52 protein-coding genes, 8 pseudogenes and 1 riboswitch (1 of these 61 running past the window's edge) are annotated in these 55719 nt (G+C 71.7%); of the genes and pseudogenes, 32 read left to right on the forward strand and 28 right to left on the reverse strand.

The window, feature by feature from the left end; translation table 11 throughout:
• A protein-coding gene (locus AC4IHM_RS06815) for a DUF6545 domain-containing protein (RefSeq protein ID WP_490866193.1) crosses the window boundary here: on the forward strand, positions 1–11 show its 3' portion. 580 nt of this gene lie to the left of the window's left edge; the window shows 11 of its 591 coding nt (coding positions 581–591); its start codon lies off the left edge, out of view; the stop codon is at positions 9–11.
• A gap of 50 nt (positions 12–61) precedes the next feature.
• Here the strand turns inward: AC4IHM_RS06815 and AC4IHM_RS06820 are convergent, their stop codons facing one another.
• On the reverse strand, positions 62–880 hold the full coding sequence (locus AC4IHM_RS06820) for a tyrosine-type recombinase/integrase (protein ID WP_490866194.1): 819 nt from the start codon (positions 878–880) through the stop codon (positions 62–64).
• 545 nt (positions 881–1425) lie between these two features.
• Positions 1426–2337: a LysR family transcriptional regulator gene (locus tag AC4IHM_RS06825; protein WP_490866195.1), complete on the reverse strand. Its 912-nt coding sequence runs from the start codon at positions 2335–2337 to the stop codon at positions 1426–1428.
• A gap of 155 nt (positions 2338–2492) precedes the next feature.
• On the opposite strand from AC4IHM_RS06825, the gene AC4IHM_RS06830 reads away from it, so the two are divergent.
• From AC4IHM_RS06830 to AC4IHM_RS06845, 4 genes and pseudogenes are all read left to right on the forward strand, one after another.
• The gene (locus AC4IHM_RS06830) at positions 2493–3377 is read left to right on the forward strand and encodes an NAD(P)H-binding protein (protein WP_490866196.1); all 885 of its coding nucleotides are present in this window, start codon (positions 2493–2495) and stop codon (positions 3375–3377) included.
• 29 nt (positions 3378–3406) lie between these two features.
• The gene (locus tag AC4IHM_RS06835; protein ID WP_490866197.1) at positions 3407–4369 is read left to right on the forward strand and encodes an alpha/beta hydrolase; all 963 of its coding nucleotides are present in this window, start codon (positions 3407–3409) and stop codon (positions 4367–4369) included.
• Positions 4370–4531: 162 nt separating this feature from the next.
• On the forward strand, positions 4532–4801 hold the full coding sequence (locus AC4IHM_RS06840; protein WP_490870778.1) for a hypothetical protein: 270 nt from the start codon (positions 4532–4534) through the stop codon (positions 4799–4801).
• Positions 4802–4818: 17 nt separating this feature from the next.
• Positions 4819–5070: pseudogene (locus tag AC4IHM_RS06845) on the forward strand (TOBE domain-containing protein); the annotation flags it as partial.
• 25 nt (positions 5071–5095) lie between these two features.
• On the opposite strand, the gene AC4IHM_RS06850 reads toward AC4IHM_RS06845, so the two are convergent.
• On the reverse strand, positions 5096–6136 hold the full coding sequence (locus AC4IHM_RS06850; RefSeq protein WP_490866198.1) for a PucR family transcriptional regulator: 1041 nt from the start codon (positions 6134–6136) through the stop codon (positions 5096–5098).
• A gap of 21 nt (positions 6137–6157) precedes the next feature.
• Between AC4IHM_RS06850 and AC4IHM_RS06855 the strand changes: the two are divergent.
• The 3 genes and pseudogenes from AC4IHM_RS06855 to AC4IHM_RS06865 all read left to right on the forward strand — a co-directional run.
• Positions 6158–7186 (forward strand): annotated as a pseudogene (locus AC4IHM_RS06855) (recombinase family protein); the annotation flags it as partial.
• A 521-nt stretch (positions 7187–7707) separates the two neighbouring features.
• Positions 7708–8484 (forward strand): relaxase domain-containing protein, encoded by a 777-nt coding sequence (locus tag AC4IHM_RS06860; protein ID WP_490866199.1) that lies wholly within the window; start codon positions 7708–7710, stop codon positions 8482–8484.
• A 182-nt stretch (positions 8485–8666) separates the two neighbouring features.
• Positions 8667–10769, forward strand: a pseudogene (locus tag AC4IHM_RS06865) (ATP-dependent DNA helicase); the annotation flags it as partial.
• A gap of 8 nt (positions 10770–10777) precedes the next feature.
• Here the strand turns inward: AC4IHM_RS06865 and AC4IHM_RS06870 are convergent.
• Positions 10778–11095, reverse strand: a complete 318-nt coding sequence (locus tag AC4IHM_RS06870; RefSeq protein ID WP_490866200.1) for a protein-tyrosine phosphatase family protein — start codon at positions 11093–11095, stop codon at positions 10778–10780.
• 60 nt (positions 11096–11155) lie between these two features.
• Here AC4IHM_RS06870 and AC4IHM_RS06875 point away from each other — a divergent pair, with 60 nt between their 5' ends.
• A complete protein-coding gene (locus tag AC4IHM_RS06875; protein ID WP_490866201.1) occupies positions 11156–11446 on the forward strand; it encodes a hypothetical protein in 291 nt (96 codons plus the stop codon).
• Positions 11447–11519: 73 nt separating this feature from the next.
• The gene (locus tag AC4IHM_RS06880) at positions 11520–12296 is read left to right on the forward strand and encodes an SDR family NAD(P)-dependent oxidoreductase (RefSeq protein WP_490866202.1); all 777 of its coding nucleotides are present in this window, start codon (positions 11520–11522) and stop codon (positions 12294–12296) included.
• 62 nt (positions 12297–12358) lie between these two features.
• On the opposite strand, the gene AC4IHM_RS06885 is transcribed toward AC4IHM_RS06880, so the two are convergent.
• Positions 12359–13036, reverse strand: a complete 678-nt coding sequence (locus AC4IHM_RS06885; protein WP_490866203.1) for a PucR family transcriptional regulator ligand-binding domain-containing protein — start codon at positions 13034–13036, stop codon at positions 12359–12361.
• Here AC4IHM_RS06885 and AC4IHM_RS06890 point away from each other — a divergent pair.
• Positions 13022–13404 (forward strand): annotated as a pseudogene (locus AC4IHM_RS06890) (FAD binding domain-containing protein); the annotation flags it as partial. The gene AC4IHM_RS06885 and the pseudogene AC4IHM_RS06890 sit on opposite strands and share 15 nt — an antisense overlap.
• A gap of 95 nt (positions 13405–13499) precedes the next feature.
• Here AC4IHM_RS06890 and AC4IHM_RS06895 read toward each other — a convergent pair.
• Positions 13500–13991, reverse strand: coding sequence for a molybdopterin-dependent oxidoreductase (locus tag AC4IHM_RS06895; protein WP_490866204.1), 492 nt, complete (start codon positions 13989–13991; stop codon positions 13500–13502).
• A gap of 359 nt (positions 13992–14350) precedes the next feature.
• Here AC4IHM_RS06895 and AC4IHM_RS06900 point away from each other — a divergent pair, with 359 nt between their 5' ends.
• Both AC4IHM_RS06900 and AC4IHM_RS06905 read left to right on the forward strand, forming a co-directional pair.
• On the forward strand, positions 14351–14497 hold the full coding sequence (locus AC4IHM_RS06900) for a hypothetical protein (RefSeq protein WP_490866205.1): 147 nt from the start codon (positions 14351–14353) through the stop codon (positions 14495–14497).
• Between the two features lie 37 nt (positions 14498–14534).
• A complete protein-coding gene (locus AC4IHM_RS06905) occupies positions 14535–15380 on the forward strand; it encodes a DUF2637 domain-containing protein (RefSeq protein ID WP_490870779.1) in 846 nt (281 codons plus the stop codon).
• A gap of 58 nt (positions 15381–15438) precedes the next feature.
• Here AC4IHM_RS06905 and AC4IHM_RS06910 read toward each other — a convergent pair whose 3' ends face one another.
• Positions 15439–15882, reverse strand: coding sequence for a DUF6299 family protein (locus AC4IHM_RS06910; protein ID WP_490866206.1), 444 nt, complete (start codon positions 15880–15882; stop codon positions 15439–15441).
• 400 nt (positions 15883–16282) lie between these two features.
• On the opposite strand from AC4IHM_RS06910, the gene AC4IHM_RS06915 reads away from it, so the two are divergent.
• A complete protein-coding gene (locus AC4IHM_RS06915) occupies positions 16283–17485 on the forward strand; it encodes a tyrosine-type recombinase/integrase (protein ID WP_490866207.1) in 1203 nt (400 codons plus the stop codon).
• Positions 17478–17684, forward strand: coding sequence for a hypothetical protein (locus tag AC4IHM_RS06920; protein WP_490866208.1), 207 nt, complete (start codon positions 17478–17480; stop codon positions 17682–17684). The genes AC4IHM_RS06915 and AC4IHM_RS06920 overlap by 8 nt, the downstream gene beginning before the upstream one ends.
• A 22-nt stretch (positions 17685–17706) precedes the next feature.
• Here the strand turns inward: AC4IHM_RS06920 and AC4IHM_RS06925 are convergent, their stop codons facing one another.
• Positions 17707–18432, reverse strand: a complete 726-nt coding sequence (locus AC4IHM_RS06925; RefSeq protein ID WP_490866209.1) for a nucleotidyltransferase domain-containing protein — start codon at positions 18430–18432, stop codon at positions 17707–17709.
• Here AC4IHM_RS06925 and AC4IHM_RS06930 point away from each other — a divergent pair.
• Positions 18424–18654: a DUF5999 family protein gene (locus AC4IHM_RS06930; protein ID WP_490870780.1), complete on the forward strand. Its 231-nt coding sequence runs from the start codon at positions 18424–18426 to the stop codon at positions 18652–18654. The genes AC4IHM_RS06925 and AC4IHM_RS06930 overlap by 9 nt on opposite strands.
• A gap of 20 nt (positions 18655–18674) precedes the next feature.
• Here the strand turns inward: AC4IHM_RS06930 and AC4IHM_RS06935 are convergent, their stop codons facing one another.
• The 3 genes from AC4IHM_RS06935 to AC4IHM_RS06945 are packed head-to-tail and all read right to left on the reverse strand — an operon-like array spanning position 18675 to position 21204.
• Positions 18675–19502: an alpha/beta fold hydrolase gene (locus AC4IHM_RS06935; protein WP_490866210.1), complete on the reverse strand. Its 828-nt coding sequence runs from the start codon at positions 19500–19502 to the stop codon at positions 18675–18677.
• A 20-nt stretch (positions 19503–19522) separates the two neighbouring features.
• Positions 19523–19921, reverse strand: coding sequence for a RidA family protein (locus AC4IHM_RS06940; protein ID WP_490866211.1), 399 nt, complete (start codon positions 19919–19921; stop codon positions 19523–19525).
• Positions 19918–21204 carry an acyl-CoA dehydrogenase family protein gene (locus AC4IHM_RS06945; RefSeq protein WP_490866212.1) on the reverse strand — a complete coding sequence of 429 codons (1287 nt, stop codon included), beginning with the start codon at positions 21202–21204 and terminating at the stop codon, positions 19918–19920. Before AC4IHM_RS06945 ends, AC4IHM_RS06940 begins: the two co-directional genes overlap by 4 nt.
• Before the next feature lie 126 nt (positions 21205–21330).
• Between AC4IHM_RS06945 and AC4IHM_RS06950 the strand changes: the two genes are divergently transcribed.
• Together AC4IHM_RS06950 and AC4IHM_RS06955 are read left to right on the forward strand one after the other, a co-directional pair.
• On the forward strand, positions 21331–22989 hold the full coding sequence (locus tag AC4IHM_RS06950; protein ID WP_490866213.1) for an AMP-binding protein: 1659 nt from the start codon (positions 21331–21333) through the stop codon (positions 22987–22989).
• A 15-nt stretch (positions 22990–23004) separates the two neighbouring features.
• On the forward strand, positions 23005–23835 hold the full coding sequence (locus AC4IHM_RS06955) for a PaaX family transcriptional regulator (protein ID WP_490866214.1): 831 nt from the start codon (positions 23005–23007) through the stop codon (positions 23833–23835).
• A 35-nt stretch (positions 23836–23870) separates the two neighbouring features.
• Here AC4IHM_RS06955 and nhaA read toward each other — a convergent pair whose 3' ends face one another.
• The 3 genes from nhaA to AC4IHM_RS06970 form a co-directional block, all read right to left on the reverse strand.
• The gene (gene nhaA / locus AC4IHM_RS06960; protein ID WP_490866215.1) at positions 23871–25748 is read right to left on the reverse strand and encodes a Na+/H+ antiporter NhaA; all 1878 of its coding nucleotides are present in this window, start codon (positions 25746–25748) and stop codon (positions 23871–23873) included.
• Between the two features lie 189 nt (positions 25749–25937).
• Positions 25938–28307 carry a bifunctional salicylyl-CoA 5-hydroxylase/oxidoreductase gene (locus AC4IHM_RS06965; protein ID WP_490866216.1) on the reverse strand — a complete coding sequence of 790 codons (2370 nt, stop codon included), beginning with the start codon at positions 28305–28307 and terminating at the stop codon, positions 25938–25940.
• Positions 28308–28310: 3 nt separating this feature from the next.
• Entirely contained in the window at positions 28311–29138 is an 828-nt protein-coding gene (locus AC4IHM_RS06970; RefSeq protein ID WP_490866217.1) for an enoyl-CoA hydratase family protein, read from the reverse strand.
• Positions 29139–29390: 252 nt separating this feature from the next.
• On the opposite strand from AC4IHM_RS06970, the gene AC4IHM_RS06975 reads away from it, so the two are divergent.
• On the forward strand, positions 29391–29828 hold the full coding sequence (locus tag AC4IHM_RS06975) for an ATP-binding protein (protein WP_490866218.1): 438 nt from the start codon (positions 29391–29393) through the stop codon (positions 29826–29828).
• 38 nt (positions 29829–29866) lie between these two features.
• Here AC4IHM_RS06975 and argF read toward each other — a convergent pair whose 3' ends face one another.
• From argF to AC4IHM_RS07020, 9 genes are all read right to left on the reverse strand, one after another.
• Positions 29867–30874 (reverse strand): ornithine carbamoyltransferase, encoded by a 1008-nt coding sequence (argF, locus tag AC4IHM_RS06980; protein WP_490866219.1) that lies wholly within the window; start codon positions 30872–30874, stop codon positions 29867–29869.
• Positions 30875–30944: 70 nt separating this feature from the next.
• Positions 30945–32168 (reverse strand): arginine deiminase, encoded by a 1224-nt coding sequence (locus tag AC4IHM_RS06985; protein ID WP_490866220.1) that lies wholly within the window; start codon positions 32166–32168, stop codon positions 30945–30947.
• A 350-nt stretch (positions 32169–32518) separates the two neighbouring features.
• Positions 32519–33733, reverse strand: a complete 1215-nt coding sequence (locus AC4IHM_RS06990; protein ID WP_490865804.1) for an IS30 family transposase — start codon at positions 33731–33733, stop codon at positions 32519–32521.
• A gap of 163 nt (positions 33734–33896) precedes the next feature.
• The gene (locus AC4IHM_RS06995) at positions 33897–34820 is read right to left on the reverse strand and encodes an LLM class F420-dependent oxidoreductase (protein ID WP_490866221.1); all 924 of its coding nucleotides are present in this window, start codon (positions 34818–34820) and stop codon (positions 33897–33899) included.
• A gap of 78 nt (positions 34821–34898) precedes the next feature.
• Positions 34899–35390 (reverse strand): DUF6099 family protein, encoded by a 492-nt coding sequence (locus AC4IHM_RS07000; protein ID WP_490866222.1) that lies wholly within the window; start codon positions 35388–35390, stop codon positions 34899–34901.
• A 180-nt stretch (positions 35391–35570) separates the two neighbouring features.
• Positions 35571–35921: a nucleotide pyrophosphohydrolase gene (locus tag AC4IHM_RS07005; RefSeq protein WP_490866223.1), complete on the reverse strand. Its 351-nt coding sequence runs from the start codon at positions 35919–35921 to the stop codon at positions 35571–35573.
• Positions 35918–37090: an AAA family ATPase gene (locus AC4IHM_RS07010; RefSeq protein WP_490866224.1), complete on the reverse strand. Its 1173-nt coding sequence runs from the start codon at positions 37088–37090 to the stop codon at positions 35918–35920. Before AC4IHM_RS07010 ends, AC4IHM_RS07005 begins: the two co-directional genes overlap by 4 nt.
• Positions 37091–37266: 176 nt before the next feature.
• Positions 37267–37659 carry a cell division protein SepF gene (locus tag AC4IHM_RS07015; protein WP_490866225.1) on the reverse strand — a complete coding sequence of 131 codons (393 nt, stop codon included), beginning with the start codon at positions 37657–37659 and terminating at the stop codon, positions 37267–37269.
• Between the two features lie 336 nt (positions 37660–37995).
• Complete coding sequence (locus tag AC4IHM_RS07020) at positions 37996–38460, reverse strand: DUF7144 family membrane protein (protein ID WP_490866226.1); 465 nt, start codon at positions 38458–38460, stop codon at positions 37996–37998.
• Positions 38461–38789: 329 nt separating this feature from the next.
• Here AC4IHM_RS07020 and AC4IHM_RS07025 point away from each other — a divergent pair, with 329 nt between their 5' ends.
• The 6 genes from AC4IHM_RS07025 to AC4IHM_RS07050 all read left to right on the forward strand — a co-directional run bounded on the left by AC4IHM_RS07025 (position 38790) and on the right by AC4IHM_RS07050 (position 43786).
• Positions 38790–40127, forward strand: a complete 1338-nt coding sequence (locus AC4IHM_RS07025; protein ID WP_490866227.1) for a chloride channel protein — start codon at positions 38790–38792, stop codon at positions 40125–40127.
• Positions 40128–40177: 50 nt separating this feature from the next.
• Positions 40178–40681, forward strand: a complete 504-nt coding sequence (locus AC4IHM_RS07030) for a potassium channel family protein (RefSeq protein ID WP_490866228.1) — start codon at positions 40178–40180, stop codon at positions 40679–40681.
• A gap of 210 nt (positions 40682–40891) precedes the next feature.
• A riboswitch (cobalamin riboswitch) is annotated at positions 40892–41076 on the forward strand.
• A 30-nt stretch (positions 41077–41106) separates the two neighbouring features.
• Positions 41107–41847: an energy-coupling factor ABC transporter permease gene (locus tag AC4IHM_RS07035; RefSeq protein ID WP_490866229.1), complete on the forward strand. Its 741-nt coding sequence runs from the start codon at positions 41107–41109 to the stop codon at positions 41845–41847.
• Positions 41844–42182, forward strand: coding sequence for an energy-coupling factor ABC transporter substrate-binding protein (locus AC4IHM_RS07040; protein WP_490866230.1), 339 nt, complete (start codon positions 41844–41846; stop codon positions 42180–42182). Before AC4IHM_RS07035 ends, AC4IHM_RS07040 begins: the two co-directional genes overlap by 4 nt.
• Complete coding sequence (cbiQ, locus tag AC4IHM_RS07045; RefSeq protein ID WP_490866231.1) at positions 42183–42932, forward strand: cobalt ECF transporter T component CbiQ; 750 nt, start codon at positions 42183–42185, stop codon at positions 42930–42932. It begins immediately after the preceding gene.
• Positions 42929–43786, forward strand: coding sequence for an energy-coupling factor ABC transporter ATP-binding protein (locus AC4IHM_RS07050; RefSeq protein ID WP_490866232.1), 858 nt, complete (start codon positions 42929–42931; stop codon positions 43784–43786). Before cbiQ ends, AC4IHM_RS07050 begins: the two co-directional genes overlap by 4 nt.
• 323 nt (positions 43787–44109) lie before the next feature.
• On the opposite strand, the gene AC4IHM_RS07055 is transcribed toward AC4IHM_RS07050, so the two are convergent.
• A complete protein-coding gene (locus tag AC4IHM_RS07055) occupies positions 44110–45726 on the reverse strand; it encodes an MFS transporter (RefSeq protein ID WP_490866233.1) in 1617 nt (538 codons plus the stop codon).
• A 141-nt stretch (positions 45727–45867) separates the two neighbouring features.
• Here AC4IHM_RS07055 and AC4IHM_RS07060 point away from each other — a divergent pair, with 141 nt between their 5' ends.
• Positions 45868–46512 (forward strand): TetR/AcrR family transcriptional regulator, encoded by a 645-nt coding sequence (locus AC4IHM_RS07060; protein ID WP_490866234.1) that lies wholly within the window; start codon positions 45868–45870, stop codon positions 46510–46512.
• A gap of 1 nt (position 46513) precedes the next feature.
• On the opposite strand, the gene AC4IHM_RS07065 is transcribed toward AC4IHM_RS07060, so the two are convergent.
• Positions 46514–47170 carry a TetR/AcrR family transcriptional regulator gene (locus tag AC4IHM_RS07065; protein ID WP_490866235.1) on the reverse strand — a complete coding sequence of 219 codons (657 nt, stop codon included), beginning with the start codon at positions 47168–47170 and terminating at the stop codon, positions 46514–46516.
• A gap of 390 nt (positions 47171–47560) precedes the next feature.
• On the opposite strand from AC4IHM_RS07065, the gene AC4IHM_RS07070 reads away from it, so the two are divergent.
• Together AC4IHM_RS07070 and AC4IHM_RS07075 are read left to right on the forward strand one after the other, a co-directional pair.
• Complete coding sequence (locus tag AC4IHM_RS07070) at positions 47561–48484, forward strand: endo-beta-N-acetylglucosaminidase H (RefSeq protein WP_490866236.1); 924 nt, start codon at positions 47561–47563, stop codon at positions 48482–48484.
• Positions 48485–48657: 173 nt separating this feature from the next.
• A pseudogene (locus tag AC4IHM_RS07075) lies at positions 48658–48828 on the forward strand (IS982 family transposase); the annotation flags it as partial.
• Positions 48829–48910: 82 nt separating this feature from the next.
• On the opposite strand, the pseudogene AC4IHM_RS07080 reads toward AC4IHM_RS07075, so the two are convergent.
• Positions 48911–49628, reverse strand: a pseudogene (locus tag AC4IHM_RS07080) (TetR/AcrR family transcriptional regulator).
• Positions 49629–49804: 176 nt separating this feature from the next.
• Between AC4IHM_RS07080 and AC4IHM_RS07085 the strand changes: the two are divergent.
• Positions 49805–51215: pseudogene (locus AC4IHM_RS07085) on the forward strand (CocE/NonD family hydrolase).
• Positions 51216–51653: 438 nt separating this feature from the next.
• Positions 51654–52073, forward strand: a complete 420-nt coding sequence (locus AC4IHM_RS07090; protein WP_490866237.1) for a GNAT family N-acetyltransferase — start codon at positions 51654–51656, stop codon at positions 52071–52073.
• Between the two features lie 240 nt (positions 52074–52313).
• On the opposite strand, the gene AC4IHM_RS07095 is transcribed toward AC4IHM_RS07090, so the two are convergent.
• A complete protein-coding gene (locus AC4IHM_RS07095) occupies positions 52314–52898 on the reverse strand; it encodes a TetR/AcrR family transcriptional regulator (RefSeq protein WP_490866238.1) in 585 nt (194 codons plus the stop codon).
• Between the two features lie 283 nt (positions 52899–53181).
• On the opposite strand from AC4IHM_RS07095, the pseudogene AC4IHM_RS07100 reads away from it, so the two are divergent.
• Positions 53182–53469, forward strand: a pseudogene (locus AC4IHM_RS07100) (MMPL family transporter); the annotation flags it as partial.
• Between the two features lie 105 nt (positions 53470–53574).
• Here AC4IHM_RS07100 and AC4IHM_RS07105 read toward each other — a convergent pair.
• Positions 53575–54021 (reverse strand): hypothetical protein, encoded by a 447-nt coding sequence (locus AC4IHM_RS07105; protein ID WP_490866239.1) that lies wholly within the window; start codon positions 54019–54021, stop codon positions 53575–53577.
• A gap of 562 nt (positions 54022–54583) precedes the next feature.
• Here AC4IHM_RS07105 and AC4IHM_RS07110 point away from each other — a divergent pair.
• Positions 54584–55237 carry an MMPL family transporter gene (locus AC4IHM_RS07110; protein ID WP_490866240.1) on the forward strand — a complete coding sequence of 218 codons (654 nt, stop codon included), beginning with the start codon at positions 54584–54586 and terminating at the stop codon, positions 55235–55237.
• Positions 55238–55719 lie beyond the last annotated feature (482 nt).

The following is a 55719-nucleotide window of genomic DNA, read 5'->3' on the forward strand; positions in this document are numbered from 1 at the left end:
GTATCTCATGAACCACCGTTCCGCTCAGAGCAACTCGGCGCTTCGCGCCTCGGGCGAGCCGTCACCACCGGATCAGAGACCCGGGTATAGATGCGTGTCGACTCCGGAGAGGCATGGCCAAGTCGCTTCGCTTCTGGAGCGTCAGTTCCCGCATGCCTCCCTCCCACATGCTGGTCGCGTGAGTGTGCCGTAGAGCGTGCGGGGTCACCCACGGCTCGCGGATCCCGGCCCAGGTGCAGACGCGGGAGAACATCCGCACCAGCCCGTCGTAGCTCAGCGCCTCCAAGCGCCGGGTACCGCGGCCGCCGATCTGGAAGACCAGTCGGCTGTCGGCCTCGGCAGGGCGCTCGCCCATCACGTAGGCGCTGACCGCCGCGAGGGTCTCCGCCTCGTGCAAGTCGACGACCCGTTCATGGCGGGACTTCGACTGGGCGTCCTTGGGATGGTCGTCACGGTGCCGGACCACCACCCGCCGCCGGCCGTAGGCCAGCTCGTCCAGGTGCAGGCCGAGAACCTCGCCCGGCCGCAGGTCGCCGTGGAGCATCAGCAGAACGATCGCCTTGTCGCGCAGGCAGCGGAGCTGTGCCAGCAGGGCTTGAACCTGATCGTCGGAGAGCAGTCGCGGAACCCGCTGCACGGTCTTGACGCGCACGACCCGGCGGACCGGACGCTGCTGGCTGGCCCGGCCCAGGAACGGGCGGTGCCTCTCGGAGACTCGCGCGAGCGCGGGGTCCGGCCGCTTCTCCAGCGGTTGGCCCTGTCCAGCAGCCCGGACAGGATCGAGTACTCCTAGAACACGCCCCTCGGTGAGCAGCCGCTCGACCAACTCGGTCGCCTTGGCTCGTCGTGCACGAGCGACGGGCCGTTCGGCGTAGGACACGGAGTTACGCCTGCGCCCAGCAGGTCCAGCGGATGCCGCATGGTCGCCCCCTTCAGCCGACTTCGGCTCCTCTGGGCGATCACCATGGCGAAGGAAGTAGCGACCATCCTCGGTGACCTCCACGAGCGCTTCCCCGCCGCCCCGACTGATCCTCAGCAACCCTCGATCACGCAATGCATAAGCCGACCGCCAATCCCCCGGCGCCCACGCTGCGGGATACTCCTCACCGGCTGCGAGCCGTTCGAGCAGTGCGCGTTGCCGTTCATTCGGGTCAGACCGTCGATCCACGATCACCAACCCACAGCGCACTCGCATGCCCTGTACAGAGCCGAAAGAGTGGCGCCTGCCCGTGGGAGTTCTCTGGGACTTTCCTGGGACTTCCGGCCGCATCAGCCAGCACGAGCGTGAAACAACCGAAAGGGCATTCATACAGGTCAACGACCTGCGACGGCCAGACATCGCAGGTCACGGCGTTGGCTGGTCTCTTCCGCGACATCTGAGAAAGCGGGGCGAATCGCCGGGATCACCACCGCCGGTGGGACTGGTCACCCCTCTGGGTTGTCGGGTGCAGGGCCGCTCATGTGCACCGGGGCGTAGCGAGCCGCGATGTCGAGTGCGGTGCGGACGAAGGTGGATACGGCGGCGGAGCGGGACTCCGCCGGCCAGGCCAGGGAAAGCCTCAGCGGGGGCAGATCGTCGATGGTGCGGTAGGCGATGCCGGGCCTCGGGTGGCGCCGCACGATCGACTCCGGGGGGAACCAGACGATGTTGCCCAGTTCGATCAGGTTGAAGATCTGGGCGAGGTCGAGCTGCCGGGGCGGGGTCCCGGTGGCCGGCAGGAGGTGCTCCTGGTCGGCGGGGCGACCGTCGGGCAGGACCCGGCCGGCCAGGTCGGCCAGATGAGGGCCGGGGTGCGCGGCCAGTGGGTCGTTCGCCGCGAGGGCCAGCAGGCGGGGCTCGGTCAGCAGCGGCTCCACGTCCAGGCCGTGGTGATCGAACGGCTCGGGCACCAGCGCGATGTCCGCGCGGCCGTCGCGCAGCGCCGGTGCCTGTTCGCCGCGGCCCCCGAGCACGAGTTCCAGCGGGAGGGCGCCCGGCTGCTCCTGGTAGGCGGCGACGACCTGCGGCAGCAGTCCGCCGTCGTAGTCGGCCTTCAGTGCCAGCCGCAGTCCGGGATCGAGCCGCCCGGCGTGCCGGGCGCGCCGGGCGGCTGCGGCGACCGCGTCGAGTGCCGTGCGGGCGTCGCGCAGCATGACCTTCCCGGCCGGGGTGAGGGAGACCCGCCGTGTGGTGCGCTCCATGAGGGTCACGCCGAGTTGTCGTTCCAGTTCCCGGATGGCCCGGGACAGTGGTGGCTGGGCCATGCGGAGTCGCTCCGCCGCCCGTCCGAAGTGCAGTTCCTCGGCGACGGCCACGAAGTAGCGCAGCTGCCTGACCTCCAGGTCAAGGCTATTCATACCGCTACGGTATCAGTGGCGCGGTGATCGGTCCTTCTGGATCACCGGCCCGGCCGGTTGACTGGAGAACGGCCACCGGTGGTCGGGCCGCCTCGCCCGTGCCGCGTCACGTGGTGGCCCCATCCGTGTTTCCCCCCACCTCATCAGGAGTCACCGTGATCGTTGTCACCGCCCCCACCAGCCGGATCGGCCGGCAGACCGTCGACCGTCTGCTGGCCGCCGACGCGCCGGTCCGCGTGATCGTGCGTGACCCCTCCCGCCTGCCCGCCGCGGTGCGGGAGCGTGTGGAGATCGTCACGGGCTCGCACAGCGACCCGGACGTGGTCGCGAAGGCGTTCGCCGGAGCGGACAGCCTCTTCTGGCTGGTGCCGGCCGATCCCCGCTCGGAGAGCGTGCACGCCGCGTACGTGGACTTCAGCCGGCCGGCGGCCCGGACGCTCGCCGCCGGGAGCGTCCAGCGTGTCGTCGCCGTCTCCGCTCTCGGCCGCGGCACCCCCATGGCCGATCACGCCGGGTACGTCACCGCGTCCCTCGCCATGGACGATCTGCTGGCCGGCACCGGTGTGGGTTACCGGGCGCTGACCATGCCCTCCTTCATGGACAACACACTCTGGCAGGCCCAACTGATCAAGAACCAGGGCCTGTTCACCTCGCCCATCTCCGGCGACCGCCCCATGCCCACCTGCGCCGTGAGCGACATCGCCGCCGTCGCTGCGCGCCTGCTCCTGGACGACACGTGGAGCGGCGTCGAGGAGGTTCCGGTGCTCGGGCCGCAGGACCTGTCCTTCGACGACATGGCACGGATCATGTCCGAGGTGCTTGAGCGCCCGGTCCGTTTCCAGCAGCTCCCGGGGGCGGACTTCAAGGCCCGGATGATGACGGCCGGAAACTCCGACGCCATGGCGCAGGGACTGCTCGACATGGCGCTGGCCAAGGACGCCGGGCTCGACAACGCCGTGCCCCGCACGGCCGAGTCCAGCACGCCCACCAGCTTCCGCCAGTGGTGTCAGGACGTACTCAAGCCGGCCGTCCTCGGCTGACACCACGGCAACGAAAGGCCCGGCACCCCATGCCCCGACACGACGTGTCCCCCGCTTTCACCGGCTCCGCACCCGACGAGGAGCGGATCGCCGCCCTGCTGCGGCAGTTCGCCGACGGATTCAGCTTCCAGAGCCGCTCCCCTCTCCTGCACTCCCCGCGCGACCAGGGCCTCGCCTACGAGGACGTCGCCTTCCCGTCGGCGGACGGAGTGCCCCTCGAAGGCTGGTTCATCCCGGCGCCCGGGTCCGGCAAGGTGGTCATCGCCAACCACCCGATGGGCTTCACCAGGTCCGGACTGCCCGCCCACCTGGAGCCGTGGCGGTCGCAGTGGGCGGCGAGCGGGAACGCCTTCGAGATCGACTTCACCCCGGACTACCGGATCCTCCACGAGGCGGGCTTCAACGTCCTCGCCTACGACCTGCGCAACCACGGGCACAGCGGCGAGGGCAACGGCGGCATCTCCTCCAGCGGGATCTACGAGGCCCGTGACGTTGTCGGCTCACTGCGCTACGTCCGGGAGCGCCCGGACACCCGCGAGATGTCCGTCGGCCTCTTCAGCAGGTGCCTGGGCGCCACCTCCACCTTCGCCGCGATGGAGCGGTTCCCCGACGAGTTCGGCACGGTGCGCTGCCTGGTCGCGCCGCAACCGGTGACGGCCCGGACCATCATCGAGCGCCGCCTGGCGGCCATGGGACTGTCGGACCGCATAGCCGAGTTCGAACGGCTCATGGTGCTGCGTACCGGCATCGGCTTCGAGCCGAGGAACCCGCAATGCTGGGCGGCGAGCGTCAGCGTGCCCGCCTTCCTCTACCAGGTCCGCGACGACGTACTCACCCACCCCGACGACGTGCGGACGATGTTCGACAACATTCCCGTCACCCAGAAGAAGCTGCTCTGGATCGAGGACACCACCGCCCGGTTCGACGGCTACCTCGAATTCCAACGCCGCCCCGAGCCGGTGCTCGACTGGCTCACAACCCACCTGTCCTGACCCCACCGCCACCACCGGAGAACCCGTGAACCCGGACCTGACCGACCGCGTGGTGATCGTCACCGGCGCTTCCTCCGGAATCGGAGCGGCCACCGCCAGACTGCCGCACCACGTCGGCGCCGGCCCGTCCTGGCCGCCCGCCGACGGGACAGGCTCACCGAGCTGAGCGCCGAACTCGACAACGCGCTCGCCGTCCCCACCGACGTGACCGACCCCGCCCGGCTGCACACCCTGGTCGAGCGCACCCTCCAGCGGCACGGCCGCGTAGACGGCCTGGTCAACAACCGTGCACGTCCGGCAGGTGCAGGTCGAGCAGGAGCAGGTCCACCGGCGTACGGTCCAGCGTGCGCCGCGCCTCCGTCGCCCCGGCCCCTCGGTACTAGGCTTCCGGTGTGCCGTCGTACAGCATTGGTCAGGCCGCGCGTCTGTTGAGGGTGAGTTCGCAGACCGTGCGTCGGTGGGCGGACTCCGGGGTGTTGGTGGTGGGGCGGGACGGTTCGGGCAGGAGGGTGGTCGACGGGGTGGGGCTCGCGCGGTTCGTCCGGGAACGGGCCCGCGAGGAGGGCGGGGCCGTCCTCGGGCGGAACTCGTTCATGGGGATCGTCACCGCCGTCAGGATCGACGATGTCGTGGCCCGGGTGGAGATTCAGGCCGGTCCGCACCGGATCGTGTCCCTGGTGACCCGGGAGGCGGTCGAGGATCTGGATCTGGCGGTCGGGGTCGCGGTCACCGCGCGAGTGGAGTCGACGAGCGTGCACGTCGAGCGGGGCCAGTGGGCTGTCCGGCGCCCGCCCCCGTGCGGCACAGCAGGGCGGCCCACAGGTCGAGGCGGTCGCGCAGGCGGGACAGGTCGCGGCCGGTGAAGTGCTCGACGCGCTGGATCCGGTAGTGGACGGTGTTGACGTGCAGGTGCAGTGCCTCGGCGGTGCGGGCCCAGGAGCCGTCGTGGGCGAGGAACACCTCCAGCGTGTCGAGCAGCGCGGCGGCGGAGGCGTTCGCCCTGTCGAGCAGCGGGCCGAGGACCGTGCGGCTGAAGGCGGTGCGGACCTCGGGCGGGACACCGGTGAGGAGCGTGTCCAGCGTGGTCAGGGTGCTCGCGTCGGTCAGCGCCGACCTGCCGGGGTCCGTCGCCCGTGCGCAGGCCAGGGCGTAGCGGGCCTCGGCCAGCGCTCCGGGCAGCCCGGAGACCTCGTCCGCCGGTCGGGCCGTCCCGGCGTGCAGGAGGAGGTCCGGGTCGCAGGCGGCCACCGGCGGCCAGGTCCGCGCCAGGCCTGCCGCGGCATCCTCGGACACCACCGCGAACGCGGTTCCGTCGGGCAGCAGCCCCACCGCCGCGAAGGCCGGTGCCGTATGGGCCACCGCCTCCGTCAGGGCGCTCCGCGCCGACGCCCCGTGCCGTGCGCCCGCCGCGGCGCCCGCCGTCGCCGCGATCACCTGGTACGGGCCCTCCGACGGCAGCCCGCAATCGCGCACGGCCGCGGTCAGGCCGTCGCCCGCCTCGCCGGCCGTGAGCAGCGCGCCGAGGGTGTCGGTCGCCCGCCGTTCGGTGGCGTGGCGCCGGGCCGCCCTCTCCTGGCAGCGGCCCAGTACGGCGCCGACCTCGTGCAGCAGCCGGGGCGGCGTGGCCGCGGCGTCGGGCAGGTGGAGCCACCACCGTTCGTAGGGGGTGCCGTGGGGTTGTAAACGTACCTGCGTCTTGTAGAGACCAAAGAGGTACCCGCGATGACTACCGCGACCCCGACCCGCACGCCCGCGCCGACCACCCACCCGAGCCCCGCCGTCCAGCGGATGCGGGCGGTGCTGTACGTCCGCATCAGCGACGACCCGGAGGGGTTGGAGAAAGGGGTGGAGCGGCAGGAAACCGACTGCCGCGCCTACGCCGAATCCCTCGGCTACGAGGTCGTGGAGGTGTTCCGTGAGAACGACACCTCGGCGTTCAAGCAGCGCACCGTCACCCTACCCACCGGGGAGAAAGTCCGCCGCGTGGTGCGACCCCGGTTCCGTGCTCTGCTGTCGTTTCTGGCTCGTGGTGGTGCGGAGGCGATGGTCGCCTATGACCTGGACCGGGCTGTGCGCGACCCCCGCGACCTGGAAGACCTGATCGACGCCAAGGTGCTCTACGGGTTCCGGGTGCTCTCCACCACCGGCAGCCTTCGGTTGGACAATGACTCCGATATTGCGATGGCCAGGGTGTTGGTGGCGATGGCGAACAAGTCCAGCGCTGACACTGCGCGGCGTGTGGCGCGGGCGTCGAAGCAGCAGGCCATCGACGGCAAGTGGCACGGTGGCCGCGCCCCGTACGGCTACCGGATGGGCGACTCCACGCTCTATGTCGTTCCCGAGCATGCAGCACTGATTCGTGAGGCCACTGACCGGGTGCTCGCGGGCGAGAGTCTGTACGTCATCACGCGGACGTGGAACGAGCGTGGCGAGCATACCGGCAACGGCGTGCAGTGGTCAGAGAAGGCTCTCGCCCAGGTGTTGCGCAACCCCGCGATCAAGGGCGTGCGCATCTACCGGCCTACCTTGCCGGACGGCAGGAGCGCGGAGGTGCCCGAGGTGGTCACCGAGGGGAACTGGCCTGCGATCCTCGATGCGGAGCGGTGGCAGGAGGTCGTGGACGTGCTCGACGCCAGGCGTGCGCGGCGGACGATGTGGCCGGGCACCGTGAAGCGGCTGCACCCGTTCTCCGGTCTGATTCGCTGTGCCTCGTGCGGTACGGCGATGCGCAAGCAGGGGCCGCAGTACATCTGCCTGAACTACCAGCGCTCCATCTGCTCCCGGTCGATCAACGCCAAGGAAGTGACGACGCTGATCGAGGAGGCCGTACTGAGCGTGTTTTCCCGTATCGCCCTCACCCCCGAACAGTTGCCGAGCCGGACCGCCGAGGCCGATGGGGAACGCGAAGCACTGACCGAGGGGTTGGAGTCTGACCGGGAGGCGCTGGAACGCCTCGATGATGACCATTACGACGGGATCATCGACCGGGCCACGTGGATGCGGCAGCGCTCCCGGCTGGTTGAGCGCATCCGTTCTCGGCAGCATGACTATCAGCAGCGTCTGGCCCGCATCCCCGTCGTAGACGTGAACCTTGAAGTGAGCACCGTCGCCTCCGAGTGGGAGGGGCGGAGTGCGACGTGGCAGCACGAGGCCGCGAGGCTGGTGCTGGATGCGGTGCTCATCCACGCCCACCCCAAGGGGGTGCCGACGGTGGTGCCCAAGCGCCGGGGCGATACCAAGGAGTCGTACCAGGCGCGGTTGCGGGAGCACCGGAACGATCTACTGGCCCGCCGAGTCGAGTTCATCCGGCACTGGATTCGGCCCAGCGGGATGCCCTCGTGGAGATACAGCGGTGGGTCGGTCAGCACTCCGTCACTCGTGTCGGGCCGAGGGATGCGCGGGAGGTCGTGCCCATCGAGCAGATGCAGGTCGTCGGGATCGGACATAAGACCTCGCGTGCTGGTGATCCGCACCGGCACATCCATATGCAGATCGGCACCCGCGTCTTCGCCGCTGGGAAGTGGCGGGCGCTCGATACTGCTGCGTTGTTCAAGCAGCAGGGCGCGATCCGGGCAATGGGCACAGCGGTGATCGCCGCACACCCCGAACTGGCGCAGACCTTCGCGGAGCACGGTCTGACCCTCGACCCGGCGAACGGCGAGGTCACGGAGTTGCAGCCGTTCAACGCGCTCATGTCAAAGCGCTCAGCCCAGATCAGGCGCAACCTCGACCGTCTCGAAGCCGAGTGGGAAGCCGCGCATCCCGGTGAGGAACCCGGCCCCGTGATGACCGCGCGGATGCAGGGCATCGCGTGGGCGCACCAGCGGCCCGGTAAGAAGCCCGCCGATCTCAAGAACGAGCAGTGGTGGCGGCAGGAACTTGAGGAAGCCGGCTACGACCCCGCCGCCCTCAACAGGACCGAGACATCTGCGCCGGCGTCGCTGGACGATGTGGCCGTGCAGGAGATTGCATCGCGGGCGCTGGGATCGCTGCGCCTCCGCCGCCTCGACCTGGACGCGACACACGATCCAAGAGCAGGTCACCCGCATCACCACCGAGACAGGCGTACGAGCAGCACCGGCACAGTTGCGGGAGTTCATCGCCATTGCGACTGACGATTGCTTCTCCGTGCTCCCGCCGGACGCACCAGCGCCGGAGCACTTCGCCTATCTGACGAGCGTCGGCGTCCTCGCCACCGAGACCGCGCTGCGCGACCAACTCACCGCCGCGGCCCCGCGCCGAGAGCCGAAACCCGCCGACGTGACTCACCGCGCACGCGGCAGGGCTCGACGAGGGGCAGACCGAAGCCGCCGCTGCCGTGGCCTCACGCGACCCACTGGTGATCGTGGAAGGCGCAGCAGGTGCGGGCAAGACCACGATGCTCGGCGTCGCCATCGAAGTCGCCGCCAAGCACGGCAGGCCGTCGCGGATGGTTGCCCCGACGTTGCGGGCGGCGCAAGTCGCGCACGACGAACTCGGCATACCCGCCACCTCAGTCGCCGCGCTGGTGTACGCGCACGGATGGCGGTGGAACGAAGACGGCGTATGGACACGCCTCACGCGGGGCGACACCGACCCCGAGACCGGACGCACGTTCACCGGCCCGCCACGAGAAGCAGTGTTGCAGCGGGGTCAGCGGGTGATCGTGGACGAGGCCGGGATCCTCGACCAAGACACCGCCCACGCCCTCCTGACCATCACCGCCGAGGCGGGTGCGACGGTCGCGCTCGTCGGCGACCGCGCCCAGTTGCCCGCCGTTGGTCGCGGCGGGGTGCTCGATATGGCTGCGCAGATTCGCGGGCGCACCTATGACATGAGCGAACTCCACAGGTTCACCGATCCCGATTACGCGGTACTCACGCTGGCGATGCGCGGCCGTGAGAACCCCGGCGACGTGTTCGACCGGCTCGCCGCCATGCACCTCGTGATCCTGCACAAGGAGGATGACGCGGCCCGCGAGCACATCACCGACCACACCCGCGACGGTGAGGCGATCACGGTGGCCACCAACGACGAGGCCACTGCCCTGAACGAGCGCATCCGCGCCGGGAGGGTCGAGGCGGGCGAGGTCAACGACAACATCACGGCGACCGGCAGCGACGGGCTGAGCATCGGGGCCGGTGACCTGATCCAGACTCGGAAGAACGACACCGCGCTCGGCGTGGCGAACCGGCAACAGTGGATCGTCCAGCAGGTCACCGAGGATGGCACTGTGTACGCGCGGGAGGCTGCCAGCGACCGCAAGAACCCCCGCACCGTCACCCTGCCCGCCGAGTACGTGGGTGAGCACGCGCACCTGTCCTACGCCGCGACCGCCTACGGCGTCCAAGGCGCAACTGTCAACGAGGCGCACACCGTCTTGTCGGAGGCGACGAGCGCGGCAGGGGTCTACGTCGGCATGACCCGAGGCCGCCAGACGAACCGGCTGCACGTCATCGCCAAGAACATGGCCGACGCGAGGGCACAGTTCATTGAGGCGATGGAACGCGACCGCGCAGACCGGGGCCTCGACCACGCCACCCGACAGGCCGCCGAAGCGGTACGCGGCCTCATCGCAGACGGCCCGGCGCGATTGGTCACCGAGGAACTCGCCCGCCTCGACCACGAGGCCAAGCGTGCAGAACGGCAGGCGGCACGGTGGGAGCAGATCGCCGCACGCCTCGACGCCCAACGCGCCGCCCACCGAGCCGAGAACGACGAGAACACCGCGGTGCTCCGCAAAGCCGAGGACAGCGCCGAGCGGATACGCGCCGAGGTCGCACGGCCGCTCACCGCCCAGGCCGAGCGCGACGGCGCGGCCTACCTCGCCGCCGTCGAGAACGAGGCCGCCACCAGCGCCCGCCTCGCCACCGTTGGCAGGTTCGGCAGGCGCAAGGCCCGCGCCGAGCACCAGGAGGCGACCGACCATACTCAGACGAGACGAGCGCAGGTACGCGAGACCTGGGGCGAGCCGCCACGCACCAACGAGGCACTGTCCGAGTGGGCGCAACGGCAGGCCCAGCGACGCGCCGAGCAGCACCCCGTGTGCACGACGCCGCCCGTGCCGTCGAAGCGGCACAGGCCGAGCGGGAAGCGACGCGCGAGCGGCACACGCAGGAACAACAGGCGCTGCTGGTCAGCGAGTACGGAGCCGAACGAGTACGCCGCGACCACCTCGGCATGCGCATTACCAACCCGCGCCGCGACGCACGAGACGCCCGCACGCGAGCCGCGATGCTCCGCGCCGAGGCCGACGAAATCCGCAGCCTCCCCGTCAACGAAGCCGCCCGACGCATCGAGGACAAGCAGGCCGAGCGCGAGAACCAGCAACGGCGGGCAGCGGAACGGGCGCGGCAGTTCGGAGACCCATTCGAGCACGACCCCTACCGCAGCGGGCCGCGGCGCGACGGGCCGAGACTAGGGCTGTAATCAGGGCTTCAAGGAGGTGGAGACCTTGCTGATCCAACGTCGTTGTTGGCGTGTTTCCACCGCACGCCGGTGATAGTGCTTCCGCACCCAGGCCACAGCATCATCAGCAGGTATCCCGCTCAGGATCGCGAGCACTGACAAGGCCGTTCCGGTGCGCCCGACGCCACCGCCGCAGGCAATCTCGACCCGCTCCGACACCACTCGTTGGTTCGCCTCACGGAGGGCGTCCAGAGCATCTGCAGTGGAGTCCGGCAGCCGGAAGTCGCGCCAACGCACCCAGCGATACGGCCAGTCCTTGATGCACGGGTCGCGACCCACCAGGTAGACACCGAACTCGGGGGTGGGGCCGTCAGCAGACGACCTCCGCAGCCCCCGCCCTTGAACGCGACGACCATCAGGGAACTCAACAACCCCTTCCCCCACGTCCCAACTACCCATATCAGCAGGCTAACGTCCCGCCGCATAGTCTCGACAGAGTGGACGTGCGAAGCCGACGAACTGCGCAGGCTCTCGATCAACGAAGCCGCCGACCGCATCGAGGCTAAGCACACGGAGCGAGAGCGCACGCAGCAGGAGGTAACGGGCCGCGAACTGCAGTTGCCTGCCCCGTTCGAGCGCGATCCCCATCGCCACGACACAGGCCGCGCCGTATCGGAACAGGGCCTCTAGAGCAAGTCGAGCCGCGCATGGTAGGTGCGACAATGGCAGTGCAGCGCACGATCAAGCAGAGGAGGAGGCCGCGATGATTGACACAGGTCTGAACGGTGCCGTCGTCTTGGTCACAGGCGGCGCAAGCGGGATCGGTGCAGCAGTCTCGCGTGCCTTTGCCGAACAAGGCGCACGAGTTGCGGTGCACTACCTCGACGATGCTGACTCTGCCCCAGAGGGAACGACGTGGGAACACGTGATCCCCGCGCAGACGGAAGCAGAAGCACTCGCGGACTCGCTTCCGCAGGCTGCCGCCATCGGTGCCGACCTCTCCCAGGATGGTTCCGAGGCGGCTCTCTTGGATGCAGTCGCGGCATCCTTGGGCGAGGTCGATGTGCTCGTCAACAACGCCGCCCACTGCGAGAGCCCTGATACCTACCAAGGGCTCTCCAGCGCCAGCCTGACGAGGCACTATCGGGTCAACGCAGTCGCTCCCACGATGCTGGTCTCCGAACTCGCCCGCAGACGCGCCGGGAAGGAAACTCGTGTCATCAACATCAGCACAGACGCCGCTCGCGCGTTCCCCGGACAAGTCGGATACGGGTCATCCAAGGCAGCTCTGGAAGCACTGACCAGAGGCGCAGCCATCGACCTCGGCCCTCACGGGATCAGGGTCAACGCTGTCGCTCCTGGCCCGGTCCAGACGGGGTGGATGAGCGAAGAACTCGTCCACGAGGCGGTGGCAGCAATCCCGCTGGGTCGCGTCGGCACGCCAGAGGACATCGCCGATGCGTGTGTGTTCCTGGCTTCACACCAGGCGCGATGGATCACCGGCCAGGTCCTCCAGGTCGCGGGCGGCCACGCACTCTAGCCGCTCCCGAGCGTTCGATACCCCACCCGCTCGTCCAGCCGATAGACTAGAAACCGCAGAAACTAGCCGATCAAGACGCGACTACTTTTGCTCCCCCACGGCGTGACTCCGTCGGCCTCCACGGGTACCGTCACGCCGCTGCCGCCGCCGGGCAGCGCGGCGGCGTCCCGCGCGAGGAGCGGTGCGGCGCCGGGTGTGGCCGCGACGGTCCGGCCCGTGGCGGTCAGGACGTAGGCGGCGGGGGCCTCGGGGTGCGCGAGCGCCGTGGTGAGGATCAGGGCCGGGTCGGCGTCGTCCAGGACCAGTCGGTCCAGTCGGGCGCGTATGTGTTCCGGCAGTGCGTGGTGCCGGCCGAGCCGGCCCCACTGGTGCAGGTAGACCGCGTCCGTGATGGTCCTGAACATCACCCTGGTGGGCACGCCCGCCAGGGGCACGCCATGGCGCAGGCACGCTTCGACCAGCTCGTCGGGTATCGCGCCGTGGGTCTCCTCCCCGGCGAGCAGCGCGGCGGCGCCCGCGCTCTTCAGTCCGGAGACGAAACGGTCGGCCTTGTCCCGCCCGCCGTCCTCGCTCCACCACACGAGCCCGCTGAGCACGACCTCGCCCGGCCGGACGAAGCGGACGGGGTCCTCCAGGTCGGTGACGGTGACTCCGTTGATCTTCCGGCGCAGCAGCTCGTCCTCGGCCCAGAGCAGGCGCAGACCGAGGGACTCGTCCCGCAAGAGATGTTCGACGTGCATGTGCTGCGGCTCCTCAAACGGCTGTCGGCACCGTGGCAACCGGGCGATGTCTGGCCGGCCGGCGGCATCTCTCTGTTCTCGGAGCCGCAGCCGCGTCTGCGGCGCCTGGTCGACCTGAGCCGTACCGGCTGGACACCGGCGCAGCAGCACACGGACGGCTCCATGGAGATCGCGGCCACCTGCACGATCGCCCAATTGTCCAAGTTCGCGCAGGACTTGACGGCGCGGACGGCGCCGCTGTTCGAGCAGTGCTGCCGGGCCTTCCTCGCCTCGTTCAAGATCTGGAACATGGCCACCGTCGGCGGCGATCTCTGCAACGCACCCTGCCCGCCGACCCGATGATCTCCCTCACCACCGGGGGTGACGGCGGGCAAGGGCGCGGGAAGGCACCCGTAGCACCGCGCGGTCTCGCGTCCCCGCAGCAGGGCCGGCCCGGTGTCCCGGCCCGGCGGCGGCTGTCGCGTCAGCGGGATCCGTCCAGGGCGTGGTAGCCGCCGTCCACCCGGATCGCCTCGATTCCGCTGATGTGGCGCGCCCCGCAGCGGTCCTGGGGCAGCACCAGCTGCGGACCCACGCGGTCGAGGGCGGCGCCGTCGAGGGTGACCGCGAGCAGGACGGGGGCACGTCCGAAATCGGGGTCGATCTCCGCCCAGGACATCAGGGCGTGGTGTCCGTCCGCTCCCCGTACCGCGATCAGGAAGCGCAGCCGGTCCTTGCGCCGGGCGGGGTCGAAGTCGGGGGCGCTGGCCGCCAGCACGTCGTGCAGGAGCGGACCGGTGAAGTGGTGGTGCTGGACACCGCTGGTCGCGCATTCGAAAGCGACCCGGGCCTCGTGCTGGGGCCACGCCAGAAGGTCGGGCACCGCCAGCCGGGCCGGACGGCCCAGATCACCGGTGATGGCGACCTCCGCCGGCGGGCCGTGGGCCGTGTCGGTGGCTACGAGGGACTGGCTCACGGGCTACCACCTCCCGCATGACCGTACCCGGCCGACCGGCCCGCACAAACGCAGATGCCATGCCACGGCCGAGAATGTCCGGCTCATGCGAAGCGGCAGGATACTTTCTCCTCGCATTTGCCTCGACGTCATCGGCGTACGCGCGCACCTGCGGGCCGGACGCGGAGACCCGCGCCGGACCGGTGTGAATTCGGGATTGGGTAAGTATCGCAGAAATCGTTCACTCGACTGCCGCGCATCCGACGGAGTAGGCGGACGTTACTTCGGATATGACCGAGGAACACGGGGAATTGGTGACGCTTGGCCCGTATACATACAGGCCCGGCAGAAATCACTGTCCGTCACCAAAGGAAGGCACCTTGACCAGAGGTGGTCTCCCCGTTCCGCTCCGGGTGACCGAACCCGTGCTCCAGCGCTTCCTCGATGTCATGACCGAGCTGGAAACCGGGCTGGCCGAGCGCTGGTGCCGGTCCCAGGGGGCCTTGACCTACACCCGGGCGGAGTGACCCGCGCATGGTGTACGAGGAACGGGCTCACCACTACATGCCGTACGGAGAAGGCCCGTTGCACGCCATGGGCACCGGCCGGCACCGGGCGCCCGAGGGCGTCTTCCAGGAGGCCCTGGTCCCGCCCGAACCCGGCTGGGACCCGGCGGAGGAACTCGCGTTCATGCTCCAGGACGCGATGGAGCAGCAGCACACCGCCCCGCACGGCGCGGACCCCTCGGTGATCGCCCCCGCGCCGGGCACGCCGTTGGGCAACCTCCAGGAAATCACCGCGGAACTGCCCCCGTTGAGAGAGCACCCGACCAGTCACCGCAGGGTCCGCAGGACGAGAAGGATCAGCCGGCTGCGCGCCGCCAGCCTGTTCGTCGCGGCGCTCGCCGCGGTCATCGCCGCCTCCGTGAGCCTGTTCGGCGGCATGGTCGCCTACGAGCCGCTGCGGCTGGCCGCCGTGACCCGCACCCGCGCCAGTGTCGTCTCCTGGTGGCCGCTGCTGGTCTACGGGCCCTGGCTGGTGGCGTCGCTCGCGGTGCTGCGGGCCGCGTTGCACCAGCGCCGAGCGGTCCACTCCTGGGCGGTGGTCCTGCTGTTCTCGGCCATCGCGATGCTGCTGTGCATCGCGGAGGCGCCGAGGACGGTCAGCGACGGCGCGGCGGCGGCACTACCCGGGCTGGCCTCGCTGGTCTGCTTCCAGCAGGTCATCCGCCAGATCACGCTCACCCGTCCGCCCCGGCGGGCGATGCCGCGCCACCGGCAGCGCGCCGTGTCCGCGCCGGGCGGCGAGATGGCGGGTGCGGCGGTTCCGGACCCGGTGTCGCTTCCGCAGCAGCGCCGGAATCCCGCGCGTTCACCGCGGCCCGACCCGGGGTTCGGGAGACGGGGCTGATCATCCGTCGCCGCACCGCGCGGCCACGTCCACCGGCCCGCGGGATCGAGTGGGGGGGTCAGCTCCCGGTGAGCGTCACGTCCCGGCCGTGGCGTGCGCGGAAGCTCGGCAGGGGCAGCACACCCACGGTGCGCAGCTCCATCAGCGTGGCCTCGACGTTGGCCGCGCCCGGCTTGAGGGCGTTCGCGGAGGACGTGCGGGTGTTGGTCCAGCGGTGCTCCAGGCCGTCGCACACCGCGCGGGTGCCGCCGATGCCGTACCGGACGGACGAGCCGCTCTGGCGTGCGGAGGAGCTGACGAAGACGGGGCCGGTGCCGGGTGCGCAGCGGTAGGTGCCGGAGAGGGTGACGGTGCCGTCGGCGGTGACGCGGCCGGTCGGGTCGACGGTCACCGAGTCCGCGAGGCGGCGGGCGTCGTGCGGGGCCGCCGTCGCGGCGGGGGCGGCCGGCAGGAGCAGAGCGGCGCCTGCGGCCACGGCGAGGGCCACGGATCGTACGGGCATGAGGGGACCTCCCGATGGTTCGCAATGGGGGGTTCCACTGGTACCGGGCGGACGGGCCGGCGGCAGTGACCGTCACCCCTTCGGTGGCGAGTCCGCGTCGGCCGTCGTGGAACCGTCGCCGGGTTGTCCGGGTGTTGTCACGCTTCCCGCCAAAGGCTTGGCGGCGGCTTCCCGCCGGGCGCACGGTCGTCATGCGACGGTCCCGAGGACGGGACGGTCTCCCGACGTGGAGGTGTGCCATGTGTACCCACCGGTCTTCCCGCCCCGCGGCCGGCTCTCCCCCGGCGCGAGCCGTCGCCGCGCATGCCGTCGCCGCCCATCCCGAGCAGGGGTGGTGTGTTAACTGCACCTTCCTGAGGTCGTTGGGCACTGCGATGTCCGACTGCCCAAGGAGTTCTGTGTGACGTCGCACCTGCGCAACCAGCTGATGGAGGGGCGGGCTGTCCTGCCCCGCGTCGGCTCGGTCGTTCAGCTGGATACCCAGCACCCGGCGTACGCCGTACTCGACCCCGCTGGAAGTCCGGTCGAGTCGGTGACGCCCTATCTGCGGGACCTCGCTCTGAACGACAACAGCCCAGCAACCAGCCGCAGTTACGCCAATGACCTGCTGCGGTGGTTCCGGTTCCTGTGGCTTTTGAACGTGACCTGGGACAAGGCGACGGAAGGGGAGGTGGCAGTGATAGTGGGATGGCTTCGTACGGCACCGAATCCGCAGCGCCGCCGCACCCGGCCCGAGGCGCCGCAGCCCGGCTCGGTCAACCCGCGCACAGGCAAGCGGTACCTCAAGGCCGGCTACGCCCCGGCGACGATCAACCACGCCTTGACCGTGGTCGCCAGCTTCTACGACTTCCACCGCGACCTGGGCAAGGGCCCGTTGATGAATCCGGTGCCGGTCTCCGAGGCACGGCGCCGGGCGCTGGCCCACCGCAACCCGGCGGAGGCTATGCCGGCTTTCCGCCGCTCCCGTCTGCGTCAGCGCGTCCCGGCCACCGAGCCCCGGGCCATCCCGGACGCGATGTGGGACGAGTTCTTCGCCGTCATGAACCACGACCGGGACCGCGCCGCGGTACTGCTCTACGTCTCCAGCGGCGCCCGCGCCTCCGAGCTGCTCGGAGTCACCCCGGCTGACGTCGACTGGCCGGCCCAGATCGTCTACGTCGTCTCCAAGGGCACGAAGCTGCGCGAGCCGATCCCGGCGAGCCCGCAGGCCCTGGTGGTGCTGGCCGCATACATCGACGCGATGGGCATGCCCGCTCCGCACGAGCCGGTCTTCCGCACCCGCCGCGGCCCGGACAAGCCGCTCACCTACTGGGCGATGCGGCGCGTCATCCAGCGGGCCAACGACCGGCTGGGCACGAACTGGAGCTTGCACGACCTGCGGCACACGGCGGCCGAGAGGATGGCGAACGACCCTAACCTGACCCTGGTCGAGGTCCGGGCCATCTTGCGGCACGCGGACCTGGCCACCACCGGCCGCTACCTGCACGCCCGTGTTGAGGACCTCTTCGACGCCCTCCAGGCCCACTACCACCGGCCCCGCGTCCAGCCCAGCATCGCGCCGGGCTACGACCCGGACGACTTCAAGGCGGTGTTCGGTGGCTGACATCCAGACCTTCACCACCCGCAACCGACGCACCGACTACAACGGCGACGAGCCGTTCGTCCCCGCTCCCGTCACACGCTTCGCCGGCGCGGACCTGAGGGCGGCACCGGCACCGCTGCCCAGCACACCACCAACCTCGGCATCCCACGCCCACGCCCCGAGGAGATCCAGTGATCCCCAACAAACCACGATCGAGTGAGCGCAGACAAGGAAGAAGCAGGTCAGGTGCGCCAGCGATGCGCATATCCTTCTCTCAGCGGTCCGCCGAACAGGTCGAGCACCCCCTCAACCGCAGTCGCCAACGGTGCGGGATCGGCCCGTTCCGCCAAGGTCTGGTGGCCGTCCAGCAGCGCCTTTCCTCGTGCCGGATCGGCGCTCAGCAGCCTGCGAGGCAGCCATTTACCGATGCCCGTCCAGGCGCCGTGGTGGGCGGTGAGCAGATTGGCAGCTTCGCGCAGGACGAAGTCGGCGAGGGAAAGCTGTTCGTACCGGTTGGTGGGCGGAGTGTCGACCAGGTCGTCCATGAAGCAGGTCAGGCCATAGCGGCCTCGTTCCCATTCCGCCGGCGTGAGCGGCGGCGGCCCGGCCGCGAGTACCTCTCGGGCCTGTTCACACACTCGGGAGAGCTCGCCGTGCGGGTCCATCAACGGCAGGCCCTGGTCGTAGATGAACAGGACCGTGCCGCGGCGGCGGGCTCTGTCCCACTCGAAGAATTCCGGTATATCCGCAACGGTGTTCAGGAACAGCTCGGCCAGCCGGCCCTCATGGCGGACTACCTCGCGGCGGCTGATATCCGAGTCCGGCAAGAGGACTGCAACGTCCAAGTCGCTGGTCTCAGTGGCGCGTCCCTGGGCAGCCGATCCCCCCAGCATGGCCCCCAGGGCATCTGGGAAACGGGTCGTCACCAACCGCAGCGCCTGAGCAGTCAGAGTGCCTTGATCATCCATGGGCGCTCATCGTGCCATCTGCGAAAAGCGGATGCCAGGGGCCGAGCCGGACGCACCCCCGTCGTTCAGATCCCCAGCGAGCCTCGATCGAGTGAAGTGCAGAGAAGGACGCTGCTGTGCGACGGCACGATCGTCTTCGACGACAGCGGTGAACTGCGGCCGGACGGCAGGGTGGTCGCGCCGTGCCGGGGGCCGGCCGGACGGCTGGCGATGGCTGCCTGACCGTCCGCGCCGGGCGGCGTTCAGTGCTTCTCGGCGATGAACTCCCGCAGCAGGGAGGCGAGCAGCTCCGGCTGGTCCTCGGGGATCAGCGTCCGAGTGTCCTCGACCTCCACCAGCCGTCCCTGCGGCAGGAGTTCGGCCAGGCGCCGGCCGTGTTCGCGGGGCATCATGAGGTCTTCGAGTGCCCAGACGACGAGCGCGGGCCTATCGAAGCTCCGCAAGCCCCGGGCGGCCTCCAGCAGTTCACCGCGGCGGACGTGTGTGTTGTAGTACCGGAAGTCGCGCCGGATCGCCGGGTCGGTGCGCAGCGGGCGCAGCCAGCCTTCGACGACGGCGTCCGGCACCGGCCGCTTGGTGAGGGCGCCGATGCCGACGGGCAGCCGGCGCAGCGGTTTCAGCCCCAGGACGCGGACCAGCAGGGGCACGCCGCCGGGCACCCGGCAGGCGAGGCCGATCATCTTTCCGGGCAGGCCGGGCGGGTAGTTGTCGAACGCCTCGCACGCGACGAGCGCCAGCCGCGCGAGGCGCTCGGGGTGCCGGGCCGCCACCGTCTGGGCCCGTCCGCAGTCGTTCTCGACCAGGGTGACGTCGCTCAGGTCGAGGCGGTCGAGGAACTCCGCGATCAGTTCGTTGACGAGGTCCGGTGTGGGCGGGCGGGACATCGGCCTGCGGTGGGCGCCGTAGGGCAGGGTCGGGGCGATCACCCGGTGGTCGGCGCGCAGGTCGGCGACGACACCGCGCCAGACGGTGGCGTCGTGCACGAGGCCGTGGAGAAGGACGACCACGGGGCCGTCGCCGCCGGTGTCCTCGTACTCGATGGTGCCCGCGCTCAGCTCGATGTTCGGCATACCCGAATGTTAGGGGGCGGCTACGGCAGTACGGCGAACCCGTCGAGTTCCACCAACGCCCGTTCGTCCCACAGTCGCACGACCTCCACCACCGCCATCGCCGGGTAGTCCCGCCCGGCCAGCTCGCGCCAGGTGCGGCCGAGTCCCGCGGCGTGGGTGCGGTAGGCGTCGACGTCCGTGGCATAGACGGTGACGCGGGCCAGGTCGGCGGGGGTGCCGCCGGCGGCGCGCAGGGCGGTCAGGAGGTTGCCGAGGGCCTTGGCGAACTGTTCGGGCAGGGTGTCGCCGGTGACCTCGCCGTCGGTGTCGAGGGCGGTCTGGCCGGCCAGGAACACCACGCGGGTGCCGGTGGCGACGACGGCGTGGGAGAAGCCGGTGGGCGGGGACAGCTCGGGCGGGTTCACCCGTTCGGCGGTCATGCCCGGAACCCCTTGCCCGGGTCCGGTGTCCGGTACAACTCCTTGGCGATGATCTCGCGTTGTACCTCGCTGGCGCCCTCGTAGACGCGGGGGGCGCGTACCTCCCGGTAGAGGTGTTCGAGGAGGTGGCCGCGGCGCAGGGCGCGGGCGCCGTGCAGTTGGACGGCCCTGTCGACGACGTACTGGGCGGTCTCGGTGGCCAGGAGCTTCGCCATCGCGGCACGCCTCGGGACGTCCGGTGCCTGCTCGTCGTACGCCGTCGCCGCCGCGTACACCATCAGGCGGGCCGCCTCGGTGCGCAGGGCCATTTCGGCGACCTGGTGGGAGACGGCCTGGAGGTCGCGCAGCTTGCCGCCGAAGGCGTCGCGGGCGGCGGTGTGCGCGAGGGTGGCGTCCAGGGCGGCCTGCGCCATGCCGACGGCGAAGGCGCCGACGCTGGGGCGGAACAGATTGAGGGTGTCCATGGCGACCCGGAAGCCGCGGTCCGGCTCGCCGAGCACGTCGTCCGCGGTGACGGGCACGGCGTCGAAGGCGAGGGCGCCGACGGGGTGCGGGGAGAGCATGTGCAGGGGCGTGCCGGTGAGGCCGGGGCGGTCGGCGGGCACGAGGAAGGCGGTGACGCCGCGGGCGCCTGCGCCTTGGGTGGTGCGGGCGAACACGGTGTAGAAGTCGGCCTCGGGGGCGTTGGAGATCCAGCACTTCTCACCGGTGAGCCGCCACCCGGAGGGACCGTCCCGCTCGGCGGCAGCCCTCCCGGCGGTCGGCGACGCCGGGAGAGCTGCCGTGTCCGGACCCGCACCCGTGTCCGGGACCGGGGCCGTGTCCGGGACCGGGGCCGTGTCCGGGACCGGGGCCGTGTCCGGGACCGGGGCCGTGTCCCGGTGCGCCCGGAGGGCCAGGGCCGCCGCGTCCGAGCCGGCGTCCGGCTCGCTGAGGGCGAAGGCGGCCACCGCGGTGCCCTCGCTCACGCGGGGGAGCCAGCGGGCGCGCTGGGCGTCGGTGCCGTGGGCGTGCACCGGGTGGGCGCCGAGGCCCTGGAGGGCGAGTGCGGTCTCGGCCTGAGTGCAGGCGTGGGCGAGGGACTCGCGCATCAGGCACAGGTCGAGCGCGCCGGAGGTGAACAGGCGGGACAGCAGGCCGAGGGAGCCGAGTTCGGCGAGGAGGGCGCGGTCGACACGGCCCGGCTCGCCCTTCTCCGCGAGCGGGCGCAGCCGTTCGGCGGCCAGGGCGCGCAGCTCGGCGCACCAGGTGAGCTGCGCCGGTTCGAGCGAGAATGCGGTCATCGCCGGTCCTTCCCCTGCTCCCCCGCCCGCCGGGTCATATCCGAGGTTATCGCGCCCCGTTGACTGCCGTCACCAGCGCGATACGCTCCTTGGGCGAGCCCACCACGGCAAAGGGGGCGAACCGCCATGGCAGACCCGCGCCCCGCGGCACCGCACCGCTCCGCCCACGTCGACACCTTCGCGCGCGACCATCTGCCACCCCGCGACCAGTGGCCCGAGCTGCGCTTCGACCTGCCGGAACTGCGCTACCCCGCGCGGCTGAACTGCGCCGCAGAGCTGCTCACCGGCCCGCCCGACGACCGCCCGGTCTTCCGCACCGCGTCCGGCGCCCGCTGGACCTACGGCGGGCTGCGGGAACGCGTCGACCGGATCGCCCACCTCCTCACCGGCGAACTCGGCGTCGTCCCGGGCAACCGGGTACTGCTGCGCGGCCCCACCACCCCGTGGCTGGCCGCCTGTTGGCTGGCGGTGCTGAAGGCGGGCGCGGTGGCGGTCACCGTACTGGCCCAGCACCGCCCGCACGAGCTGCGCTCGATCGGCGAGATCGCCCGGGTGCGGCACGCCCTGTGCGACGTCCGGTCCGTCGAGGACCTGGCCAAGGCGGGGATACCCGGGCTGCGGATCACGACGTACGGCGGGGACGCCCCCGACGACCTGCTGGGCCGCGGGCAGACCGGTTCGGCGCCGGGCGCGCCGTACCCGGCCGCGGACACCGCCGCCGACGACGTGGCGCTGATCGCCTTCACCTCCGGTACCACCGGGCGCCCCAAGGGCTGCGCGCACTTCCACCGGGACGTGCTGGCGATCGCGGACACCTTCTCGAAGCACGTGCTCGGACCGCGCCCCGACGACCTCTTCGCGGGCAGCCCGCCGCTCGGCTTCACCTTCGGCCTCGGCGGGCTGGTGATCTTCCCGATGCGGGCCGGGGCGAGCGCGCTGCTGCTCGAACAGGCGGGCCCCGGGCAGCTGTTGCCGGCCGTCGCCGAGCACCGGGTGTCGGTGCTGTTCACCGCGCCGACGGCGTACCGCGCGATGCTCGACGAGCTGGACGCGTATGACGTGACGTGTCTGCGGCGCTGTGTCTCGGCGGGCGAGAACCTGCCCGCGGCCACCTGGCGGGCCTGGCACGAGCGCACCGGTCTGCGCGTCATCAACGGCATCGGGGCCACCGAGCTGCTGCACATCTTCGTCTCCGCGGCGGACGACGACATCCGGCCCGGCACGACGGGCCTGCCGGTACCGGGGTGGCACGCGCGCGTGCAGGACGCCCGGGGCGAGCCGCTGCCCGACGGGGAGCCCGGACTGCTCGCCGTGCGCGGACCGGTGGGCTGCCGGTACCTCGCCGATCCGCGGCAGCGGGAGTATGTGCGCGGCGGCTGGAACATCACCGGGGACACCTATGTCCGCGAGCCCGACGGCTACTTCCGGTACGTGGCACGCGCCGACGACATGATCGTCTCCGCCGGGTACAACATCGCCGGACCGGAGGTCGAGGACGCGCTGCTGCGGCATCCGGACGTGGTGGAGGCGGCGGTGGTGGGCCGGCCCGACGCGCACCGCGGGCAGGTCGTGGTGGCCCACGCGGTGCTGAGGGAGGGCGCCGAGCGGGACGCCGAGGCGCTGCGCGTGTTCCTCCGGTCCGAGCTGGCACCGTACAAGTGCCCGCGCGAGATCGTCTTCCCGGACGCGCTGCCGCGCACGGCGACCGGCAAGCTCCAGCGCCACCGGCTCCTGGCTCCGCCGGGCTCCGTCCCCGCTCCGGATCCCCGGGGCGACCAGGTCTGATGCCGACGACATAAGATGATCAACGTGTCCGACCAGCACGCGCAGCACGCCCCGAGGTCCCTGATCGTCACGCTCTACGGCGCCTACGGCCGCTTCGCGCCGGGCCCGGTGCCCGTCGCCGAGCTGATCCGGCTACTGGCCGCGGTCGGGGTGGACGCGCCCTCCGTGCGCTCGTCGGTGTCCCGGCTGAAGCGGCGCGGACTGCTGCTGCCCGCACGTACCCCCGAGGGCGCCGCCGGGTACGAACTCTCCGCCGAGGCCCGCCAGTTGCTGGACGACGGGGACCGGCGCATCTACGCCACGGCGCCCTACGAGGACGAGGGCTGGGTGCTCGCCGTGTTCTCCGTGCCGGAGTCGGAGCGGCAGAAGCGGCACGTACTGCGCTCCCGTCTGGCCGGCCTCGGCTTCGGCACCGCGGCCCCCGGCGTGTGGATCGCGCCGGCCCGTCTGTACGAGGAGACCCGGCACGCGCTGGGCCGTCTGGGCCTCGACACCTACGTGGACTTCTTCCGCGGTGAGCACCTGGGCTTCGCGCCGACCGCCGAGGCGGCGGCACGCTGGTGGGACCTGGCCGCGATCGCCAAGGAGCACGAGGCGTTCCTCGACCGGCACGCGCGCGTGCTGCGCGAGTGGGAGCACCGCGCGGACACCCCGCCCGAGGAGGCCTACCGCGACTACCTGCTCGCGCTGGACTCCTGGCGCCATCTGCCCTACGCGGATCCGGGTTTGCCCGCCCGCCTGCTGCCCGGGGACTGGCCCGGCACGCGCTCGGCGGCCGTCTTCCGGGCGTTGCACGAGCGGCTGCGGGACGCGGGAGCGCGCTACGCGGCCCCGGAGCCGCGGTAGGGCGTCCTGCCCGGTGCCGCGGTCCCGGGGCGTGGCTACGCCGTGGCGGCGGACGCCTCCAGTTCACGGGCGAGCGACACCGCGTCGAAGGGGCCGGTGTGCCGGCGGTCGCCGATGAAGAAGGTGGGGACGCCCCGTGCCCCGCTCGACTCGGCGCTGGCGACGTCGGCCCGCACCCGGGCGGCCGTCTCGTCGGAGTCGAGGTCCCGCAGGAACCGCTCCAGGTCGAGTCCGGCCTGGGCGCCGTAGGCGACGATGTCGTCGAAGTCGAGCTGGTCCTGGTGCGCGAAGAGCAGTTCGTGCATCTGCCGGAAGCGTCCCTGGCGGTCCGCGGCGACCGCCGCGAGGGCGGCGAGTTCGGCGTTCTCGTGCACGTCGGGCAGCGGCAGATGACGGTAGACGTAGCGGAGCCGGTCGCCGAAGCGCTGCCGCAGTTCCTGGGCTGCCCCGGTGACCTCGGCGCAGAAGGGGGACTCGTAGTCGCCGTACTCCACCAGGGTCAGGGGTGCGTCCGCGGGGCCGAAGACATGGTCGGTGGCCGGGTCCACGGGGCGGTCGAGCCTACGGGGCAGATCGGCGTCCGTCTCGCCGCGCAGGACCGCCGCCAGACGGAACACCAGCCAGCCCAGGGCCGTGGCGAGCACGGCGGCGAGCAGCACACCGACCGTCGCCTCGGCGCGCAGGGTGGGGTCCGTGAAGGCGAGTCCGGTGATCAGCAGGGAGACCGTGAAGCCGATACCGGACAGGACGCCACCGCCCACCACATGGCCGGGACCGACTCCCCTGGGGAGCCTGCCGAGGCCGAGGCGGGTGGGGATGAGCGCGCCGCCCGTGACGCCCAGGGCCTTTCCGGCGACGAGGCCGATGACGACGGCCCAGGTGACGGTGGAGGACAGGGCGTCGGCCAGGACGCCGTCGCGCAGGTCGACGCCGGCGCTGGCCAGGGCGAACAGCGGGACGACGACGTAACTCGTCCAGGGGTGGAGCGTCTCCTGGAGCCGCTCGTTGACGGAGACGGCGCGCTTGAGCCCCCGGCGTGCCGTCATGCCCACGTCCGGCCGGGGCGACTGGCGGAAGGCGCGGAAGAGCCGGGCGGCCCCCTCCACCGCCTGGCGCGCGGGGGGCTGGGCGGGGATGAGGAGACCGGCGATCATGCCGGCGATGGAGGCGTGCAGCCCCGACTCGTAGGTGGTGATCCACAGCGCGAGGATGACCAGCGCGTACGGGGCCGCCTGCCACACCCCCAGCCGGGTCAGCCCGGCCAGCAGCACGCACATGGCGAGCGCGACCAGGAGCGGCACGAGATGGATCGTCTCGGAGAAGACCAGGCCGATCACGGCGACCGCCACGATGTCGTCGATGACGGTGATGGCCAGCAGGAAGACACGCAGCTGTGAGACGAACCGGGGGCCGACCACGGTGAGCGCGCCCAGCATGAACGCCGTGTCGGTGCCGATGACCACCCCCCACCCCTGGGCGGCCTCGCCCCCGCCGACGATGGCGAGGTACAGCAGGACCGGGACCACCATGCCGCCGATTCCGGCCATGGCCGGGATCAGCACGCGTCGGCGGCTGGTCAGCACGCCCACGGAGACCTCGTAGCGGACCTCCAGGCCGATGACGAAGAAGAACATGGCCATCAGTCCGTCGCTGACCCAGTGCCCCAGGTTCATCGACAGACTGGCCCCGTCGATCGAGAGGGACGCGTCCGTCGCCCAGAGCGAGGTGTACGAGTCCGACCAGGGGGAGTTCGCCCACAGGAGGGCCACCACCACGGCGGCCAGGAGCAGGCCCACGCTGCCGGCCTCGGTGGCGAGGAAGGCGCGCACGGCGCCGGGATACTGGCCGAGGAGTCCGTCGCCCTTGGCCCGGGTCTGGGATTCCTGGAGTGTCTTCTCGTCCAGCCCACTCATTTCACAAACCCCTCTTCATGTGCCATTCCCCAAGTGTGTCGGACAAACCGGGCCACTCCGTGGACCTCGTCACGGTCGGGGGCACATTCGTTCCCGGCGGCGGGGGAACCCTCGGCGCTCTCCGGCCGTGCCGGACTACGGCGGGAGGACGGCGGCGAGTTGGGCCGGGGCCGTGCGGCCGGGGCGGGACTACCCTTCCCGGCGACCGCCGTGCGGCGCGAGCCGCGGCGCGGGGGCGTCGGTGCGGCCGGTGCGCGGGGGGCGGCTGCCCGCCCGGTACGGCGCGGGCCAGCGGGCGCCCGGCCCGTCGTAGCCCTGCTCGGCCGCCGCGTGCAGCGTCCAGTGCGGGTCGTAGAGGTGCGGGCGGGCGAGGGCGCACAGGTCGGCGCGTCCGGCCAGGATCAGTGAGTTGACGTTGTCCCAGGAGGAGATCGCGCCGACGGCGATCACCGGGACACCCGCCTCGTGCCGGACGCGGTCCGCGTACGGCGTCTGGTACGACCGTCCGAACTCGGGCCGCTCGTCGGCCACGACCTGCCCCGTGGACACGTCGACGGCGTCGGCGCCGTGCGCCGCGAAGGCGCGGGCGATGTCGACGGCCTCCTCACCGCTCGTGCCGCCGTCGGCCCAGTCGGTGGCGGAGACGCGCACCGTCATGGGCCGTTCCCGCGGCCACACGGAACGTACGGCGTCGAAGACCTCCAGCGGGAAGCGGAGCCGGTTCTCCAGTGGGCCGCCGTAGGCGTCGGTGCGCCGGTTGGTGAGCGGGGACAGGAAGCCGGAGAGCAGATAGCCGTGCGCGCAGTGCAGTTCGAGCAGGTCGAAACCGGCCTCGGCGGCCCGCGCGGCGGCTGCCGTGAACTGCTCCCGTACGCCGGTCAGCCCGGCCCGGGACAGCTCGCGCGGAATCTGCCCGTCCGGCCGGTACGGCAGGGGGGAGGCGGCCACGAGGGGCCAGTTGCCGTCGGGCAGCGGTTCGTCCATGCCCTCCCACATCAGCCGGGTCGAGCCCTTGCGCCCGCTGTGCCCGAGCTGCACGCCGATCGCCGTGCCGGGCGCCTCGGCGTGCACGAAGTCCGTGATCCGGCGCCATGCCTCGCCCTGCCGGCCGGTGTAGAGGCCCGCGCAGCCGGGGGTGATGCGGCCCTCGGCGCCGACGCACACCATCTCGGTCATCACCAGCCCGGCGCCGCCCAGGGCCCTGGCGCCCAGGTGGACCAGGTGGAAGTCGCCGGGGACGCCGTCGGTGGCGCGGTACATGTCCGTCGGGGAGACGACGACGCGGTTGCGCAGGGTCAGTCCGCGCAGCCGGAACGGGGTGAACATCGGGGGCGTGCCGGGCGGGCAGCCGAACTCGCGCTCGACGGAGTCGGTGAAACGGGCGTCGCGCAGCCGCAGGTTCCCGTGGGTGACGCGGCGGCTGCGGGTGAGCAGGTTGAAGGCGAACTGGCGCGGCGGCTGGTCGAGGTACCGGGACAGGTCCTCGAACCACTCCAGGCTGGCGCGGGCCGCCCGCTGGGTGGAGGCGACGACGGGGCGCCGCTCCCGCTCGTACGCGGTCAGCGCCGCTTGGACGGTGGGCTGCCCGCCCAGGTGGGCGGCGAGCGCGAGGGCGTCCTCCACGGCGAGTTTGGTACCGGAGCCGATGGAGAAGTGGGCGGTGTGGGCGGCGTCGCCGATCAGGACGACGTTGCCGTGCGACCAGCGTTCGTTGACGACCGTGCGGAAGGTGGTCCACGCCGACCTGTTGGAGCGCAGCGGCCGGCCGCCGAGGGCGTCGGCGAAGACCTCGGCGCAGCGGGCGGCGGACTCGGTCTCGTCCAGCTCGTCGAAGCCGGCCGCCCGCCAGACCTCCTCGCGCATCTCGACGATGACGGTCGACGCGTCGGGCGCGTAGGGGTAGCCGTGCAGCTGCATCACGCCGCGGCCGGTCTCGGCGATCTCGAAGCGGAAGGCCTCGAAGGCGAAGTCGGCGGCCAGCCAGATGTAACGGCAGCGGTGGCCGGTGAGGCGGGGCCGGAAGACTTCGCGGTGGCTCTCGCGGGTGGCGCTGTGCACGCCGTCGGCGGCGACGACGAGGTCGTACGTCCGCGCGAGCAGGTCCGGGGGCGGGGCCTCGGCCCGGAAGCGCAGCTCCACCCCGAGGTCGCGGCAGCGGTCGTGCAGGATCTCCAGGAGACGCCGGCGGCCCAGGGCGGCGAAGCGGTGTCCTCCGGAGGTGTGGCGGCTGCCGCGGTGGACGATGTCGATGTCGTCCCAGCGGACGAAGTCCCGTTCCAGGGCCTCGTAGACGGCCGGGTCGGCGTCTTCGATGCCGCCGAGGGTCTCGTCGGAGAGGACGACGCCGAAGCCGAAGGTGTCGTCGGGGGCGTTGCGTTCGAAGACGATGACCTCGCGGTCGGGGGCGAGGCGTTTGAGGAGGGCGGCGGCGTAGAGACCGCCGGGGCCCGCGCCGACGACCGCCACGCGCAGGGGGCGGCCTGTCGCGGCGGGCGGCCGCGAGTGCGTCGTGGCCGCCCGCGCCCCTGGGCCGGCCGCGCTTGCCCGGGACGGGCGCACCGCCTACCTCCCCCGCCACTTCGGCGGGCGCTTCTCGGTGAAGGCCGCGTGGAATTCCGCGTAGTCCTCGCCGGTCATCAGCAGGGCCTGGGTCGCGGCGTCCAGTTCCACCGCCGCCGCCAGGGGCATGTCCAGCTCCGCCGTGAGCAGGGCCTTGGTCTGGGCGTACGCGAGGGCCGGGCCGTCGGCGAGACGGCGGGCGAGGGACCGGGCGGCCTCGTCGGCGCGGCCCTCGTCGGTCAGCTCGCTGATCAGGCCGATCCGCTCGGCCTCGGGCGCCCGCACCGGTTCGCCGAGCATCAGCAGCCGGGTCGCGTGGCCGAGGCCTACGACGCGGGGCAGCAGATAGGCGGCGCCCATGTCGCCGCCGGACAGGCCGACGCGGGTGAAGAGGAAGGCGAAGCGGGCGGACGGTTCGGCGACGCGGAAGTCGGCGGCCAGGGCGAGGACCGCGCCCGCGCCCGCGGCCACCCCGTGCACCGCGGCGACCACCGGGAACGGGCACTCCCGCACGGCCCGCACCACCTGTCCGGTCATCCGGTTGAAGTCCAGCAGCCGGGCGGTGTCCATGGACAGGGTCGCGCCGATGATCTCGTCGACGTCGCCGCCCGAGCAGAAGCCGCGCCCCTCGCCCGCCAGGACCAGGGCCCGTACGGACCGCTCCCGGGACAGCTCCGCGAGCAGGTCGCGCAGGTCGGCGTAGGCCTCGAAGGTCAGCGCGTTGAGCTTGTCGGGGCGGGCGAGGGTGACGGTGGCGACGCCGTCGGTGAGATCGACGCGCAGGTGCCGCCAGTCGGGGGTGGGGGTGGCGGAGCCGGTGAAGGGACTCATGGCGGGCGGCCTCCTGTGGCGGGCGCGGCCTCACCGGGCGCGGTGTCCCGGTACGTCGGGATGCCACTCGAAGTTATCACTCGTCTGTGACTGTCGTCACGAGTGCGCGATGGCGTGACCGTCGCGGGCGGGTCGGCGGCGGGGTCGAAGGTCCCGCGCGGTGCCCGTCGAACGGCTCTGCCGGGCGGGCCGTACCATTCCTATGGTTGAAAGCAGGACAGGACACACCCTGCTCCACGAAACGGACCAGCCGTGCATGATCATCCTCACGCCCCCGCCTCCTGGCGCATCGCGCTGCCGCACTCCGCCGCGGCCGTGCCGGTGGCCCGTGCCCTGGTCCGTGCGGCGCTGGCCGAGCTGGAGTACACGGCCGACGGCGACACCGCGGAACTGCTCACGGCGGAACTCGTCGCCAACGCCGTCGAGCACACCTCCGGCGAGTCGCCGATCGAGCTGGTGGTGGAGCTGATGCCGACCGGCTGCCAGGTCGAGGTCCACGACCCGGACCCGGAGCCGCCCGCCGACCTCACCCGCCCCGATGTGGAGCCGCCCGACCCCTGGCAGGAATACGGGCGGGGTCTGCTGCTGATCCGCGCCCTCAGCTCGTCCTGCGGCCACCGGCCCACCGGGACCGGCAAGGCGGTCTGGTTCAGGCTCCCCACGGTGCCCGCCCAGCGCCGTCGGCGCTGAGGGGGCTCGCAGGGGGGACTCCGGAGCCGCCGGTCGGGTCAGGCCAGCGTGGCGACCAGGACCGCCTTGATGGTGTGCAGCCGGTTCTCCGCCTCGTCGAAGACGACGGAGTGCGCGGACTCGAAGACCTCGTCCGTGACCTCCAGGGAGTCCAGGCCGTGGGCCTCGAAGACCTCCTGGCCCACCTTGGTGCCCAGGTCGTGGAAGGCGGGCAGGCAGTGCAGGAACCGTACGTCCGGGTTGCCCGTGGCGCGCAGGACGTCCATGGTCACCGCGTACGGCGCGAGCGCGTTGATCCGCTCGGCCCAGACCTCCTTGGGCTCGCCCATGGAGACCCAGACGTCGGTGACGACGAAGTCGGCGCCGCGCACGCCCTCGTCCACGGTCTCGGTGAGCGTGACACGGGCCCCGCTGGACTCGGCGAGCGCCCTCGCCCGGTCGACGACCTCCTGGGCGGGCCAGTACGCCTTCGGGGCGACGATGCGTACATCCATGCCGAGCAGGGCGCCGGTGACCAGGTAGGAGTTGCCCATGTTGAAGCGGGCGTCGCCGAGGTAGGCGAAGGTGATCTCGTGCGGGGGCCGGGGGCAGTGCTCAGTCATGGTGAGCACGTCCGCGAGCATCTGGGTGGGGTGCCAGTCGTCGGTCAGGCCGTTGTAGACGGGCACGCCCGCGTAGGCCGCCATCTCCTCGACCTTGCGCTGGCTGTCGCCCCGGTACTGGATGCCGTCGTACATCCGGCCCAGCACGCGCGCGGTGTCCTTCACGGACTCCTTGTGGCCGATCTGCGAGCCGGCCGGGTCCAGGTACGTCGTCGAGGCGCCCTGGTCCGCGGCCGCGACCTCGAACGCGCAGCGGGTGCGCGTCGAGGTCTTCTCGAAGATCAGCGCGATGTTCCTGCCCCGCAGATACCGTGTCTCGGTCCCGGCCCTCTTGGCGGCCTTCAGCTCCGCGGCCAGCTCGACCAGGCCGCGGAACTCGTCCGCGGTGAGGTCCAGCTCCTTGAGGAAGTGGCGGCCGGCGAGGGCGGTCGGGACTGTCGCCATGAGGGGCGCTCCAGAGGTGCAGGGGCGGGAACGAAGGGACTTCTGGAAGTCTATACGACCTTCCGAATTTCTATACAGGCCCCCGTTCCACCGGGCAGCTCATGCAGCGCGGCCCGCCCCGGCCCCGGCCCAGCTCGCTGCCCGGGATCTCGATCACCTCGATGCCCTGCTTGCGCAGATGGGTGTTGGTGGTGGCGTTCCGTTCGTAGGCGACGACGACACCCGGCTCGACGGCCAGGACGTTGCAGCCGTCGTCCCACTGCTCGCGTTCGGCGGCGTGCACGTCCTGAGTCGCGGTCAGCACCCGGATCTCGCCGAGGCCGAGGGCGGCGGCGATCGCGCGGTGCATGTGCTCCGGCGGATGGTCGGTGACCTTCAGATCCTTCTCGCCCGCTCCCGGCTCGATGGTGTAGGAGCGGAGCATGCCGAGCCCGGCGTACTGGGTGAAGGTGTCGCCGTCGACCATCGTCATCACGGTGTCGAGGTGCATGAAGGCCCGCCGCTTGGGCATGTCGAGGGCCACGATGGTGCGCGCGGAGCCCGCCGCGAACAGCTTGTGGGCGAGCATCTCGACGGCCTGGGGCGTGGTGCGCTCGCTCATGCCGATGAGCACGGCGCCGTTGCCGATGACGAGTACGTCGCCGCCCTCGATGGTGGAGGGGTAGTCGGCCTGGCCCTCGGACCACAGGCGGAACGTCTCGTCGCGGAAGAGCGGATGGTGCCGGTAGATCGCCTCGAAGTGGACCGTCTCGCGCTGCCTGGCCGGCCAGCGCATGGCGTTGATGGAGACGCCGTCGTAGATCCAGGCCGAGGTGTCCCGGGTGAAGAGGTGGTTGGGCAGCGGCCCGAGCAGGAAGTCGTCCAGTTCCATCGCGTGGAAGCGCACGGAGGTCGGCTCCGGGTGCGCCTCCAGGAACTCCCGTTTGGTCATGCCGCCGACCAGGGCCTCGGCGAGCAGGTCCGCGGGGAGGGTCTCGAAGGCGGCCCTGAGATGGTCCGTGGCCAGCACTCCGTACTCCTTCTCGTCGAAGACCCGGTCCAGGACGAGCCGCCGGGCCGCCGGGACGTCCAGGGCCTCGGTGAGCAGGTCCCCGAAGAGGTGCACGGCGACCCCGCGGTCGCGGAGCACATCGGCGAACCCGTCGTGCTCGGCGCGCGCCCGGCGCACCCAGAGCACGTCGTCGAAGAGAAGGGCGTCCTTGTTGCTGGGGGTGAGCCTTTTGAGCTCCAGATCCGGCCGGTGCAGGATGACGCGGGTGAGCCGCCCGGCTTCGGAGTCGACGTGGAATCCCATGTACCCATCCTGACCATTGGGACGCCTGTTCACCCCCGCTCACGCGGACCCGTGAGCCCCGGGCCGGCTCCGACTCCAGTGCCGGCACCCCGAACACCGCCTCGCGCACGCCACGGGGGCGCTCCGCCGGCCAGGCGGTCCTGGGCCTCCGGACCGAGGGCGTACCGGTGGCGCGCCCCTCGCGGTCCGAGGCGCAGCCGCGTCGGGCCTCCAGCCGCCAGGCCGTGTGTTTGAAAGCCTCGAAGAGGCGGCGGAGGGTGGCCCGGTCACGACTTCAGGCAGCGCGGGTGCCGTGCGTGCGGGAGCCCCCAGGGGCGTGGCGAATTCCAGGGGTCGTTGCAACACAGTGATCAACTGGCTGTGGCCAGGAGCCTAGCGAGACGCTCGGCTGGGGTTTCCCAGCCGAGCGTTTTGCGTGGCCGGCTGTTCAGTTCGGCGGCGACGGCCGCGAGGTCCTGGGCGGTGTGTGCGGCCAGATCGGTGCCCTTGGGGAAGTACTGCCGCAGCAGCCCGTTCGTGTTCTCGTTGGAGCCGCGCTGCCAGGGACTGGCCGGATCGCAGAAGAAGACCGGGATGCCCGTGGCGACGCTGAAGGACCGGTGCGCGGTCATCTCGGAGCCCTGATCCCAGGTCAGGGACCGCCAGAGGTGGCGCGGGAGGGACTCGATGCTCGCTGCGAGCGCGTTGCGGGTGGCCATGGAGCTGTGACCGGTGGGCAGGTGGACGAGCATCAGGTAGCGGGTGGAGCGTTCGACCAGGGTGCCGATCGCCGACTTGCCGTTCTTGCCGATGATCAGGTCGCCCTCCCAGTGGCCCGGGACGGCTCGGTCGGCCGCCTCGGCGGGCCGCTGGCTGATCATGACCATGTTCTTGATGGGGCCCGGCTGGCGCTTGTAGGCGTGGCGGTGCGGGCGGCGCATGGCGCGGCCGGTCCGTAGCGAGCGGGTCAGTTCCCGGCGGAGCTCTCCGCGGCCTTGGACGTAGAGCGCCTGGTAGATCGTCTCGTGGGTCACGTGCGTCTCCGGCCGGTCGGGGAAGCGTGCCCGCAGAGCGTGGCAGATCTGCTCGGGGCTCCAGCGCATCGCCAGATGTTCCTGGATGAAGTCGCGCAGTTCGGGGTTCTGGCCGATCTTGCCCACCTTGGGCCGGGGGCGGCGACATTCGGCCCGGCGGTGGGCGTGGAAGGGCTGGTAGGTGAAGCCGCCCTTGGGCATGGGCCGCCGGTTGCGGCGTATCTCGCGGCTGATGGTGGAGGGGCTGCGGCCCAGCTCGGCGGCGATCTGCCGGACGGACGCCTTCTCGCGCAGCCGGTCGGCGATGTGGATGCGGTCGCGCTCCTGGAGATACCGCGACGGCGCGGGAGGCAGTTCCTCCGAGCCCGCTGCCTGGACCTGCCCCGGGACCGGGTAGATCGGAGGAACTGCCTTCCGGCCGCCTGGCGGTGAGTGCCAGCCGTTGCGCCACCGCTTGCCGGTGCGCAGGTTGATACCAACTATCCGGGCGGCTTCCCGCGTGCTGTACCCCTGCTCCATGAGCTGGAAGTATGCGGCCCGCTCGCGGGTCATCCTTCGCCCGCCTCCGGGCCTCCGGTTCTCCCGGATCTCGAAGTCCATTGCATCCCCTGAGCTGGGGTGTTGCAACGACCACTAGAACTCAAGCGTTCCCCGGGGGCTCCGGCAGGGTGGGTGACCGGTGGCCTCGGTTGTTTCTGCGGGCCGGGTCGGGGCGTTACGAGAGCTGGGACTGGACCTCGGCGGAGATCAGCTCCAGGTGGTCCAGGTCGTCGAGGTCGAGGATCTGGAGGTAGACGCGCTCCGAGCCGACCGCGGCGTAGCGGCCGATCTTGTCGACGACCTCGGCCGGGGAGCCCGCCAGTCCGTTGGCCTTCAGCTCCTCGACCTCGCGGCCGATCACGGCGGCCCGGCGGGCGACCTCGGCGTCGTCCCTGCCGACGCAGACGACGAGGGCGTTGGAGTAGGTGAGGGCGTCGGCTCCGCGGCCGGCCTCCTCGGCGGCGGCCCGTACCCGGCCGAACTGGCGCTCGGTGTCCTCGATCGAGGCGAACGGGATGTTGAACTCGTCGGCGTACCGGGCGGCGAGGCGCGGGGTGCGGGTGGCGCCGTGGCCGCCGATGAGCACCGGCACCTTGGCCTGCGCGGGCTTGGGCAGCGCGGGCGACTCGGTGAGGTCGTAGAACTTCCCGTGGAAGTCGAAGGTCTTGCCGGTCTCGGTGGCCCACAGGCCGGTGACGATCGCCAGTTGCTCCTCCAGGCGGGCGAACTTCTCCTTGGGGAAGGGGATGCCGTACGCCTTGTGCTCCTCCTCGAACCAGCCGGCGCCCAGGCCCAGCTCGATCCGGCCGCCCGACATCCGGTCGACCTGCGCGACCTGGATGGCGAGTACGCCGGGCAGCCGGAAGGTGCCGGCGGTCATGAGGGTGCCGAGGCGGATGCGGCTGGTCTCGCGGGCGAGGCCGGCCAGGGTGATCCAGGCGTCGGTGGGGCCGGGGAGGCCGTCTGCGGAGCCCATGCGCAGATAGTGGTCGCTGCGGAAGAAGGCGTCGAAGCCGAGGTCCTCGGTGGCCTTGGCCACGGTGAGCAAGGTGTCATAGGTGGCCCCCTGCTGGGGCTCGGTGAAGATGCGGAGATCCATACCCCCATCCTGCCCGCTCGGCGCGGGCGCGCCGGACAGGCTCCCCCGGGACCGGCGCATCGGCCGCGGTGAGCCGGGCTAGCCCGCCTCCCGCTGCGGCATCGCCGTGCCCCGGTCCGGTGTCTCCGCGTCCCGGTCGGCGAGTTTGCGCAGCATCTCCAGGACCCGGTCCCGTGACTCGTCGGCCGCGTCGATGGCCTCCACGCACTGCCAGTACGTGGCCTCGTCGGCCGCGGCGCAGGCGACGGCCACCAGGGCTATGCCGGTCTCGCCGAGCAGGGTGCCGAGGCGCATCAGGGCCTGGCGTGCGTCGCCCAGCTCGGTGAGCCGGGCGGCGCGCAGGTCGCCCGGGGCCAGTTCCGGGGTGGGGAGCACTCCGCAACCGCGGCCCGCCAGCTCGGCCAGGCCGACGGCCTCACCGCGCAGTTCGGGTGGTCCGTGGACCGCCAGCCGGCTGCCGATCGCCTGCGCCAAGGCCTGCACCTGCCACACCTCCGTCAGGACCTCCGGCACCTCGCCGCCGGCCGCCAGAGCGCGTCCACTCGTCACGATGAGCCGCACAGCGTCCATGCGCTGCCCCCGTCTGTGTCCGACGCGCACCGCGGCGCGTCCGCCCGAACTCCGTTGCTCACTACCCAGAGTGAAGGTGTGTGGGACGAAAAGCCAGAGGAAGGCGGAAATCTTCGGACACGATATTGGATTCTGGCCTGTTTATAACTGCGGAGAGTGATACCGGAGTTCACCGCTCCTCTAGGCTCGGCCTTCCGGTTCCCCCGGCACGGGGAACCTGGTCTCGTTCCGCTCGATCTTCGCCTCCAGTGCCGCGAGCGGGTCGACACCGAGGACCTCGCAGAACTGGAGCAGATACGCCAGGACATCGGCGACCTCGTCCAGGACCCGGTGCGCGGCGTCCGGGTCGGTCATGACGCGTTCGGACTGCTCGGGCGTCAACCACTGGAAGATCTCGACGAGTTCGGCGGTCTCCACGCTCAGCGCGGCGACGAGGTTCTTGGGCGTGTGGTACGGCTGCCAGTGCCGTGCGGCCGCGAACTCGGCCAGCCTGCGCTGCAACGTCACGAGGTCCTGGGAATGATCGGTCACGGGTCCAGGTGTACCACCGTGACGCCGTGCACCCCGGCCGCCCACGAGGCGTCGGCGACCGCCCCGACGAGGCGGACGTGCCCGCGCTCGCACATCCGGGCCGCCAGCCGGAGCAGTTCGGCGCGCTGTCGCAGGTCCAGGCCCCGGTCGAAGCCGTCGGCGAGGACGGTGAGGGTCTGCGACGCGGCGGGCACCTCTCCGGCCGGGTCGGCCTCCAGCACACCGGTTCCCGCGAACAGCACCAGCGCGAGGGCGAGATAGCGCAGTTCGCCGTAGCCGAGGCGCGCGAGGCCGGTGCGGACGCCGTCGCCCCGGTCCAGCAGCGCGCGGACCACTCCGCCGACGGCCGACTCGGCCAGCACGTCCGCGACCGGGCCCGCGCATCCGGTGCGTACCGCGGCGACGAACTGCGCGTGCCGCCGGCCGCATTCGGCACGGGTGCGCCGCAGCACGTCGGCGAGGTTGTCGCAGCCGCCGAGCAGATGGCCGGAACCGGTGGGCACAGGGTCCCGCATCCGGCCGGGCCGCGGGTCGCAGGCGAAGACGGAGCGCAGGGCGACCACCATCTGCTCGGCCGCGGCCAGCACCCTGCGCTGCCCGTCCGTCTTGCCGGCCACCCGCAGCGGCAGCAAGGGCGTGCCGAGCCGGTCGTCCGGCAGCGGAGCGCGGGTCACGGGCGCCGACCCGGCCGTGTGCCAGGCCGCCTGCACCGCACGGCGGCCGGGATCGCGCAGTGCCGTCTCCAGCAGCACGACCCCGTCCGCCGTCAACCGCTCCCCCACGACGCGCAGTTCGGGCTCCGCCTGCACGGCGACATCCAGGTGCACCGGGCCCTCGGACCCGTCGGCCGTACAGCCGATGCGGAAGCCGCGGCGCTGCTGGGCGTCGGGCCGGGCCCGTTCGGGCACGCACGCGACCGGGTCGGGGAACACCGCGCCGAGTTCGGCGCCGCCCCCGAGCCGGGCCAGGGCGTCGTACGCCCTGAGCGCGCTGGTCTTGCCGCTGCCGCTGGGCCCGGCGAGCACGGTGAGCGGCCCGAGCCGCAGCAGCGCGCCCCGATGCCCGGCGAAGGCGGACAGCCGCAGCTCCGTGACGCGGGGGCGGTCCGGGTGGGGCGGAGTGGGGGCGGCGGACTCCGTTGACGCGGTTGACGCAGGGGACGGGGCCATACGCGGACCGTAGAAGTCCGCATTCTGGTGAACCGTTACGCCCTGACGACGTTCCTACGATCGGGGGACGTGACCGTCAGGACGGCCCCGCCCGTCACTCCCGCGGGGCCACGGGCGGGGTGCGGGCGGAACCCGGTGTTCCGCCCGCACCCCGCCCGTACCGCCCATCCCGTCCGTCACACCCCGGGAACCCCCACGGCGCCCTCCATCAGCCCGTTGACCTCGGTCCCGGCCGGCGTCAGCAGGAAGACGTTGCGGTCCACCCGGTGCATGCCGTTGGCCAGCCCGAAGACGACGCCCGTACTGAAGTCCAGCACCCGCTTGGCGACCTCGCCCTCGGCGCTGGTCAGGTCCAGGAGGACCGGAATGCCCGCCATCAGGGTCTCGGCGACCTCGCGGGCGTCCGCGAACACATTGACTCTCAGGACGACGAAACGGCGGCGTGCCTCCGTCTCCGCCTCCGGCACCGTCCGGTGGCCGACCGACGACGGCCAGGCGTCGCGCCCGCGCAACGGAACGACCTGGGCGAGCCCTTCCCACTGTTCATCGGTGACGTCGTGGCTGTTCACCGGCTCCCCCGATTTCACTCGCCTTCATTGCCTGCACCAGCCAATTCTTACGCCAAGTCACCCGTTCGGCCCAACACCGACACGGTTGGCGACGCTCCGTGTCCGGTAATCGCCCGCGCGGGCTCAGGGGTCGTACGCAGGCGCGCTCGGCGGCACCGGACCCACCACCGCGCCCGCCCGCACGCCCCCGCTGCCGAAGGCCGCCGTGCGGGGTGCCGCTCTTCGCGGAGCGGGCCTTCGAGTCCGCCAACCGTTTCCACTCGCACACCGGGTGGGCGTCGGTACGGGTACTGGAGCCCGCCCGCAGACCCCGGGCGCGGGGCCGGCCGTCGTCACTCAGGTGCGGGCCGACTGGTCCTGACGGCTGGCCAGGGCCCAGATGACGAACACGTCGATCGCCATCATGATCACGGACCAGACGGGCAGGTACGGCAGGAAGAGGAACTGGGCGACGAGGCTGAGCGAGGCCAGCACGATGCCCGCGAGGCGCGCCCAGGCCATGTCCCTGAGCAGGCCGTACCCGGTGGCGAACACGAGGGCGCCGAGGATCACATGGACGATCCCCCAGCCGGTGAGGCTCATCTGGTAGACGTAGCTGCCGATGTCGGCGTACACGTCGTCGTCGGCGATGGCCGCGATGCCCTGGAGGACGGTGAGGGCACCGTTCAGCAGCAGCAGTACCCCGGCGAAGACGACACCGCCGGTCACCCAGCCGCTGTGGCGGTCCCCCGGCCCCGCCGGCAACGGCCCGTCGGAACCGCGGGAGGGCCTGCCGGGAGAAGGTGCGGCTTGCTGACTCATGAGCGGAGTCCTTTCTCGTTTCCCCGTACGGCCTTGCGCCCACCGGCATCCGGATGCGCCGACAGGACACTCCGAGCCTGCGGGCCCCGGTACCGCCCGGCGACGCGGGCCCGCCGAACGGGTGAACGGGTCCGGCAGCCCCGCCGCACGGTGCCTGCCCGGCGGGGCTGCCGGAGCGGCGGCGGCGCACGGCTTCCCGCCCGTCCCCCGGTACGGCGCCGCGCGCATGCGTGCCTTCCCCAACTCGCGTTTACTGATCCGCGTATGCGAACTCGCGCGACCGGCCGTCGGTCCAGGCGCCGAGGGACGCGGTGGACGAAGGAGGGCCCGTGACCGCTCGTCCGGCACCGGCGAACGCGCCGCCGGACCGGGCCGAGCAGTCCTTGCGGGACACCCTGCTCGGCCCCGGCTACCGGCGGCTGTTGCTGCTGTGCGTGCTGCTGGGCGTTCCGATCGCGCTGGCCTGTTTCTTCTTCGTCGGCCTCCAGCACCAGCTCCAGCACTGGGTGTGGACGTTGTTGCCCCGGGCGGCCGGGTACGACGCCCCGCCCTGGTGGTGGCCGCTGCCCGCACTGGTGCTGGCCGGGCTGGTCCTGGCGCCGATCGTGACCCGGATGCCCGGCGCCGGCGGCCATCTCCCGGTGGACGGTCTGGGCGGCGCGCCCGTCGGCCCCCGTGCGCTGCCCGGCACCGTCCTGGCCGCGCTGGCCACACTGCCGCTCGGCGTGGTGCTGGGGCCCGAGGCTCCCCTGATGGCCGTCGGCAGCGGCCTCGCCCTGCTGGCGGTGCGGCGGGCGGGCGCGGCCGGGGACCCGAGGGCGAGCGCGGTCCTGGCCACGGCCGGTTCCACCGCCGCGATCTCCACCATTCTCGGCGGTCCGGTGGTCGCGGCCGTACTGCTCATCGAGGGGGCCGGCCTCGCGGGCTCCCGGCTGGTCGTCCTGCTGCTGCCGTGTCTGCTGGCCAGCGCCGCGGGCGCCCTGGTCTTCACCGGCTTCGGACAGTGGACCGGCCTGAAGATCGGCGCCCTCGCCCTGCCCGACGTACCGCCGGTCGCCGCCCCGGACGCCGGGGACTTCCTGTGGGGCGTGCCCACGGCGGCACTGATCGCCGTACTGATCACGTCGACCCGCGCGCTGGGGCACCGCACCGCCGCGTGGACGCGGCACCGCACGGCCGTACGCACCGTCGTCTGTGCCACGGCGGTCGGGGTCTGCCTCGCCGCGTACGCGCTGATCACCGGCCGTTCCCCGGCCGAGGCGGCACTGTCGGGCCAGGCCGCCCTCGCCCAGCTCGCCGCGCACCCCCATGCCCGGCCGGTCGGCGCACTGGTCGCCCTGGTCCTCTGCAAGACGCTGGCCTGGGGCATCGCGCTGGGCGCTCTGCGCGGCGGCCCGATCTTCCCGGCCGTGCTGCTGGGCGCTGCGACGGCCATGGCCTGCTCCGGGCTGCCCGGCTTCGGCGCGACCCCGGCCCTTGCCCTCGGCATCTCCGCGGCGGCGGCCTCGGTGACGGGGCTGCCACTGTCCAGCGCGGTGCTCGCGGTGCTGCTCATGGGCGAAGACGCCTACGACCAGATGCCGCTGATCGTCACCGCGTCGGTCGTCGCCTTCGTCGTCACCCAGCTCGTACGCCGGCCGGACCCCGAGCCGCGGGGGGCGCTGTGAGGGGGCGCCGGGACTCCGCCGGACGTGCCAGGACGCGTACCCCCTGGGGGATGGCGCGGCCCTGGTTCGAGTGGGCCTGCGCCTCGGTGGTCATGGCCGTGGTCTACTTCCTGCTCCCCCTCGACCATCTGGGCCCGGGGCGCCCCGTGCTGAGCTGGCTGCTGTTCGCGCTGGCGCTGATCGTCGTGGCCGCGCTGCTGCTGCGCGAGGTCCGCGATGTCCTCGTCGAGCGCCCGGGGACCCGGCCAGGGGTGTTCATCCCGCTCCTGATGGTCCTGTCCGTGCACGTCTTCGCGGCCACCTACTACGCCCTCGCCAAGCAGCCGGGCGAGTTCAGCGGCCTGCGCACCCGCGTCGACGCCCTGTACTTCACCGTGGTCACGCTCGCCACGGTCGGCTACGGGGACATCACCCCGCGGGGCCAGGTGGCCCGGATCGTCACCGTCCTGCAGATCCTCTACACCTTCGTGTTCCTCACCGCCGCCGCGACCGCGCTGACCCGGCGGGTGCGCGACATGGTGGTCCGGCGGATGGAACAGGACCGGCGCGAATGACGGCGGTCCCGACGGCATCCGGTGACGGCGGTCCCGACGGCATCCGGTGACGGCGGTCCCGACGGCATCCGGCGGTTCGGCGAGCCTCTCGGCGGGGCCGGGCGGCGGAGCAGCGGCGGCAGCGGTTTCCGCAGTTCTGGGGCCCGCCGACCGGCCCGGTGCCACGTCCGCCGGACCGAAGGCCCGCTTGTCACCACCCCCGTGGGAGCACTACTGTCACCACGCCTTGGTGAACGGGAAATCCGGTGTGATGCCGGTGCGGCCCTCGCCACTGTGAATCGGGAAGTCCGGCTCCGGCCCTCACGGGCAGCCACTGGGTCCTTGTGACCCGGGAAGGCGGAGCACGGGCGGTGGTACCCGTCAGCCAGGAGACCGGCCAAGGCGCGTCGTCCATCCACGAGGTGCTGGAGAGGGTCTGCTGAGCCATGCACATAGCCGAGGGCTTTCTGCCACCGGCGCACGCGATCGCCTGGGGTGTCGCGTCCGCGCCGTTCGTCGTCCACGGAGTACGGTCACTCACCCGTGAGGTCCGGGAACACCCGGAGAGCACCCTGCTCCTCGGCGCCTCCGGGGCCTTCACGTTCGTTCTGTCGGCCCTGAAACTGCCGTCGGTCACCGGGAGTTGCTCCCATCCCACCGGCACAGGTCTGGGTGCCATCCTCTTCCGCCCGCCGATCATGGCCGTGCTGGGCACGATCACCCTCCTCTTCCAGGCGCTGCTGCTCGCGCACGGCGGGCTGACCACGCTCGGCGCCAACGTCTTCTCGATGGCGATCGTCGGCCCCTGGGCCGGATACGCGCTCTACCGGCTGCTGCGCCGCTACGACGTGCCGCTGATGGTCGCGGTGTTCTTCGGGGCGTTCGTCGCCGATCTGTCCACCTACTGCGTCACCAGCGTGCAGTTGGCGCTGGCCTTCCCGGACCCGAGCAGCGGATTCTGGGGCGCGCTCGGCAAGTTCGGGTCCATCTTCGCCGTCACGCAGATCCCGCTCGCGGTGAGCGAGGGCCTGCTCACGGTGATCGTGATGCGGCTGCTTGTGCAGTCCAGCAAGGGTGAACTGACCCGGCTGGGCGTCCTGTTGACCAAGCACGGCAAGTCCGGCACGGCCGACGGGGCGCAGCCTGGACCGACCGGGCCCGGCGAGCAGGAGGCGGTGGCCCGATGAACCGCAACACGAAGATCAACGCCCTGCTGCTGCTCGCCGTGGCCGCGCTCGCGGTACTGCCGCTGGTGCTGGGGCTCGGCGACCACAAGGAAGAGCCCTTCACCGGTTCCGACGCCGAGGCGGAGACGGCGATCACCGAGATCGAACCGGACTACGAGCCGTGGTTCTCGCCACTGTACGAACCCCCGTCCGGGGAGGTCGAGTCGGCGCTGTTCGCCCTCCAGGCCGCGCTCGGCGCGGGCGTACTGGCGTACTACTTCGGGCTGCGCCGGGGCCGGCGGCAGGGCGAGGAACGGGCGGCGACGGCGCTGCGGGACGCCCCCGGAGGGGACTGAGTGCTGCCGATCGACGCGGCGGCGCACAGCAGTCGCTGGCGCCGCCGGCATCCCGTGGACAAGGCCGTGCTCGGGCTGGGCCTGACCGTGCTGGCGATCTCGCTGCCGCCGTGGCCGGGCGCGGCGCTGGTGCTGGTGACGGCCCTCGCCGTGCTGCTCGGCCCGGCGGGCGTGCCGGGGCGCCGGCTGTGGCGGGCGTACCGGGTGCCGCTGGGTTTCTGCGTGACCGGGGCGCTGCCGCTGCTGGTGCAGGTCGGGGGCCCGGACGGGTTCCTGACGGCGGCGGACGGCGGGCCGGTGCGCGCCGGTGAGCTGCTGCTGCGTACGTCGGCGGCCTCGCTCGGGGTACTGCTGTTCGCGTTCACCACTCCGATGTCCGACCTGCTGCCCCGCCTGGTGCGGGCCGGGGTACCGGCGCCGGTGGTCGACGTGGCGCTGGTGACGTATCGCATGAGCTTCCTGCTGCTGGACTCCGTGCGCCGGGTCCGTGAGGCGCAGGCCGCGCGGCTGGGGCACACCACCCGGGCCGCCGCCTGGCGTTCGCTGGGCGGTCTCGGCGCGACGGCGTTCGTGCGGGCCTTCGACCGGGCGGCGCGGCTCCAGTCCGGGCTCGCCGGGCGCGGCTACGACGGCACCCTGCGCGTCCTGGTGCCCGAGGCGCGCGTCTCGGTGCCCTTCACGGCGGCGAGCGGCGCACTGCTGGCGGCGCTGGCCGCCCTCACCCTCGTACTGGAAGGGCCGCTGTCGTGAGCGAGACGACCGGGGCGACGGAGGCGACGGCACCCGTCCTGGTCGCCCTGCGGGGCGTGTCCTTCGGGTACGAGGAGGGACCGGACGTGCTGGTCGGGCTGGACTTCGAGGTGCGCGAGGGGCGCGCGCTCGCGCTGCTGGGCCGCAACGGCAGTGGCAAGACCACGCTGATGCGGCTGCTGAGCGGCGGACTGAGGCCGGGCGCGGGGACGTTGACGGTCGACGGGGCGCCGGTGAGGTACGACCGCAAAGGGCTGACCCGGCTGCGGACCACCGTGCAACTGGTCGTGCAGGACCCCGACGACCAGCTCTTCGCGGCGTCGGTGGGGCAGGACGTGTCCTTCGGGCCGCTGAACCTGGGCCTGCCCGACACGGAGGTCCGGTCCCGGGTCGAGGAGGCGCTCGGCGCGCTGAACATCGCCGCGCTGGCCGACCGGCCCACCCATCTGCTGTCGTACGGGCAGCGCAAGCGGGCCGCGATCGCCGGTGCCGTCGCGATGCGGCCCCGGGTACTGATCCTCGACGAGCCGACCGCCGGGCTCGACCCGGACGGCCAGGAACGGCTGCTCGCCACCCTGGACCGGCTCCGGTCGGGCGGCACCACGGTGGTGATGGCCACCCACGACGTCGACCTCGCCCTGCGCTGGTCCGACGACGCCGCCCTGCTCACCCCGGAGGGCGTACACACCGGCCCCACGGCCCCGACCCTGGCCCGCACGGACCTCCTACGACAGGCCGGACTGCGACTGCCCTGGGGCATCGCGGCGGCCGGACTCCTACGCGCACGAGGACTCCTGCCCGACTCAACACCGGACCCACGCACGGCAGAGGAACTGGCGGCCCTGGGCGACTGACGGGGCGGTGGCCTTGGGCGGGACGGGACGTACGGGTCGGGGGACGCGGAGACTTGCGTTGCCTGGGCCGGGCGGACGGGGCGGGGTCGTCGCGGACGGCGAGGCGGACGGCCCAACCGGCGGGGGTGGGCAAGGGGTTCGGGCGCTCCAACCGGCTCGGACGGCCGGGCGACCCAACCGGCAAGGGTGGCCAGGCGGTTCGGGCGATCCACTCGGCCCGGACGGCCGGGGCGGATCGGACGAACCAAGCGGCCCGCGCGGAGGCCGGGGGCCGCCCAGGCGGCGGGGACGGCCCCGGCCTCTGGAGGCGGCAAGCGGGCGGCTCAGTTCGTCGAGTCGCTGTACTCCACCGCCCGCGCTTCCGTCGGGTTCTTCTCGGGCGCGTGCCCGTCGCGGGTGCGGTGGCCGGGCAGGACGGCGAGGACGATCAGGGTGCCGACGGCCATGATGATGCCGCCGACGAGGCTGGTCGTCGCGACACCGTGGGCGAAGGCCTGGTGCACGGCGTCGGTCAGGGCCTGTGCCTGCTGGGGACCGGCGGCGGGGTCCGTCGCGAGCCGCTCGGCGACGGCGAGCCCGCCGCCCACGGAGTCCTGGGCGGTGTCCAGCGCGGCGGCCGGCAGCCTGCCGCCCACCAGGTCGCCCAACTCGTCCCGGTACGCGGTGCCGAGCAGGGAGCCCAGGACGGCGATGCCCAGCGAGCCGCCGAGTTCCAGCGCGGTGTCGTTGGCACCGCCGCCGACGCCCAGTTCGCTCTCCGGGAAGGAACCCATGATGGTGTCGGTGGCCGGGGAGACGCTGAGGCCGATGGCGAGGCCGAGCAGCAGCATCGGGGCCAGGAAGTCGGCGTAGACGGAGCCCTGGTCGATCAGGACCAGCAGGAAGACACCGGCGGTGCCGATCGCCATGCCGGACCCGACCATGGCCTTCACGCCCAGCTTCGGCGTCAGCCGCCCGGTCACCGCGGCGCCGACGAACACGGCCCCGGCCAGCGGCAGCAGCCGTACGCCGGTCTCCAGCGCGCCGAAGCCGAGCACGAACTGAAGGAACTGCGTGGCGTAGTAGATGGCGCCGTAGGTACCGAAGAAGAAGAACAGCACCGCCAGCATCGAACCGCTGAAGGGCCGCAGCAGGAACCTGCGCACGTCCAGCATCGGCTGCGGGTGACGCAACTCCCAGGCCACGAAGGCCACCAGGCCGGCACCGGCGACGACGGCCGCGGTCACCGGACCGGCACCCCAGCCGAAGTGCGGTCCCTCGATGGTCGCGTAGACCAGGCTGCCGACGGAGACGATGGAGAGCAGGCCGCCCACGTAGTCGATGCGGCCCATGCCGTCCGCCTTGGACGGCGGTACGAGAAGCAGCGCGCCGAGGACCGCGAGGGCCGCGATGGGGACGTTGACGAGGAAGGTCGAGCCCCAGGCGTGGTCCTCCAGGAGCCAGCCGGCGACCAGTGGGCCGACCGCGATGGCGAGGCCGGAGGTGGCGGTCCAGGCCGTGATCGCGCGGGCCCGCTCCCCCTTCGGGAAGACCGCGACCAGCAGGGACAGCGTGGCCGGCATGACGACGGCGGCTCCCACCCCCATGATCGCCCGAGCCGCGATGACCAGCCCGGTCTCGTCGACCAGGCTGCCCATCACCGAACCGCCCGCGAAGACGAGCAGGCCGGCGATCAGGGCGCCACGGCGGCTGTACTTGTCGCCGATCGAACCGAGCACCAGCATCAGCGCGGCGTACGGGACGGTGTACCCGTCGATGACCCACTGGAGGTCGCTGCTGCTCAGACCCAGGTCACTCGTCATGTCCGGCGCGGCCACGATCAGGGACGTGTTGGCCATGACGACGATCAGCAGGCTCAGACACAGCACGACGAGGGCCCACCAGCGCCGTGCGTAGGGGCCGTTCATCTTGTCGACGGGTGTGGTGGCTAGGAGGGGCATGGGGGCTCCCGGTAAGCGAGGGCTAGTTAATTGCCCATCGATGTGCAGACTGGCGTCAGAGTAGTTTGTTGCACACTGACGTGCAAATATGCTGGACCGGGGGTCCACGACCACGCCGTCCCTTCGGATCGAGGTACCGACGTGACCACCACACGCGCCCGCATCCTGCGCGCGGCCGAGCACCGCCTGGGCCGCGACCCCGACAGCAGCCTCACGGAGATCGCCGCGGCGGCCGGCGTCGCACGCCGCACCCTCTACGGCCACTTCACCGGCCGCGACGCACTGGTCGAAGGGCTGGTCGGAGAGGCCGCGGAAGCGGTGAGGCACGCGCTCACCGGCCCGGACACGCCGGACCCGGCCGATGCCCCCGCGAGGGCGCTGGCCCGTTTCGTCCTCGCCCTCTGGCCGGTCGGCGACCGCTACGGCACGCTCATCGCCCTCGCCCGCCGCCGGGGGCTCGCCCCCGATCCGGTGGGCGCGATCCTCGACCCGGCCCGCGACACGGTCACCGGGATCATCGTCCGCGGACAACGAACGGGCGTCTTCCACACCGTCGTTCCGGCGGGCGTACTCGGGGCGGCCCTGGAGGCACACCTGCTGGCACTCCTGGGCTGCGCGCGTTCCGGTACCTGGGAGGACGACGGCACGGGCGCCGCCGTGGCCGCGCTGGTCGTCGCGGGGGTGGGCGGCGACGCCGCGACGGAAGTGGTACGCGGTCTGCGGGGCCCGCGCGGCGACGCAGGGCGTCAGGCGGGAGCGACCGCCGCGCGCGGGCGCGGCCGGTGATTCACTCCCCCGGCACGAACTCCGCTGCCGCCGTCGGACCGACGCCCTCGACCACGTCCCGGGCGCGCCGCTCCGGCACGCCCGCCGCGACGAGCGTGGCGACGGCGGCCCGGGTGCCGTCGTCCTCCAGCGCCCCGGTGTTGACCTGCTCCAGCAGCGCGACCGTCATCGCCTCGAGTCCGGCGCTCAGCACGGGGGGCGGCAGATGCGCGGGGAAGGTGCCGTCCCGTTGTCCGCGCTCCAGGATGGCGGTGACCTCGGCGCGGGCCGGGGCGAGGATCTCGGCCACGCGCTCGACACCCAGATCGTGCCGGGCGAGCGCCAGGAGCATCCGGTAGCGGTCGCCCACGGGCCATATCAGCAGCACGAAGTGCGCGAGCGCGCGCTCGGCCGGTTCGGCCGGCCCGACCCGCTCGGCCCCGGCGGCCATCGCGCTCCGCAGCGCCTCGGACGCCTCCTCGGCGAGGGCCTCAAGGAGCGCCGCGCGGCCCGGGAAGTGCCCGAAGACGGTCCGCCGTACGACACCGGCGGCGCGGGCCAGCTCCTCCAGGGTGGTGTCCGGATCGCGCCCCAGCTCCCGGCGGGCCGTGGCCAGGATGCGCGCCCGGTTGGACCGCGCGTTGCGGCGCTGCGGCGCACGGGGGACGGGCTTGGTCACGGGAACCTCGGGGGCGGGATCGCGGGGCGGCGGGGCGGCGGGGCGGCGGGGCGGCGGGGCGGCGGGGCGGCGGGGCGTCCATTCTGGCACGCGGGACGCACGGACCCACCGCTCCCGCGGCCGGATCGGCTGATGGACGAACCGCCCATGCCCAGGACGCGACCCGAGCCCCGAGGATCCGCCACCCTCTCCCACGACGATGTCGACCATTGCTCCATACCCACCAACTCACGTGCTCCGTCCCGATGTTGTCGTGAGCGGAGCATGGAAGTCGTGAAGAGTTCGCACACGATTGCGGGTATGCGCTCACGGCAGCGGAAAACTCGGAGAGTTCACTCGGCGCCTCCGAACCAGTCGGGCGCCGACCATGCGATGGGAGACCGACCAACGATGCTCACTCCAGGACGCGGCAGAGTGCGGACGGCCGCGCTCGCGCTCACGGCCGTCGCGGCCCTCGCCTTCGGCACGGCCGCCACGACCGCCACGACCAGCGCGGCGGCAGCACCCGCCGCCAAGCAGGGACCGACCTCGGTGGCCTACATCGAGGTGAACAACAACAGCATGCTCAACGCCGGCAAGTACACGCTCGCCGACGGCGGCGGCAACGCCTTCAACGTCGCCGTGATCTTCGCGGCGAACATCAACTACGACACGAGCACGAAGGAGGCGTATCTGCACTTCAACGAGAACGTGCAGCGTGTCCTCGACAACGCCGCCACGGAGATACGGCCGTTGCAGCAGCAGGGCATCAAGGTCGTACTGTCGGTGCTCGGCAACCACCAGGGCGCCGGCTTCGCCAACTTCACGTCCCAGGAGGCGGCTTCGGCGTTCGCGAAGCAGATGTCGGACACCGTTGCCGAGTACGGTCTCGACGGCATCGACTTCGACGACGAGTACGCCGATTACGGCAACAACGGCACCGCCCAGCCCAACGACAGCTCGTTCGTGCACCTGGTGACGGCACTGCGCGCGAACATGCCGGACAAGATCATCAGCCTCTACAACATCGGCCCGGCCGCGTCGCGCCTGTCCTACGACGGCGTCAACGTCTCCGCCAAGTTCGACTACGCCTGGAACCCGTACTACGGCACCTGGGGGGTCCCCGGCATCGCACTGCCCAAGTCGCAACTGTCACCGGCGGCCGTCGAGATCGGCCGGACCTCGCAGAGCACCGTCACCGACCTCGCCCGCCGCACCGTCAGCGAGGGATACGGCGTCTATCTGACGTACAACCTCGACGGCAACGACCGCAGCGCCGACGTGTCCGCGTTCACCAGGGAGCTGTACGGCAGTGACGCCGTCTACGCACCGTAGGACGAAGACACCGGCCCACCCCGGCACGCGGTACTCCGCCCAGAGGGCGTACCGCATCCCATAACACCGCGACCCACGCGGACCGCGCCTTCGACAACGATGTCAGAGGCGCGGCCGCCCCCACGGGTCAGGAGGCAGGCCGGTCACGCCGGAGGGCGTCCGTGGGCTCGTGTGTGACCACAGGCCTGGACGCCCTTCTGGCGGCACCGTATGTGTTCGTCGACGACCATGTGGCACCCTGCCGCCGGATCGGGCAACCCCCGAACCCGACGGACGCCGAACCGCTGTGCCCGCGGTCGCCAAGGTCCAACTCGCCCGGTTCAAGGCCGACGTCGAGGCACTGGCGGGCGCCCCGCACCCGGCCACGATGGAGCACCTTCACCTGCACCGGCAGCTCGCCGACCGCCATGCCGTGACCGTGTGCCGTCAGCCGGTGTCGAGGCCGTCGATCAGGCGGTTGAGGAATCGGGCGAAGGTGGCGTCGGGAGTGAGGGGACGTTCCGGGGGCGGAGAGGGCTTCGGCGAGTTCCGGGTGGCGGCCGTCGGCGACGACGGCCGCGAGGTAGCGGGCCTCGGCCGCGGCCCGGTCCGGCGATCGTGAGACTGCGGCCTGCGCGATCTCATGGGCAACGTGCGCGGCCACGGACGCGGTGAGCTGGGCGAAGACCTCCAGCTTCGCCGCACCGTCCAGCCCGGTGGGCCGCAGGACGGCGAGCACGTGTTCCAGGAAGGCCAGCGTGTTGGGGCCCGGAACGCGACGGGTGGACAAGGCGACGGGCAGCCAAGGGTGGCGCAGCATGCGGGCGCGCTGCAGGCGGGCCACGGTCTTCAGATCGGCACGCCAGTCGCCGCTGGGTGGGGTCGTGACCACGAGTTCGCCGCTGACGTGGTCGACCATCAGTTCCAGCAGCGTCTCCTTGTCGGGGGCGTAGCTGTAGAGCGACATGACGCCCGCTCCGACCTCGGCGGCCACCCGCCGCATGGTGACCGCGTCGAGTCCTTCCGCGTCCGCCAGCGTGACGGCCGCCGCGGTGATCGCCTCCCGGCTGAAGGTGGGCCTGCGGCCCCTGCGGGGCTCGGCGGAACGCAGCCAAAGCTGTTCGGGATCGACGCTCTCGGCACCGGACTTGCCGTCACGGGACACCGCCTCGCACTCCTTCCCCGGGTGGCCGAGTGGCTCTTGCCAGGTCATCCAAGCATGCCCTATTCTCGTACATCGTACGAGAATAGGGGAGGGGGGCGATGCCGTCACGCACGCCCGACGCCGCAGCCGGGCCGGTCTGGGTGCCACCCACCGGAAACCCGCCGCTTTCCTCACGGATGATGAGGGCGACCTGGCGAGGTCTGCCGGCGAAACGGCACGAGGCCGGATGGGAACCGGGGCTAGTGGTGCCCGCCGCCGACGGCAGCCCCTTGATCACCGACCACTACTTTCCGCGTGCCCAGGGCGGCTTCCCCACCCTCCTGGTCCGCTCGCCCTATGACCCAACGAGGCCGCCGACGGCCGGGCCACGATGTCCTGGCTGCGCGAGCAACCCTGGTTCAACGCAACGCTGGGGACCGTCGGCCCCAGTTACCTGGGCTACGTGCAGTGGGCCCTCGCTTTGGACCCACCGCCAGAACTGAAGGCAATGGTGGTGCAAGTAGGCCTGCACGATCCCCACGCCCTGTTCCACGCGGACGGTGCGCTGCACCTGCAGCGCCGCCTGCGCAACGTCACCACCGTGCAGCCCCTGCGTGGGGCCTGCGCGTCAGCCTTCGGCAGCGAACTGCCCTGGCTGGACGACGTGATGACACACCCGGACGCCAAGGACGCCTACTGGCACGGGGCGTCGTTGGCGGAGTCGGCGGAGCGGCTCCGCGTGCCCACGGCTCTGATCACGGGATGGCACGACGCACTGGTCGACCAGACCTTCGAGCAGTACGAGCGGCTGCGCCGAGCCGGATGTGAGACCGCCCTGCTCGTCGGTCCCTGGACCCACACGTCCGCCCTGCGACAGGGATGGCCCGAGGTATTCGCCGAGAGCCTCGCGTGGCTGCGCGCCCACTTGTACGCCGATCCCTCCGGCCTGCGTCCCACCAGGGTGCGTGTGCACATCGGCGGCGAAAGCGCCTGGCGGGGCCTCGACGACTGGCCACCGGCCGCGGCAGCCACCTTGTGGTACCCCCTTCCCGGCGGCTGTCTCACCCAGCAGGCCCCCGCAGACTCCGCCCCCGTGATGACGTTCCGCTACGACCCGGCCGACCCCACCCCCTCCCTCGGCGGCCCACTGCTCTCCCGCACCGCCGGTCCCCGGGACAACGGCACCCTGGAGGCACGAGACGACGTCCTGACATTCACCGGCCCACCACTGAACGAGCCCATGGACATTCTGGGCCCCGTCTCCGCACGGCTGAGCATCTCCACGGACACCGGACACGCCGATGTCTTCACGCGCCTGTGCGACGTGGACCCTCAAGGACGCTCCGTCAACATCTGTGACGGGTTCGGCCGACTCCGGACGCCGAACAGGCGCCCTCTCAGGTCACCGTGCCGATGAGTTCCACCGCTCACCGCTTCCCCGTCGGCCACCGCATACGCCGGCAGCTCAGCGGAGGCGCCCACCCACGCTACGCCCGCAATCCCGGCACCGGTGAGTCGCCGATGGACGCCACCACCTTCGCACCGGTGCGCATCACCCTCCATACGGACTCGGCACTCGTACTTCCCAGCAGCTCCGGGCTCGCGTAATCCGCCATCCCTCCGGGAAACGGCCGACGAGCCGGGCCGTCCGAGGCGGGATGGCCGGGGACGGCGGACTCCCGTTCGACCAGGAGGGGGCGTACTTCCGCGATCGCGCGGGCGATGCCACCGCCTACATCGACCACCCTGCGGGGATGGCGCAGTCGAGGAGCGGGCCGTGGAATGCCGCCCGCTCGTCGCAGCACAACAGCCCACTTCACCCGCATGAAATGGAGAGAGCGGCCCTGCGGTGGCGCAGGTGACGGTGCGTGGCCGGTGAAGACGGGAATGCCGAGGTCGACCGTCGGCCCGGTTCCGGCTCGGGATGTTGAGCTTGGCGGTGGGGGCGGCCGCAGGTACGCGGGGAGACCTTGCGCAGCCCGAAGTGCGGCTGGAAGTCGTGCCATTCCTGCTCGGCGGGTTCCCGGTATTCCTACTGTGCGGCCCATGACGATCACATATGAGTGGCGCGGCGACTTCGACAACGCTGCCGTCAACGCGCTTCACGCAGAGGCGTTCGGTCACACCCAGACGCCCATCGATTGGCAGACACAAGTGCACCGTCACAGCCTCGGCTGGGTCTGTGCCCGAGAGGACGGCAGGCTCGTAGGGTTTGTCAACGTCGCCTGGGACGGCGGCGTCCATGCCTTCGTTCTCGACACGATGGTCGCTCAGGACATGCGCAAGACCGGCGTCGGTACCGGACTCGTGACGACCGCAGCGCAAGGCGCCCGTGCAGCGGACTGCGAATGGCTCCACGTTGACTTTGAAGAGCATCTGCGTCCCTTCTACTTCGACGCGTGCGGCTTCAGACCGACGGACGCAGGGCTGATCGCTCTGCGCCAGGGTCCGTCCTCACCACTGTGACCGCGGTCCGCCCAACTCCCAAAGGAGTCACGCCCCTCAGAGATTCACCACACTGGGTGCAGGAACGCAGTACCTGTACTCTCCACGACGGAAAAGCACAGTTCGGGTACCGTCGCGGGCGGCGCGCCTCACGGGGCTACTGAAAAAGGGCGTCGCTCATTCGAAGCCTCGTTCGGCTCACGTCGGCTCGCGCGGAGGTGAGCCGACACGGCGTGCTCGACAACCTGGGCAACTCAGGGCTTACCGGGGCTTCTCAGGCGTCAGCGCGGCGGTTCCGGCTTCGAGGAAGGCCATCGCCGTCGCGATGTTCTCCTCACTGGGGCGCAGGAACACCTCCCCGATCACCGCCGCGGCGGCCGCGGCGGCCATCCGTGGCGCGAAGGCGTCCGGCTCTTCGCCCCGTTCCGCCGCGAGGACGTGGGCCCCCTCCTGGATCACTTCGCTCACGCGGCTGTTGGCGATGGCCTGAAGCTGCGGATTGCGGGCCATCATCCGGTCCCACAGCGCCTCCAGCTCGGCCGAGGACTCCATCTCGGACAACTCGTCACGGAGCCACAGCTCCAGGGCGCTCAGGGCCTCCGGCTCCCCGCCGCCCGTTCGCAGCGCCACCCTCAGCCGCTCAAGAGCCTCGTCCAGATAGGAGGTCGCGAGCGCCAGCTTCGACGGGAAGTACAGGGTGACCGTGCGCGGTGACACCTCGGCCGCCTCCGCGATGTCCGCGATGGTCGTCGCGTCGAACCCACGCTCGGCGAACAGCCCGTACGCCGACCGCAGGATCGCTTGCCGACGCCGGGCCTTGCCCCGCTCCCTCACACCCTCACCCATGCACTCGACCTTACCAGGGACAGTAAATTTACTACTCGTGGTAAATTTACCTCCTGCTGCAAAATTCTTGTGGCGGTAAGAGTGAGGAAGATCAGCGATGGCGTCAGTCCTGTTCGCCTGGGCCCGCTGGGTGATCCGCCGCCGTGGCCGGGTCATCGGCGCCTGGGTGCTGCTGTTGGCCGTGATCGGCTGCCTGGGCACCACCATGGCCGGCAAGCTCAGCAACGAGTTCTCGGTGCCGGGGATCGAGTCGCAGCAAGCCCAGGATCTGCTGGTGAGGAAGATGCCGGACGCCGCCGGCGGAGTGGCCAGGATCGTGGTCGCCGCGCCCGCGGACCACGCCCTCACCGGCACCGGGGAGAAGACGGCTCTTGAGGAGGGCATCAAGGCGGTCGCCCGGATACCCGGCGTCACAAGTGCCCCGAGCCCGTTCGAGACGGGGACGGTCTCGCCCGACCGGCGCGTGGCGTTCACCAACGTCCAGTTCGGGCAGGCCGCCGAGGATGTCCCCCAGTCCGCCAAGGACGCGCTCACGAAGGCGATGGACCCGGCCCGTGACGCGGGACTCACCGTCGAGTTCGACGGCACGGTCATGGAAGCGGCGTTGGGCGGAGGCGAGACCGCGGAGGTGGTCGGGGTCGTCGTCGCCTTCCTGGTGCTCGCCCTGGCTCTGGGCTCAGTCGTCGCCGCCGGCCTGCCGCTGGTCACGGCCCTTGTCGGCGTCGGTATCGGCGTGCTGGGCGTGCAGTTCGTCTCCGGTTTCGTCGAGATGACGAACACCGCGACCGTGCTCGCCCTGATGATCGGACTGGCGGTGGGCATCGACTACGCCCTCTTCATCATCGCCCGGCACCGTGAGCAACTGACCGACCCCGACGTGGAGGTGGAAGAGTCGAGCGCCCGTGCGGTGGCCACGGCCGGCAGTGCCGTCGTCTTCGCCGGGGCCACGGTGATCATCGCCCTCGCGGCGCTGGTCGTCACCGGCATACCGTTCCTGGCCGTCATGGGGCTGGCCGCCGCGGCGACCGTACTGCTGGCGGTCCTGGTCGCCGTCACGCTGGTACCCGCCGTTCTCGCGGTCCTGGGCGAACGCCTGCGCCCCCGGCCGTCGGCACGCCGCCAACGCGTTCCGGGTTCCTGGGGCATGGCGTGGGGCCGCCTGGTGACGGGCAAGCCGCTGCTTGTCCTGCTGACCGGTGTGGTGGGCCTGCTCGTACTCGCCTCGCCGGCCCTGAACCTTCGCCTGGGACTGCCCAGCAGCGCCTCACAGCCGGCCTCCAGCACCCAGCACAAGAGCTACGACCTGCTGACGGACGGGTTCGGGGCGGGTTTCAACGCCACCCTGACCGCAGTCGTCGACTCCGACGGGGTGCCGGCCGAAGACCGGCGGTCCATGGTCGACGGCCTGCGCACCGCCCTGGGGCGAGAGCCCGGTGTGGCCCACGTCGAACAGCCCGTCGTGAACGAGGACGCGTCGTTGGCGATTGTCTCCGTCGTTCCCACGACCGGGCCGGACGACGCGGCGACCACCGATCTGGTGCACCGGCTGCGCGGCCACGCGTCGGACATCGCCGGGCAGGGGGGCACTCTCTACATTGCCGGTGCCACGGCCGCGGCCATCGATGTGTCGGCCAAGTTGTCGGAACGTCCTGCCCCTGTTCATCGGCATCATCGTGGTCCTGGCGATGATCCTGCTGACCGTCGCCTTCCGTTCCCTTCTCATACCGCTGAAGGCGATGACGGGGTTTCTGCTGTCGATCGGGGCTTCGCTGGGCGTGACCGTGTGGGTGTTCCAGGAGGGCCATCTCAACGGGATCCTGGGCATCCCCTCCGCCGCCCCCGTCACCAGCTTTTTGCCGGTCCTGCTCATCGGCGTGCTGTTCGGTCTCGCCATGGACTACGAGGTCTTCCTCGTCAGCAGGATGCGCGAACATCACCAGGGGGGCCGCGACGCCACGGAGGCCATCGCGCACGGCATGGCCGGCAGCGGCAGAGTCGTCACCGCCGCCGCGCTGATCATGGCAGCGGTCTTCGGCGGCTTCGTCTTCAACCAGGACCCGATCACCAAGTCCATCGCCTTCTCTCTGGCCGTCGGTGTCTTCGTCGACGCGTTCGTGGTGCGTATGAGCCTGGTGCCGGCCGCCATGGCCCTGCTCGGTCACCGTGCCTGGCGCCTCCCCCGCTGGCTCGACCGCGTCACCCCCGACGTCAACGTCGAGGGCGCGAACCTCCCGCCGCGCGAATCGTCCCAGGACGACGCCGCCCCACGGAGCGGTCAGGAGGAGCGCAATGGGTTCGCGTCACTCCACCGCGTCGGTGGCAACGCTGCGGGGGAGTGAGCGCTTGAGACTCAAGAGGAAGGCGATCACCAGGATGACTCCGAGGAGGACGACCGCGCGCATGGCGCCGGCGGTTGGTGCGGGCGGCGGCCCACTCCTCGCATGCCGAGTCCTTCTGGTCGGGGCTCCCCCGCACGCCCCGCGGTCCCGCAGTCCCGCAGTCCCGCGGTGAGCGGGGGACCCGGTCCGCGACGCCGTGGAAGGCGCGGCGGGTGGAACCCCGCTCGGGTGAGGTGCCGCACCGCGGAGGATTCCCTTCCGGTGGCGGCGTGGACCGGCCCCCGGGTCTCGGACCTGCGGTGCGACCAGTGTGTGTGGGACGGCGACCGGGGCCACCGGCAGGCAACGTGTGTGCGGCGCGCGCAGGGGATGGATCCGGCGCGAGGATCAGTGGTCCGGCAGTGCGGACGCGTCAGCGAGTCCGGCGCCCACCCTTGGAGCGGGGGTGCTGCGCGTAGTTGCGCAAAGCGGGCCGCATCTCG

Source organism: Streptomyces sp. SL06 (genome assembly GCF_058244745.1).

Coding starts and splice junctions, on each gene's coding strand:
- AC4IHM_RS07000 (WP_490866222.1), bottom strand. CDS start 35,390: ATGGACGCTGTGCGGCTCATCGTGACGAGTGGACGCGCTCTGGCGGCC.
- AC4IHM_RS06880 (WP_490866202.1), top strand. CDS start 11,520: ATGATTGACACAGGTCTGAACGGTGCCGTCGTCTTGGTCACAGGCGGC.
- AC4IHM_RS06995 (WP_490866221.1), bottom strand. CDS start 34,820: ATGGATCTCCGCATCTTCACCGAGCCCCAGCAGGGGGCCACCTATGAC.
- AC4IHM_RS07090 (WP_490866237.1), top strand. CDS start 51,654: ATGACGATCACATATGAGTGGCGCGGCGACTTCGACAACGCTGCCGTC.
- nhaA (WP_490866215.1), bottom strand. CDS start 25,748: ATGAGTGGGCTGGACGAGAAGACACTCCAGGAATCCCAGACCCGGGCC.
- argF (WP_490866219.1), bottom strand. CDS start 30,874: ATGGCGACAGTCCCGACCGCCCTCGCCGGCCGCCACTTCCTCAAGGAG.
- AC4IHM_RS07070 (WP_490866236.1), top strand. CDS start 47,561: ATGCTCACTCCAGGACGCGGCAGAGTGCGGACGGCCGCGCTCGCGCTC.
- AC4IHM_RS06935 (WP_490866210.1), bottom strand. CDS start 19,502: ATGCCGAACATCGAGCTGAGCGCGGGCACCATCGAGTACGAGGACACC.
- AC4IHM_RS07030 (WP_490866228.1), top strand. CDS start 40,178: ATGGCGCGGCCCTGGTTCGAGTGGGCCTGCGCCTCGGTGGTCATGGCC.
- AC4IHM_RS06905 (WP_490870779.1), top strand. CDS start 14,535: ATGCCGTACGGAGAAGGCCCGTTGCACGCCATGGGCACCGGCCGGCAC.
- AC4IHM_RS06985 (WP_490866220.1), bottom strand. CDS start 32,168: ATGGGATTCCACGTCGACTCCGAAGCCGGGCGGCTCACCCGCGTCATC.
- AC4IHM_RS07035 (WP_490866229.1), top strand. CDS start 41,107: ATGCACATAGCCGAGGGCTTTCTGCCACCGGCGCACGCGATCGCCTGG.
- AC4IHM_RS07055 (WP_490866233.1), bottom strand. CDS start 45,726: ATGCCCCTCCTAGCCACCACACCCGTCGACAAGATGAACGGCCCCTAC.
- AC4IHM_RS06825 (WP_490866195.1), bottom strand. CDS start 2,337: ATGAATAGCCTTGACCTGGAGGTCAGGCAGCTGCGCTACTTCGTGGCC.
- AC4IHM_RS06925 (WP_490866209.1), bottom strand. CDS start 18,432: ATGGATGATCAAGGCACTCTGACTGCTCAGGCGCTGCGGTTGGTGACG.
- AC4IHM_RS06990 (WP_490865804.1), bottom strand. CDS start 33,733: ATGACCCGCGAGCGGGCCGCATACTTCCAGCTCATGGAGCAGGGGTAC.
- AC4IHM_RS06835 (WP_490866197.1), top strand. CDS start 3,407: ATGCCCCGACACGACGTGTCCCCCGCTTTCACCGGCTCCGCACCCGAC.
- AC4IHM_RS06940 (WP_490866211.1), bottom strand. CDS start 19,921: ATGACCGCCGAACGGGTGAACCCGCCCGAGCTGTCCCCGCCCACCGGC.
- AC4IHM_RS06955 (WP_490866214.1), top strand. CDS start 23,005: ATGATCAACGTGTCCGACCAGCACGCGCAGCACGCCCCGAGGTCCCTG.
- AC4IHM_RS07010 (WP_490866224.1), bottom strand. CDS start 37,090: ATGGCCCCGTCCCCTGCGTCAACCGCGTCAACGGAGTCCGCCGCCCCC.
- AC4IHM_RS06910 (WP_490866206.1), bottom strand. CDS start 15,882: ATGCCCGTACGATCCGTGGCCCTCGCCGTGGCCGCAGGCGCCGCTCTG.
- AC4IHM_RS06945 (WP_490866212.1), bottom strand. CDS start 21,204: ATGACCGCATTCTCGCTCGAACCGGCGCAGCTCACCTGGTGCGCCGAG.
- AC4IHM_RS06950 (WP_490866213.1), top strand. CDS start 21,331: ATGGCAGACCCGCGCCCCGCGGCACCGCACCGCTCCGCCCACGTCGAC.
- AC4IHM_RS07020 (WP_490866226.1), bottom strand. CDS start 38,460: ATGAGTCAGCAAGCCGCACCTTCTCCCGGCAGGCCCTCCCGCGGTTCC.
- AC4IHM_RS06970 (WP_490866217.1), bottom strand. CDS start 29,138: ATGAGTCCCTTCACCGGCTCCGCCACCCCCACCCCCGACTGGCGGCAC.
- AC4IHM_RS06885 (WP_490866203.1), bottom strand. CDS start 13,036: ATGCACGTCGAACATCTCTTGCGGGACGAGTCCCTCGGTCTGCGCCTG.
- AC4IHM_RS07110 (WP_490866240.1), top strand. CDS start 54,584: ATGATCCTGCTGACCGTCGCCTTCCGTTCCCTTCTCATACCGCTGAAG.
- AC4IHM_RS07095 (WP_490866238.1), bottom strand. CDS start 52,898: ATGGGTGAGGGTGTGAGGGAGCGGGGCAAGGCCCGGCGTCGGCAAGCG.
- AC4IHM_RS07040 (WP_490866230.1), top strand. CDS start 41,844: ATGAACCGCAACACGAAGATCAACGCCCTGCTGCTGCTCGCCGTGGCC.